This window comes from Kineococcus gynurae (assembly GCF_042433995.1).
In the GTDB taxonomy this organism is placed as follows: Bacteria; Actinomycetota; Actinomycetes; order Actinomycetales; family Kineococcaceae; genus Kineococcus; species Kineococcus gynurae.
The window spans coordinates 887,697-944,884 of sequence record NZ_JBHLUI010000008.1 but is presented as its reverse complement, the minus strand read 5'-3'; the positions used below and the strand labels follow the sequence as shown (position 1 = coordinate 944,884).

At 74.0% G+C, this 57,188-nt stretch carries 51 protein-coding genes, 4 tRNA genes and 1 riboswitch (2 of these 56 cut by a window edge); of the genes, 20 read left to right on the top strand and 35 right to left on the bottom strand.

Features of this window, described 5'->3' with window-relative positions:
* The 6 genes from ACFFKU_RS10815 to ACFFKU_RS10790 all read right to left on the bottom strand — a co-directional run.
* Nucleotides 1–163, bottom strand: the 5' portion of a protein-coding gene (locus ACFFKU_RS10815; protein ID WP_380137809.1) for a type IV pilus twitching motility protein PilT. 1,316 nt of this gene lie to the left of the window's left edge; the window shows 163 of its 1,479 coding nt (coding positions 1–163); the start codon lies at nt 161–163; its stop codon lies off the left edge, out of view.
* Between the two features lie 54 nt (nt 164–217).
* Nucleotides 218–1,141 carry a shikimate dehydrogenase gene (locus tag ACFFKU_RS10810; protein ID WP_380137807.1) on the bottom strand — a complete coding sequence of 308 codons (924 nt, stop codon included), beginning with the start codon at nt 1,139–1,141 and terminating at the stop codon, nt 218–220.
* Complete coding sequence (gene mltG / locus ACFFKU_RS10805; protein ID WP_380137805.1) at nt 1,141–2,253, bottom strand: endolytic transglycosylase MltG; 1,113 nt, start codon at nt 2,251–2,253, stop codon at nt 1,141–1,143. Before mltG ends, ACFFKU_RS10810 begins: the two co-directional genes overlap by 1 nt.
* Before the next feature lie 4 nt (nt 2,254–2,257).
* Complete coding sequence (gene ruvX, locus ACFFKU_RS10800; protein ID WP_380138084.1) at nt 2,258–2,818, bottom strand: Holliday junction resolvase RuvX; 561 nt, start codon at nt 2,816–2,818, stop codon at nt 2,258–2,260.
* Between the two features lie 22 nt (nt 2,819–2,840).
* Complete coding sequence (gene alaS / locus ACFFKU_RS10795; RefSeq protein ID WP_380137804.1) at nt 2,841–5,525, bottom strand: alanine--tRNA ligase; 2,685 nt, start codon at nt 5,523–5,525, stop codon at nt 2,841–2,843.
* A gap of 62 nt (nt 5,526–5,587) precedes the next feature.
* The gene (locus tag ACFFKU_RS10790) at nt 5,588–6,118 is read right to left on the bottom strand and encodes a type II toxin-antitoxin system PemK/MazF family toxin (RefSeq protein ID WP_380137803.1); all 531 of its coding nucleotides are present in this window, start codon (nt 6,116–6,118) and stop codon (nt 5,588–5,590) included.
* A 154-nt stretch (nt 6,119–6,272) separates the two neighbouring features.
* Here ACFFKU_RS10790 and ACFFKU_RS10785 point away from each other — a divergent pair, with 154 nt between their 5' ends.
* Nucleotides 6,273–7,142, top strand: coding sequence for an endonuclease domain-containing protein (locus ACFFKU_RS10785; RefSeq protein ID WP_380137802.1), 870 nt, complete (start codon nt 6,273–6,275; stop codon nt 7,140–7,142).
* On the opposite strand, the gene ACFFKU_RS10780 is transcribed toward ACFFKU_RS10785, so the two are convergent.
* On the bottom strand, nt 7,126–8,394 hold the full coding sequence (locus ACFFKU_RS10780; RefSeq protein ID WP_380138083.1) for a replication-associated recombination protein A: 1,269 nt from the start codon (nt 8,392–8,394) through the stop codon (nt 7,126–7,128). The two genes, ACFFKU_RS10785 and ACFFKU_RS10780, sit on opposite strands and share 17 nt — an antisense overlap.
* A gap of 298 nt (nt 8,395–8,692) precedes the next feature.
* Here ACFFKU_RS10780 and ACFFKU_RS10775 point away from each other — a divergent pair, with 298 nt between their 5' ends.
* From ACFFKU_RS10775 to ACFFKU_RS10760, 4 genes are all read left to right on the top strand, one after another.
* Complete coding sequence (locus ACFFKU_RS10775; RefSeq protein ID WP_380137801.1) at nt 8,693–9,442, top strand: response regulator transcription factor; 750 nt, start codon at nt 8,693–8,695, stop codon at nt 9,440–9,442.
* 62 nt (nt 9,443–9,504) lie between these two features.
* Nucleotides 9,505–11,103 (top strand): sensor histidine kinase, encoded by a 1,599-nt coding sequence (locus ACFFKU_RS10770; RefSeq protein WP_380137799.1) that lies wholly within the window; start codon nt 9,505–9,507, stop codon nt 11,101–11,103.
* Nucleotides 11,104–11,249: 146 nt separating this feature from the next.
* Nucleotides 11,250–12,536, top strand: coding sequence for a bifunctional glycosyltransferase family 2/GtrA family protein (locus ACFFKU_RS10765; protein ID WP_380137798.1), 1,287 nt, complete (start codon nt 11,250–11,252; stop codon nt 12,534–12,536).
* The gene (locus ACFFKU_RS10760) at nt 12,533–14,620 is read left to right on the top strand and encodes a glycosyltransferase family 39 protein (protein WP_380137796.1); all 2,088 of its coding nucleotides are present in this window, start codon (nt 12,533–12,535) and stop codon (nt 14,618–14,620) included. The genes ACFFKU_RS10765 and ACFFKU_RS10760 overlap by 4 nt, the downstream gene beginning before the upstream one ends.
* 117 nt (nt 14,621–14,737) lie before the next feature.
* Here ACFFKU_RS10760 and ACFFKU_RS10755 read toward each other — a convergent pair whose 3' ends face one another.
* The 3 genes from ACFFKU_RS10755 to ACFFKU_RS10745 form a co-directional block, all read right to left on the bottom strand.
* Complete coding sequence (locus tag ACFFKU_RS10755; RefSeq protein WP_380137794.1) at nt 14,738–15,334, bottom strand: phosphatase PAP2 family protein; 597 nt, start codon at nt 15,332–15,334, stop codon at nt 14,738–14,740.
* A 62-nt stretch (nt 15,335–15,396) separates the two neighbouring features.
* The gene (aspS, locus tag ACFFKU_RS10750) at nt 15,397–17,175 is read right to left on the bottom strand and encodes an aspartate--tRNA ligase (protein WP_380137793.1); all 1,779 of its coding nucleotides are present in this window, start codon (nt 17,173–17,175) and stop codon (nt 15,397–15,399) included.
* A 71-nt stretch (nt 17,176–17,246) separates the two neighbouring features.
* The gene (locus ACFFKU_RS10745; protein ID WP_380137792.1) at nt 17,247–18,326 is read right to left on the bottom strand and encodes an Rv2578c family radical SAM protein; all 1,080 of its coding nucleotides are present in this window, start codon (nt 18,324–18,326) and stop codon (nt 17,247–17,249) included.
* Nucleotides 18,327–18,400: 74 nt separating this feature from the next.
* On the opposite strand from ACFFKU_RS10745, the gene ACFFKU_RS10740 reads away from it, so the two are divergent.
* The 4 genes from ACFFKU_RS10740 to ACFFKU_RS10725 all read left to right on the top strand — a co-directional run bounded on the left by ACFFKU_RS10740 (nt 18,401) and on the right by ACFFKU_RS10725 (nt 23,010).
* Nucleotides 18,401–20,308, top strand: a complete 1,908-nt coding sequence (locus ACFFKU_RS10740) for a CYTH and CHAD domain-containing protein (protein ID WP_380137791.1) — start codon at nt 18,401–18,403, stop codon at nt 20,306–20,308.
* Between the two features lie 145 nt (nt 20,309–20,453).
* Nucleotides 20,454–21,005, top strand: a complete 552-nt coding sequence (locus tag ACFFKU_RS10735) for a hypothetical protein (RefSeq protein WP_380137790.1) — start codon at nt 20,454–20,456, stop codon at nt 21,003–21,005.
* A 108-nt stretch (nt 21,006–21,113) separates the two neighbouring features.
* The gene (locus ACFFKU_RS10730; protein WP_380137788.1) at nt 21,114–22,328 is read left to right on the top strand and encodes a YibE/F family protein; all 1,215 of its coding nucleotides are present in this window, start codon (nt 21,114–21,116) and stop codon (nt 22,326–22,328) included.
* A gap of 19 nt (nt 22,329–22,347) precedes the next feature.
* On the top strand, nt 22,348–23,010 hold the full coding sequence (locus ACFFKU_RS10725) for a pentapeptide repeat-containing protein (protein ID WP_380137786.1): 663 nt from the start codon (nt 22,348–22,350) through the stop codon (nt 23,008–23,010).
* A 51-nt stretch (nt 23,011–23,061) separates the two neighbouring features.
* On the opposite strand, the gene hisS is transcribed toward ACFFKU_RS10725, so the two are convergent.
* Both hisS and ACFFKU_RS10715 read right to left on the bottom strand, forming a co-directional pair.
* The gene (gene hisS / locus ACFFKU_RS10720) at nt 23,062–24,423 is read right to left on the bottom strand and encodes a histidine--tRNA ligase (RefSeq protein ID WP_380137784.1); all 1,362 of its coding nucleotides are present in this window, start codon (nt 24,421–24,423) and stop codon (nt 23,062–23,064) included.
* Between the two features lie 3 nt (nt 24,424–24,426).
* Entirely contained in the window at nt 24,427–25,128 is a 702-nt protein-coding gene (locus ACFFKU_RS10715; RefSeq protein WP_380138081.1) for an MBL fold metallo-hydrolase, read from the bottom strand.
* Nucleotides 25,129–25,480: 352 nt separating this feature from the next.
* On the opposite strand from ACFFKU_RS10715, the gene ACFFKU_RS10710 reads away from it, so the two are divergent.
* Both ACFFKU_RS10710 and ACFFKU_RS10705 read left to right on the top strand, forming a co-directional pair.
* Nucleotides 25,481–27,073 carry a DUF349 domain-containing protein gene (locus ACFFKU_RS10710; protein ID WP_380137782.1) on the top strand — a complete coding sequence of 531 codons (1,593 nt, stop codon included), beginning with the start codon at nt 25,481–25,483 and terminating at the stop codon, nt 27,071–27,073.
* A 140-nt stretch (nt 27,074–27,213) separates the two neighbouring features.
* On the top strand, nt 27,214–27,687 hold the full coding sequence (locus ACFFKU_RS10705; protein ID WP_380137781.1) for a hypothetical protein: 474 nt from the start codon (nt 27,214–27,216) through the stop codon (nt 27,685–27,687).
* On the opposite strand, the gene ACFFKU_RS10700 is transcribed toward ACFFKU_RS10705, so the two are convergent.
* The 7 genes from ACFFKU_RS10700 to ruvA form a co-directional block, all read right to left on the bottom strand.
* On the bottom strand, nt 27,675–30,107 hold the full coding sequence (locus ACFFKU_RS10700; protein ID WP_380137780.1) for a RelA/SpoT family protein: 2,433 nt from the start codon (nt 30,105–30,107) through the stop codon (nt 27,675–27,677). The genes ACFFKU_RS10705 and ACFFKU_RS10700 overlap by 13 nt on opposite strands.
* 67 nt (nt 30,108–30,174) lie before the next feature.
* Entirely contained in the window at nt 30,175–30,729 is a 555-nt protein-coding gene (locus ACFFKU_RS10695) for an adenine phosphoribosyltransferase (protein ID WP_380137779.1), read from the bottom strand.
* Nucleotides 30,726–31,721 carry a protein translocase subunit SecF gene (gene secF / locus ACFFKU_RS10690; RefSeq protein ID WP_380137777.1) on the bottom strand — a complete coding sequence of 332 codons (996 nt, stop codon included), beginning with the start codon at nt 31,719–31,721 and terminating at the stop codon, nt 30,726–30,728. Before secF ends, ACFFKU_RS10695 begins: the two co-directional genes overlap by 4 nt.
* Nucleotides 31,721–33,751, bottom strand: a complete 2,031-nt coding sequence (secD, locus tag ACFFKU_RS10685; RefSeq protein WP_380137776.1) for a protein translocase subunit SecD — start codon at nt 33,749–33,751, stop codon at nt 31,721–31,723. The genes secF and secD overlap by 1 nt, the downstream gene beginning before the upstream one ends.
* 133 nt (nt 33,752–33,884) lie before the next feature.
* Complete coding sequence (gene yajC / locus ACFFKU_RS10680) at nt 33,885–34,247, bottom strand: preprotein translocase subunit YajC (RefSeq protein ID WP_380137775.1); 363 nt, start codon at nt 34,245–34,247, stop codon at nt 33,885–33,887.
* Nucleotides 34,248–34,387: 140 nt separating this feature from the next.
* On the bottom strand, nt 34,388–35,446 hold the full coding sequence (ruvB, locus tag ACFFKU_RS10675) for a Holliday junction branch migration DNA helicase RuvB (protein WP_380137774.1): 1,059 nt from the start codon (nt 35,444–35,446) through the stop codon (nt 34,388–34,390).
* Nucleotides 35,443–36,066 (bottom strand): Holliday junction branch migration protein RuvA, encoded by a 624-nt coding sequence (gene ruvA / locus ACFFKU_RS10670; RefSeq protein ID WP_380137772.1) that lies wholly within the window; start codon nt 36,064–36,066, stop codon nt 35,443–35,445. The genes ruvB and ruvA overlap by 4 nt, the downstream gene beginning before the upstream one ends.
* A gap of 128 nt (nt 36,067–36,194) precedes the next feature.
* Between ruvA and ACFFKU_RS10665 the strand changes: the two genes are divergently transcribed.
* A complete protein-coding gene (locus ACFFKU_RS10665; RefSeq protein WP_380137770.1) occupies nt 36,195–36,896 on the top strand; it encodes a dienelactone hydrolase family protein in 702 nt (233 codons plus the stop codon).
* A 158-nt stretch (nt 36,897–37,054) separates the two neighbouring features.
* Here ACFFKU_RS10665 and ruvC read toward each other — a convergent pair whose 3' ends face one another.
* The 14 genes from ruvC to ACFFKU_RS10595 form a co-directional block, all read right to left on the bottom strand.
* Complete coding sequence (ruvC, locus tag ACFFKU_RS10660; protein ID WP_380137769.1) at nt 37,055–37,636, bottom strand: crossover junction endodeoxyribonuclease RuvC; 582 nt, start codon at nt 37,634–37,636, stop codon at nt 37,055–37,057.
* Nucleotides 37,637–37,700: 64 nt separating this feature from the next.
* Complete coding sequence (locus ACFFKU_RS10655; RefSeq protein ID WP_380137767.1) at nt 37,701–38,462, bottom strand: YebC/PmpR family DNA-binding transcriptional regulator; 762 nt, start codon at nt 38,460–38,462, stop codon at nt 37,701–37,703.
* Nucleotides 38,463–38,498: 36 nt separating this feature from the next.
* Nucleotides 38,499–39,167, bottom strand: a complete 669-nt coding sequence (gene pdxT / locus ACFFKU_RS10650; protein ID WP_380137765.1) for a pyridoxal 5'-phosphate synthase glutaminase subunit PdxT — start codon at nt 39,165–39,167, stop codon at nt 38,499–38,501.
* A 37-nt stretch (nt 39,168–39,204) separates the two neighbouring features.
* Nucleotides 39,205–39,732 carry an NUDIX hydrolase gene (locus ACFFKU_RS10645; RefSeq protein WP_380137764.1) on the bottom strand — a complete coding sequence of 176 codons (528 nt, stop codon included), beginning with the start codon at nt 39,730–39,732 and terminating at the stop codon, nt 39,205–39,207.
* Nucleotides 39,729–40,661, bottom strand: a complete 933-nt coding sequence (gene pdxS / locus ACFFKU_RS10640) for a pyridoxal 5'-phosphate synthase lyase subunit PdxS (RefSeq protein ID WP_380137763.1) — start codon at nt 40,659–40,661, stop codon at nt 39,729–39,731. Before pdxS ends, ACFFKU_RS10645 begins: the two co-directional genes overlap by 4 nt.
* 50 nt (nt 40,662–40,711) lie before the next feature.
* Nucleotides 40,712–41,293, bottom strand: a complete 582-nt coding sequence (locus ACFFKU_RS10635) for a hypothetical protein (RefSeq protein WP_380137762.1) — start codon at nt 41,291–41,293, stop codon at nt 40,712–40,714.
* Nucleotides 41,290–42,429 (bottom strand): glycosyltransferase family 4 protein, encoded by a 1,140-nt coding sequence (locus tag ACFFKU_RS10630; protein ID WP_380137760.1) that lies wholly within the window; start codon nt 42,427–42,429, stop codon nt 41,290–41,292. The genes ACFFKU_RS10635 and ACFFKU_RS10630 overlap by 4 nt, the downstream gene beginning before the upstream one ends.
* Nucleotides 42,426–43,376 (bottom strand): phosphatidylinositol mannoside acyltransferase, encoded by a 951-nt coding sequence (locus ACFFKU_RS10625; protein ID WP_380137759.1) that lies wholly within the window; start codon nt 43,374–43,376, stop codon nt 42,426–42,428. The genes ACFFKU_RS10630 and ACFFKU_RS10625 overlap by 4 nt, the downstream gene beginning before the upstream one ends.
* Nucleotides 43,373–43,996, bottom strand: a complete 624-nt coding sequence (pgsA, locus tag ACFFKU_RS10620; protein ID WP_380137758.1) for a phosphatidylinositol phosphate synthase — start codon at nt 43,994–43,996, stop codon at nt 43,373–43,375. Before pgsA ends, ACFFKU_RS10625 begins: the two co-directional genes overlap by 4 nt.
* 16 nt (nt 43,997–44,012) lie before the next feature.
* Nucleotides 44,013–44,606 carry an HIT family protein gene (locus tag ACFFKU_RS10615; RefSeq protein WP_380137757.1) on the bottom strand — a complete coding sequence of 198 codons (594 nt, stop codon included), beginning with the start codon at nt 44,604–44,606 and terminating at the stop codon, nt 44,013–44,015.
* A gap of 5 nt (nt 44,607–44,611) precedes the next feature.
* The gene (gene thrS, locus ACFFKU_RS10610; RefSeq protein WP_380137756.1) at nt 44,612–46,582 is read right to left on the bottom strand and encodes a threonine--tRNA ligase; all 1,971 of its coding nucleotides are present in this window, start codon (nt 46,580–46,582) and stop codon (nt 44,612–44,614) included.
* 75 nt (nt 46,583–46,657) lie between these two features.
* On the bottom strand, nt 46,658–47,227 hold the full coding sequence (locus tag ACFFKU_RS10605; protein ID WP_380137755.1) for an MOSC N-terminal beta barrel domain-containing protein: 570 nt from the start codon (nt 47,225–47,227) through the stop codon (nt 46,658–46,660).
* A gap of 50 nt (nt 47,228–47,277) precedes the next feature.
* Nucleotides 47,278–47,349, bottom strand: a tRNA-Val gene (locus ACFFKU_RS10600).
* A 101-nt stretch (nt 47,350–47,450) separates the two neighbouring features.
* Complete coding sequence (locus ACFFKU_RS10595) at nt 47,451–48,026, bottom strand: TIGR02611 family protein (RefSeq protein WP_380137753.1); 576 nt, start codon at nt 48,024–48,026, stop codon at nt 47,451–47,453.
* A 371-nt stretch (nt 48,027–48,397) separates the two neighbouring features.
* Here ACFFKU_RS10595 and ACFFKU_RS10590 point away from each other — a divergent pair, with 371 nt between their 5' ends.
* From ACFFKU_RS10590 to ACFFKU_RS10570, 5 genes are all read left to right on the top strand, one after another.
* A complete protein-coding gene (locus ACFFKU_RS10590) occupies nt 48,398–48,835 on the top strand; it encodes an SsgA family sporulation/cell division regulator (protein WP_380137751.1) in 438 nt (145 codons plus the stop codon).
* Between the two features lie 145 nt (nt 48,836–48,980).
* On the top strand, nt 48,981–50,120 hold the full coding sequence (locus ACFFKU_RS10585) for an alpha-hydroxy acid oxidase (RefSeq protein ID WP_380137750.1): 1,140 nt from the start codon (nt 48,981–48,983) through the stop codon (nt 50,118–50,120).
* A gap of 126 nt (nt 50,121–50,246) precedes the next feature.
* Nucleotides 50,247–50,319: transfer RNA gene (locus tag ACFFKU_RS10580), tRNA-Gly, on the top strand.
* Between the two features lie 34 nt (nt 50,320–50,353).
* Nucleotides 50,354–50,424 (top strand) — tRNA-Cys (locus ACFFKU_RS10575).
* A gap of 29 nt (nt 50,425–50,453) precedes the next feature.
* Nucleotides 50,454–50,525, top strand: a tRNA-Val gene (locus tag ACFFKU_RS10570).
* A 124-nt stretch (nt 50,526–50,649) separates the two neighbouring features.
* Here the strand turns inward: ACFFKU_RS10570 and ACFFKU_RS10565 are convergent.
* Complete coding sequence (locus ACFFKU_RS10565; RefSeq protein ID WP_380137749.1) at nt 50,650–51,573, bottom strand: YihY/virulence factor BrkB family protein; 924 nt, start codon at nt 51,571–51,573, stop codon at nt 50,650–50,652.
* A gap of 384 nt (nt 51,574–51,957) precedes the next feature.
* Here ACFFKU_RS10565 and glgX point away from each other — a divergent pair, with 384 nt between their 5' ends.
* Together glgX and treY are read left to right on the top strand one after the other, a co-directional pair.
* Nucleotides 51,958–54,099, top strand: coding sequence for a glycogen debranching protein GlgX (glgX, locus tag ACFFKU_RS10560; protein WP_380137748.1), 2,142 nt, complete (start codon nt 51,958–51,960; stop codon nt 54,097–54,099).
* Nucleotides 54,096–56,567 carry a malto-oligosyltrehalose synthase gene (gene treY, locus ACFFKU_RS10555; RefSeq protein ID WP_380137746.1) on the top strand — a complete coding sequence of 824 codons (2,472 nt, stop codon included), beginning with the start codon at nt 54,096–54,098 and terminating at the stop codon, nt 56,565–56,567. Before glgX ends, treY begins: the two co-directional genes overlap by 4 nt.
* 80 nt (nt 56,568–56,647) lie before the next feature.
* On the opposite strand, the gene ACFFKU_RS10550 is transcribed toward treY, so the two are convergent.
* Entirely contained in the window at nt 56,648–56,962 is a 315-nt protein-coding gene (locus ACFFKU_RS10550; RefSeq protein ID WP_380138080.1) for a DMT family transporter, read from the bottom strand.
* Between the two features lie 26 nt (nt 56,963–56,988).
* Nucleotides 56,989–57,053: riboswitch (guanidine-III (ykkC-III) riboswitch) on the bottom strand.
* Between the two features lie 112 nt (nt 57,054–57,165).
* On the opposite strand from ACFFKU_RS10550, the gene treZ reads away from it, so the two are divergent.
* Nucleotides 57,166–57,188: the 5' end (the start) of a malto-oligosyltrehalose trehalohydrolase gene (treZ, locus tag ACFFKU_RS10545; protein WP_380137744.1), read on the top strand. Its footprint extends 1,735 nt past the window's final position; the window shows 23 of its 1,758 coding nt (coding positions 1–23); its start codon is at nt 57,166–57,168; the stop codon falls past the right edge of the window.

The following is a 57,188-nucleotide window of genomic DNA, read 5'->3' as shown; positions in this document are numbered from 1 at the left end:
GCGCCGGGACGGGCGCCGGGGCGGGCGGCGTCGCGGGAGCCGGGGCGGGCGTCGCCGCGGCCGGGGTCACCCCCAGCCGGGCCAGCAGCTGCGAGACGTCGCGACGCTGCTCGTACCCACCGTTGCCGGCCGGACCCTGTCCGGTGTCGTTGCCCACGGCCACGCTCTCGCTCCCCTCGTACCCCGCCGTGGTGGGTCCACGGCGGCGGGGAGTCGGTCAGGAGTCCCCGGTCCTCTGTCGACCGGCGGGACCACCGACTTGAGCGGGCGCGGCGAGATCCACGCCCTCGCTGCGGCGCCGCAGCTCGGCGCTGCCGGCGGCCCGCATGACCTCGACCGGAGGTTCGAGACCCGTCATCAGTCGCACCTGCGCCGCGGCCTGGTGCAGCAGCATCTCGAAACCGCCGACCACCGGCCCGCGCCAGGACCGGGCGAGCGTCGTCGGCCAGGGCGCGTAGACGACGTCCAGGAGCAGGGGCCACCAGACGGGCCGGAACGCAGCGAGCAGCGCGTCCGCCAGGGCCGCACCGGCCGAAGCGGGGACGGTCGAGACGACGACGTCGGCGGTGAGCGCCACGGGCAGCTCGTCCCACCCCCGGATCTCCACCTCGCCCCCGAGCCGGGCCGCGGTCGCCGTGAGCTCGGCGGCCCGGTCGGGACTGCGGACGACGGCGACCGGCCGGGGGCAGCCCGCCTGCAGGAGGGCGACGACCGCCGAGCGGGCCGTGGCCCCACCCCCGAGGACGACCCCGCGCTCGATGCGTCCGGCCCCGGCCTGAGCCAACGCGGTCACCAGACCGAGGACGTCGGTGTTCTCGGCCCGCAGCCGGACGGCCCGTCGGCCGGGCAGGTGCGCCCGGTCGAGCCGCGGTTGCACGAGCACGGTGTTGACCGAGCCGACGGCCCGCGCGAAGTCGCTGACCTCGTCGACCAGCGGCACGATCGCCTGCTTCAACGGCATGGTCAGCGACAGCCCCGCCCAGCCGGTGTCCAGGGACTCGACCAGGGCGGGCAGGCGGGCCTCGTCGACCTCGAGGAGGTCGTAGGACCAGTCGGTCAGCCCGAGCTCGGCGTAGGCGGCGCGGTGCAGCGCCGGGGACAGCGAATGGGCGATCGGCGACCCGCAGACGGCGGCCCGCATCACTGCTCCGGGTTGGCGCGCAGGTAGGCCCGGAACTCCTCCACGTAGGCCAGGTGCTCGCTGTCGGTGGTCGCGAACTTCGTCTCCCCGGTCTGCAGGTTCACGGTGACGAAGTACAGCCAGGGGCCGGGGGTGGGCTCCAGGGCGGCCTTCAGGGCGGCCTCTCCGGGATTGCTGATCGGGCCCGCCGGCAGCCCCGGGTAGCGGTAGGTGTTGTAGGGGCTGTCGATGTCGCGTTCGGCGGCGGTCGTGGTGACCGTGGTCCCGTTCACCGCGTAGCTGACGGTGGAGTCCAGCTGCAGGGGCCGGTCCGCGGCGAGCCGGTTGAGCAGCACCCGGGTCACCTTGGCCATGTCCTCGGGGGTGCGCGCCTCCTTCTCGGCGATGCTGGCCATGACCACGACGTCGTGCTCCTGCTCGGGCGTGATGCCGAGCTCGGCGATGGCCTGCTTGCTGCGCGCGACCATGGCCGAGAGCAGCTGCACCGCGGTCTCGTCCGGGTTCACGTCGTAGGTGGCGGGGAAGAGGTAGCCCTCCACGTTGCCGTTCGCCGAGGCGGGCAGGCCGAGGGCGGCCGGGTCGGCGAGCGCGGCGTCGATCTGGGCCTGCTCGATGCCGGTCGAGTCGGTGATCAGCCCGAAGACCTGGGTGGCACGCAACCCTTCGGGGACGGTGAGCCGGGTCGTGACCCGCGAGGCCGGGTCGAGCAGGAGGTCGAGGGCCGCGGCGGCGGACATCTCCGAGCGCAACCGGTAGGTACCCGGCTGAACGCCCGAGGACGCGGGATTCGCCTGAGCCGCGTCGACGAAGGCCCGCTGGGTCTTGATGACGCCGGCCTCGGCCAGGGTGGTGCCGATGGCCCGACCCGAGGCGCCGTCGGGGATGGTCACGTCGACGGAGCCGGAGCCCGATCCCTCGTAGTCGTTGCTCTCCACGAAGCCGGCGACGACCGGGCCGAGGGTCCCCCACGCGGCCGCGGTGCCGCCGCCCAGGATCACCAGACCCACCAGCACCACGACGGCCGTGCGGCGGCGGCGCCGGCGTCGGCGTTCCGCGCGCGGCGGGCCCGACTCCGGTCGCGGCTGGCCGGGCAGGTCGGTGAGGTCGATCACGGGGTCAGCCTTCCGTGGGGTCGGAGGACGCGGCGGACCCGGTGGGGCCGCCGCGGCGGCGGTGCCGCGGTTTGCGTCCGACCGGGGTGGGTCCACCGGGGTTCCCGGTGGACCCGTCCGGCTGCTCCCCCAGCAGCCGACCCGGCGGACGTCCGGACGTGCGTTCCACGTCGAGCGCGTGCTGCAGCAGCGCGACCGCCGCAGCCTGGTCGACCACGGAGCGGAAGTCCTTCTCCTTGCGTCCGGCCGCGTGCAGCGACCGGTGGGCGTCGACGGTGGTCAGGCGTTCGTCGACGAGGCGGACGGGGACGTCCAGGCGGGCACGCAGCGCCCGGGCGTAGGCCCCGGCCGCTCCGGCGGCGCGCCCCTCCGTGCCGTCCAGCGACAACGGCAGCCCCACGACGACCTCGACGGCACCCCGGCGGCGCACCTCGGCCACCAGGGGGTCGAGGTCGTGGGGCGTCATCGTCGCGACCGGGGAGGCCATCACCCCGTCAGGGTCGCACGCCGCGACCCCGACCCGGACGCTTCCCACGTCGACCGCGACCCGGACGCCGGGGCGCATCACGCCCCGTAGACCTTCGGTCTCATTCGCTGCCCGTGACCCGGCGACCCACCGCGTCGGAGATCGCCGCGAGCGCGGCGCCGACCTGCGCGGCGTCCTGACCCCCGCCCTGGGCGACGTCGTCCTTGCCGCCGCCACCACCGCCGAGGATCTGCGCGGCGCGCCGGACGAGCTCACCGGCCTTGACCCCCCAACGGCGGGCCTCGGCGTTGGTGGCCACGACCACGAGGGGCCGGTCCTTGGCCACCCCGGCGACCGCGACCACGGTGGGCCGCTCCTCGCCGAGCCGACCGCGCACGTCGAGGGTCAGCGTGCGCAGGTCCTCGGCCGAGGCCGCGCCGGCGTCGTGGGTCACGACCGTGACGCCGAAGACGTCGTTCCCGCTCGCCGCGACCTGCGGGGCCGCGGCCAGCACCTGACCGGCACGCAGGGAGGCGATCTCCTTCTCCGCGTCGCGCAGCCGGGTCATCAGCTGCCCGATGCGGTCCGGCAGCTCCTCCGGACGCGCCTTGACCACGCTGGTGAGCTGGTTGACCAGGAGGTGCTCGGCGGTCAGGAAGGCGTAGGCGTCCGTCCCGACCAGGGCCTCGATGCGGCGGGCGCCGGAGCCGATCGAGCTCTCGGAGACGATGGAGACGAGCCCGACCTGCTGGGAGCTCAGCGTGTGGGTCCCCCCGCACAGCTCCTTGGACCAGTTCTCCCCGATGGAGACCACGCGGACGCGGTCGCCGTACTTCTCGCCGAACAGGGCCATGGCCCCGGAGCTCAGCGCGGCGTCGCGGTCCATGACCTGGGCCCCGACCGGGAGGTCGTCGGCGATCCGGTCGTTGACCACACCCTCGATCTGGCGCACGACGTCGGCGGAGACCCCACCGGTCGAGGCGTAGTCGAAGCGCAGCCGGCCGGGGGCGTTCTCCGACCCGGCCTGGGTCGCCCCGTCGCCGAGGTGCTCGCGCACGACCTGGTGCACGAGGTGCGTCGCGGTGTGGGCGCGGCTGACCGCGCGGCGACGGGTCTGCTCGACCACGGCGTGGGCGCTGTCGCCCACGACGACCTCGCCGGCCCCGACCCGGCCCTTGTGCACGTAGAGACCGCGCACGGGCTGCTGGACGTCGGTGACGGTGACGCTCGCCCCGCCGGTCGTGGTGATGCTGCCGTGGTCGGCGAGCTGCCCACCGCCCTCGGCGTAGAAGGGGGTCCGGTCGAGGACGACCTCGACCTCGGTGCCCGCCGCGGCGCTGGGGGCCCCGGCCCCGCCGACCAGCAGCGCGAGCACGCGGGCGGACTCCTCCCCGGCCTCGTAGCCGGTGAAGGTGACCGGCCCGGCGAGGCCGGCCAGGGTGTCGCGGTAGACGGTGAGGTCGACGCCGCCCGTCTTCTTGGTCCGGGCGTCGGCCTTGGCCCGGTCGACCTGCTCGGCCATGAGCCGGCGGAAGCCGTCCTCGTCGACCCCGACGCCCGCCTCGGCGGCCATCTCCAGGGTCAGGTCGATGGGGAAGCCGTAGGTGTCGTGCAGCTGGAAGGCGCGCTCCCCGCTGAGCCGGTCCCCGCCCGCCGCGCGGGTCTGCCCGACCGCGGACTCGAAGATCGAGGTCCCGGCGACGAGAGTGCGCCGGAACGCCTCCTCCTCGGCGTGGGCGACGGCGGAGATCCGCGCGAAGTCGGTGCGCAGCTCGGGGTAGGAGGCGCTCATGACCTCCATCGAGGCGGGCAGCAGGTGCGGCAGCGCGGGCTCCTCGACCCCGAGCAGCCGCATGGCCCGGACGGCGCGCCGGATGAGCCGGCGCAGGACGTAGCCCGCACCTTCGTTGCCGGGGGTGACACCGTCGCCGGTCAGCATGAGGGCGCTGCGGACGTGGTCGGCGACCACCCGCATCCGGACGTCGTCCTCGTGGTTCGCGCCGTAGGCCTTGCCGGACAGCTGCGCCGCCCGGTCGAGGACGGGACGGACCTCGTCGATCTCGTACATGTTGTCGACGCCCTGCAGCAGGAACGCGACGCGCTCCAGGCCCATGCCGGTGTCGATGTTCTTGGCCGGCAGCTCGCCGAGGATGGGGAAGTTCTCCTTGCCCCCGCCCGGACCGCGCTGGAACTGCATGAAGACGAGGTTCCAGATCTCGATGTAGCGGTCCTCGTCGGCGACGGGACCGCCCTCGGCGCCGTAGGCCGGGCCGCGGTCGAAGTAGATCTCGGAGCAGGGTCCGGCCGGGCCGGGCTGGCCCGTCGACCAGTAGTTGTCCTTCATGCCCCGGCGCTGGATGCGGTGCTCGGGCAGCCCGGCGATCTCGCGCCACAACCCGATCGACTCGTCGTCGCTCTCGAACACGGTGACCCACAACCGCTCCGGGTCGAAGCCGAGCCCGCCGCCGTCGCGGTCGGTGGTCAGCAGCTCCCAGGCGAACGCGATCGCCTCGCGCTTGAAGTAGTCGCCGAAGGAGAAGTTGCCGTTCATCTGGAAGAACGTGCCGTGCCGGGTGGTCTTGCCGACCTCCTCGATGTCGAGGGTCCGCAGGCACTTCTGGACGCTGGTCGCGCGCGGGTAGGGCGCGGGGGCCTGGGCGGTCAGGTACGGGATGAACGGGACCATCCCGGCCACCGTGAACATCAGGCTCGGATCGGTGGAGACCAGCGAGGCGCTCGGGACGACGGTGTGACCCTTGCCTGCGAAGAACTCCAGCCACCGGCGACGGATCTCTGCCGTCTGCATCGGACGTACCCTCCCGAGTCGATTGCGCCCACCGGCCCGTTCGCCGCAGAGCACGGGGAACCTTACCCGCCGTGCACCCGACGGATCTCGGCGGCGACGCGGGCGAACACGGCCCGGTCCAGCACGGCCCCCTCGCGGCGCACGGCCGCCGGGTCGAGGGGCAGCAGGCGGTCGACGCGGGCCTCGCTCGCCCGGCCCCGCGGGTCCCACCCGCCGGACCCGACGTCCACCCACACCCGGCCGTCGGCGCGAGGGGCGCGGGAGGGCGCCGCGGAGCCCGACGTGGGACCGACGTGGTCCTTGCTGGTCAGCATCACGCCGACCAGCTCGTCCCCGCGCCGCCCCACGACCAGCACCGGGCGGTCCTTGCCGCGTCCGTCGTCCTCCTCGTACGGCACCCAGGTCCAGACGATCTCCCCCGGGTCGGGGCGGCCGTCGTCGACGGGGGCGTAGTCGATCTCCAGAACCGCGGGGCGGTGGAACCGCGTCGGCGCGGGGGCCCGCCCCGACGGGGCCGTGGCGGGCGCGGTCGAGGGGGCGACGACGGTGCGCAGCACCCCGAGGGCGCGACTGACGAACGCGGCGAACGGCACGGTCGGCGACCCTACCGGCGGGCCGAGGGACCGGGGCGTAGCACCAGCCTGCAGGCCCCGGTCGACCCGCCGCGGCGGGCACCGCTCCGGGCGGCGTGTCGCCTCCGGCCTGCAGGCTGGTGCTACGCCTGTGGACGACCGGGACCCGCCCCGGGTGATCCGCGGCACCGTGGCCGCCGTGGACGCCGTGACCGCTCTGCGTCGGCTCGGTGGCGCCGGGCGCCGCCGGGAGCTGCGACAGGTCCGACCGGGGGCGCTGGACCGCGCGGTGCGCGAGGGCACCGTCCTGCACCCGGCCCGAGGGGTCTTCGTCCTTCCGGAGTGCGAGCCGGCGCACCGCGCGGCGGTCCTGGTCGACGGGGAGCTGACCTGCGAGGCGGGGGCGCGCGAGCACGGTCTGGACCTGCTCCTCCCCGGCGACGGGGTGCACGTCCGCTGCGCACGGGGCAGCGAGCTCACCTGGCCCCGGGTCACCGTGCACCGACGCGGGCGCGCCGGTGACGGGTCGCGCGTGGCCCCCCTGCTCACCGTGCTGCTCGACCTCCCCGGGTGCCTGCCGCTGCCCGAGGCCGTGGCCGCCCTGGACGGGGCGCTGCGCCGCGGCCGGGTCGACCACGACGACCTGCGGGCGCGGGTCGCGCACCTGCCTCCGGGTGACCCCCGACGCCGCACCGTGGACCTGGCCGACGGCCGTGCCGACTCCGTCCTGGAGTCGGTGGTCCGCGTGGAACTCCTCGCGCGGGGTCGCACGGTCGAGCTGCAGCACGCCGAGCAGGGGGTCGGCCACGTCGACCTGCTCGTCGACGGTTGGCTCGTCGTGGAGCTGGACGGCTTCGCGTTCCACCACGACCGGTCGCAGTTCCGCGAGGACCGGCGGCGGCTGGTCGAGCTGGTCCGAGCCGGGCGCACGGTGCTGCGGTTCACCTACGAGGACGTCGCCTTCGCCCGGCCCCGGATGCTGGACGTGATCGAGGAGGTCCTGGCCTCGGGCCCCCTGCGGACCCGGTTCAGCGTCCCCGGATGATCTTGCGCAACCGGGCCAGGCGGTCGCGGACCTGGGCCTCGAAACCCCGGTCGGTGGGCACGTAGTAGTCGCGCCCGACGAGCTCGTCGGGCGGGTACTGCTGCCGGGCCACCCCGGCCGGTTCGTCGTGGCTGTACGTGTAGCCCGTCCCGTGGCCGAGCTTGGCCGCCCCCGCGTAGTGGGAGTCGCGCAGGTGCGCCGGGACGGGTCCGCCCAGCCCCGCCCGCACGTCGGCGATGGCGGCGTTGATGCCGTTGTAGGCGGCGTTGGACTTGGGCGCGGTCGCGTTGTGCACGACGGCCTGGGCCAGGATGATCCGCGCCTCGGGCATCCCGATCTGGGCGACGGCGTGCAGCGCGGCGACCGCGGTCTGCAGCGCGGACGGGTCGGCCATCCCGACGTCCTCGCTGGCCGCGATGACGATGCGGCGGGCGATGAAGCGGGGGTCCTCGCCCGCCTCGATCATCCGGGCCAGGTAGTGCAGGGCGGCGTCCACGTCGGACCCGCGCATCGACTTGATCAGCGCGCTGGCGACGTCGTAGTGCTGGTCGCCGGCCCGGTCGTAGCGGACCGCGGCCACGTCGAGCGCCCGCTCCGCCTCGACGAGGGTGATCTCGCCGTCGCCGTCGAGCGCCGCCCCCGCCGCGGCCTCCAGGGCGGTCAGGGCCCGGCGGGCGTCCCCGTCGGCCAGCCGGACGAGGTGCTCCAGGGCGTCGTCGGCGATCCGCACCTCGCCGTCCAGGCCGCGGGGGTCGGTGATCGCGGCGCGCAGCAGCCCGCGGACGTCGTCGGCGTCCAGCGGGCGCAGGGTCAGCAGCAGCGAGCGCGACAGCAACGGCGTGACCACCGAGAAGTTCGGGTTCTCGGTGGTCGCGGCGACCAGCACGACCCAGCGGTTCTCCACGCCCGGCAGCAGCGCGTCCTGCTGGGCCTTGGTGAAGCGATGGATCTCGTCGAGGAAGAGGACGGTCTGGCGGCGGTAGAGCTCGCGTCCGGTGCGGGCCTCGTCCATGACCGCGCGCACGTCCTTGACGCCCGCGGTGACCGCGGAGAGCTCGGCGAACCGACGTCCCCCCGACCGGGCCAGGACGTGGGCCAGGGTGGTCTTGCCGGTCCCGGGCGGGCCCCAGAGGATCACCGAGGCCGGCCCGGCCCGGCCCAGGTCACCCTCGGCGGCCAGCCGCCGCAGCGGGGACCCCACCCCGAGCAGGTGCTGCTGCCCGAGCACCTCGTCGATGCTGCGCGGGCGCATCCGCACCGCCAGCGGGGCCCCGGCCAGGACCCGCGGCACGTCACCGGTGCCGGGACTCCCCGGGGTCCCCGCGGCGGCGGCTGCGGGGTCCGGGGCGGAGAACAGGTCGGCCACGCCGCCACCGTAGGGCGTGGCCCGGACACGCCCGCTCGCGACGTCCGCGTCCGGCCGGGTGAAGATCGGCGAACCACCCTCCTGGCGGCGTCTCACGTGGCACGCTGGGAAGGCCATCGCGATTCACAGGGTTTCCCCAGCTGCTGCCGGGAAAGACCGCAGAGAAGGGCCTGACGCTGACACCATGACCGCGCCGACCACCGCCCGCCGGGGTGAACTGACCCGCCCCGACGGCACCGCCCTCCGCGTCCTCGTCGTGGACGACGAGTCCACGCTCTCCGAGCTGCTCTCCATGACCCTGCGCTACGAGGGGTGGGAGGTGCAGACCGCGGGCAACGGCCTCGACGCGGTCCGCGCGGCCCGCGGCTTCCGACCCGACGCGGTCATCCTGGACATCATGCTGCCCGACATCGACGGGCTGGAGGTGCTGCGGCGGCTGCGCGCCGACGCCACCGACGTCCCCGTCCTCTTCCTCACCGCCAAGGACGCCGTGGAGGACCGGGTCGCCGGTCTGACCGCGGGCGGCGACGACTACGTCACCAAACCCTTCAGCCTGGAGGAGGTGGTGGCCCGGCTGCGCAGCCTGGTGCGGCGCTCGGGGCTCGCGGCCGCCAAGCAGGAACCGGTGCTGGCCGTCGGCGACCTCGTCCTCGACGAGGACAGCCACGAGGTGATGCGCGGCGGGACCGAGATCCGGCTCACCGCGACCGAGTTCGAACTGCTGCGCTACCTCATGCGCAACCCGCGGCGGGTGCTGTCCAAGGCGCAGATCCTGGACCGGGTCTGGAACTACGACTTCGGTGGCCAGGCGAACATCGTCGAGCTCTACATCTCCTACCTGCGCCGCAAGATCGACGCGGGTCGCCCGCCGATGATCCACACGGTCCGCGGCGCGGGCTACGTCCTCAAGCCGGCCGACCCGGTCGCCAACTGAGCCCGGTCCGGGTCGACCCCGCGTCGACCCGGACCCGCGCCCGACCTCGTCCCCGGACCACCGTGGCCCTCCGCCTCCCGCGACCCCAGACGTTGCGCTCGCGCCTGCTCGCGACCCTCGTCGTGCTGCTCGCCGGGGTGGGGCTGGCCATCGGCCTGGTGACCACGGTCGCGTTGCGGCACAGCCTCCTCGACCGGGTCGACGAGCAACTGGTCGCCACCGCGACGCGGGCCGGCAACGCGCCGCAGGACGAGGGCGAGGAACCCGGTGGAGGCCGGCGGTTCGAGAGCTTCCAGCAGCAGCGCTGCGGTGACGGGAGCCTGCGGATCCCGCCCGAGCTCGCCGTGCGGGCCCAGGGGGCCGGGACGTTGGCGGCCCGCTGGAACGCCGGGTCGGTGGACTCCTCCGGGGTGCTGGACGACAGCGGGTGCTTCACCGAGCTCAGCTCTACCCAGCTCGCCGTCATCTCCGCGGTGGCCGACCGGGCCGCCGACCAGACCACCGCGCAGAGCGGGGAGCGGTCGGGTTCGGGGTCCGGCGGATCGGGGGCCCCGGGCTCGTCGCGAGCGCACCCGCAGACGGTGCAGCTGCCCGGGCTCGGTACCTACCGGGTCCTGACGTCCACGGAGTCCGACGGCGACGTCATCGTCACCGGTCTCCCGCTCGGCGACGCCCAGCGCGTCGTGTGGATCACCGTCGCGGTCGAGGCCGCGACCATCCTCGTCGGCGTCGCGGTGGCCGCCCTCGTCGGCGGCGCCTTCATCCGCCGCGACCTGCGCCCGCTGCGTCGGGTCGCTGCCACGGCCACCAGCGTCTCCGGCCTGCAGCTGGACAAGGGCGAGGTCGACCTCGCCCACCGCGTGCCGGACTCCGACACCGACCCGGGGACCGAGGTCGGTCAGGTGGGCCTGGCCCTCAACCGGATGCTCGACCACGTCGGCTCGGCGCTGGAGGCGCGACAGGGGTCCGAGCAGCGGGTCCGGCAGTTCGTCGCCGACGCCAGCCACGAGCTGCGCACGCCGCTGGCCGCGATCCGCGGCTACGCCGAACTGACCCGCCGCAAGAGCACCGGCCCCGACGACGTCCCCCTGCCTCCCGACATCAACCACGCCATGGCCCGGGTCGAGTCCGAGGCCGTCCGGATGACCGGGCTGGTGGAGGACCTTCTCCTGCTGGCCCGGCTCGACTCCGGCCGCCCGTTGGAGCACGAGACCGTCGACGCCACCATGCTCGTCCTCGACGCGGTGAGCGACGCCCGGGTGGCCGGTCCGGAGCACCACTGGCGCCTCGACCTCCCCGAGGACGCCGTCGAGGTCGTCGGCGACCCGCACCGGCTGCACCAGGTGCTGGCCAACCTGCTGGCCAACGCGCGCGTGCACACCCCGCCCGGGACGACGGTCACCACCCGGCTTCGACCGGCCGACACCGAGGGCCGGATCCGGCTCGAGGTCGCCGACGACGGCCCCGGGATCCCCGCCGACCTGGGCGCGCGGGTGTTCGAGCGCTTCGCCCGCGGGGACTCCTCGCGCTCGCGGGTGGCCGGGAGCACGGGGCTCGGGCTCGCGATCGTGCAGGCCGTCGTCGGTTCCCACCACGGCACGGTCGACGTGGCGAGCGTCCCGGGGTCGACGGTCTTCACGGTCCGGCTGCCGGCCGCCTGACCGGGAACGCCTCTCCGCCGGCAGGTCCGGGCGCCGGGTGCGGACGCCGGGTGCGGACGGTGGAGCGGTGGCCGGGAGCGCGATGCTCAGCCTCGTCACAGCCCCGTCCCACGCCCGCGCGAGGTGGGACGCCGAGCCTTCGAGGCATGAACCCGACCACGACGCCGCTCCCGGGTCGTTCCACCCCCCGCCCCCGGACGGCACCGACGGCCGAGGCCGTCGGCGAGTTCCGGTCCGCCCCCGTGCTGGACGTCGTCGTCCCGGTCTTCGACGAGGAGGTCGACCTCGAACCGTGCGTGCGCCGGCTGCACGCGCACCTGCGGGCGTTGCCGTTCTCCAGCCGCATCACCATCGCCGACAACGCCAGCACCGACGCGACCCCGACCGTGGCCGCCGCGTTGGCGGCCGAACTGCCCGACGTGCGCTGGATCCGGTTGGAGCAGAAGGGCCGCGGACGGGCCCTGAACCACGTGTGGTCGACCTCCGACGCCGAGGTCCTCGCGTACACCGACGTCGACCTCTCCACCGACCTGTCCGCCCTGCTGCCGCTGGTGGCGGGGCTGCTCTCCGGGCACTCCGACGTGGCCATCGGCTCGCGCCTGGCCCGGGGGGCGCACGTGGTGCGCGGACCCAAGCGGGAGTTCATCTCCCGCAGCTACAACCTGCTGCTCCACCAGACCCTCCGGGTGCGGTTCACCGACGCCCAGTGCGGGTTCAAGGCCGTCCGGGCCGAGGTCGCCCGGCAGCTCCTGCCGCTCGTCGAGGACACCGGATGGTTCTTCGACACCGAACTCCTCGTCCTGGCCGAACGCTCCGGGCTGCGGATCCAGGAGATCCCCGTCGACTGGGTCGACGACCCGGACAGCCGGGTCGACATCGTCGCGACGGCTCTCGCCGACCTGCGCGGGATCCGCCGGCTCACGGGTGCCATCGCCTCGGGACGGTTGCCCCTGGCCGAGATCCGGGCCTCCCTCGGACGCGGTCCGCAACCGGCGGCGGTGGCCGGGGTCCCCACGTCGCTGACCGGCCAGCTCGGTCGCTTCGTCGGGGTGGGGGTGCTCTCCACGATCGCCTACGCCGTGCTGTACCTGCTCCTGCACCACGTCGCGGGGGCGCAGGTCGCGAACTTCCTGGCGCTGCTGATCACCGCGGTCGCGAACACCGCGCTGAACCGTCGGCTGACGTTCGGGGTCCGGGGACGCCGCGGCGCCACCCGGCACCAGGCGCAGGGCCTGCTGGTGTTCCTGCTCGGGTGGGCGCTGACGTCCGGGTCGCTGCTGGCCCTGCACGCCCTCGACCCGGACGTGGCCCGCGGCCCGGAACTCGCCGTGCTCACGGCGGCCAACCTGGCCGCGACCGTCCTGCGGTTCCTGCTGCTGCGCAGCTGGGTGTTCCGCGACCGTCGGCACCACCGTCCCGGGGCGACCCGGTGAGCGCGACGCACTCCGCCGTCACCCGCCCCCCCGGCCGCCCGCGGCCCGGCGACCAGGACCCCGGAAGCGCCGAGACGGGTCGCCGGGTCTTCGGGGGGTTCCGGGGGTTCCGAAGGTTCCGGGTCTTCCGGGGGACCGACGACCCGGCCTGGTACCGACCCGCCGTCCTCGCCCTCCTCGCCGGGACCGCCGCCCTCTACCTCGTCGGGTTGTCGGCCTCGGGCTGGGCGAACGCGTTCTACTCCGCGGCGGCGCAGGCCGGGTCGGTGTCCTGGGAGGCGTTCTTCTTCGGCTCCTCCGACGCCGCGAACTCCATCACGGTCGACAAACCCCCGCTGGCGCTGTGGCTGATGGCTCTCTCGGTGCGGGCGTTCGGGTTGTCCTCGTTCTCGATCCTGCTGCCCCAGGCGCTCCTGGGCGTCACCGGGGTCGGCATCCTCACCGCGAGCGTCCGGCGCAGCGCCGGGCCGGTGGCCGGGCTGCTCGCCGGTGTCGTCCTGGCGAGCACCCCCGTCGCGACGCTCATGTTCCGGTTCAACAACCCCGACGCCCTCCTCGTCACCCTCATGGTCGGGGCGGCGGCCGCCGTGCTGCGGTCCCTCCGCACGGGTCGGGCCCGCTGGTTCGTGCTGGCCGGGGTCCTGCTCGGCCTGGGTTTCCTGACCAAGCAGCTCCAGGTGTTCCTCGTCGTCCCGGGTCTCGCCCTGACCTACCTGTGGGCGGCCCCGCACCCGCTGGGTCGGCGGTTGCGTCACGTCGTCCTCGGTGGGTCGGCGATGGTCGCCGCCGCGGGCTGGTGGATCGCGCTCGTCGAACTCGTCCCCGCCGCGAACCGCCCGTGGATCGGGGGTTCGCAGGACAACTCCATCCTGGAACTCACCTTGGGCTACAACGGGTTCGGCCGGTTGACCGGGGACGAGACGGGCAGCGTGGGCGCAGGTTCGAACTGGGGCGAGACCGGTCTGCTCCGGATGTTCGGCGGCGAGTTCGGCGCCCAGGCCTCGTGGCTGCTGCCCGCGGCCCTGGTCCTGCTCGTGGTCGGTCTCCGGCTGCGCGGTCGTGCCCCGCGCACCGACGGTCGGCGGGCCGCCTACCTCGTCTGGGGCGGGTGGACGCTGGTCACCGGGCTCACGTTCTCGCTGATGTCGGGGATCATCCACCCCTACTACGCCGTGGCCCTGGCCCCGGGGATCGCCGCCCTGGTCGGCACGGGTGCGAGCGACCTCTACCGCTCCGGGCGACGGTGGTCGCTGCCGGTCCTGGCCGGGGTGGTCCTGGGCAGCACCGTGTGGGCGTTCCTGCTCATGGGGCGCAGCGCCGACTTCCTGCCCTGGCTGCGCGGCCTGGTGCTGACCGTCGGTCTGCTCGCCACCGGGTCGCTGCTGGCCGGGATGCTCCGGTCCCCGGTCCTGGGCCTCACCGGGCGGGCCCTGCGACGCACGGGCGCGACCCTCGGCCTGGTGGCCGCCCTGACGGGACCCGTCGCCTGGTCGGTGCAGACGGCGGCGACCCCGCACTCCGGGGCCATCGTCTCGGCCGGTCCGGCGTCGTCGGGATCGGGGTTCGGGGGCCCGGGCGGCGGGACCCGCGGTGGCGCCGGCGGGGCCCCGGGCGGGACGGCCCGGGCTGCGACCGGCGGGATGTTCACCGGCGGGACGGGCGCCATGACGCCTGGTGGGATGCCCGGTGGGATGTCTGGTGGGATGCGCGGCGGGATGGGTGGTCTGCTCGACACCGTGACCCCGAGCGCGGCCGTGGTGGAGACGCTCGGCGCGGACGCCGATTCCTACGACTGGGTCGCCGCGACCATCGGGTCGAACAACGCCGCCGGCTACCAGCTGGCCATGGAGCGACCCGTCATGGCCGTCGGGGGGTTCAACGGCACCGACCCCTCCCCCACGCTCGCCCGGTTCCAGCAGCTCGTGGCCGAGGGCCGGGTCCACTACTGGATCGCGGCCACGACCATGGCCTCGACCGACACCGGCGGTTCCGACGCCTCGGTGCAGATCCAGGAGTGGGTCGAGCAGACGTTCCCGGCCAGCACCGTCGACGGGACCACGGTCTACGACCTGTCCTCGGGGTGAGCCGTGGGTGGGCGGAGCGGTCGCCGGACCGGCACAGGGGGACCCTGCGCTCGTTCATCGGGAGCAGCGTCCCCCTGTGCCGTCGGGGTGGTACGGGCCCGTCGTCACCGTCCGTCGTCACCGTCCGGCGGCGCGGTCCCCGGACGCCGGCCGGGGGCCGAGGACGGCCCGGGCGGTGAGGACGATCGCCAGCCCGAGCAACCACCCGGCGAGCACGTCGCTGGGCCAGTGCGCCCCGAGCCACACCCGGTCCACGCCGACGAGACCGAGCAGCGCGACCGTGCCCGTCCCCCGGAGGAGGGCGGAGCGGCGGGTGCGCGGGGGGTGCAGGACGAGCAGCAGCAGACCGAGCACCGTCGCCGAGGCGAGGGCGTGCCCGGAGGGGAACGCCCCGCCCCCGGCGGTCGTCAGACCGGCCTCGACCGCGGGCCGGACGCGGTCGACGATCGCCTTGAGCACGGGCGAGGTCACCGCTCCCACCACCCCGGCCACCAGGACGACGAGCGCGGGCCGACGCCACCCCCGCGACCAGGCGAGCACGACCGCCCCGAGACCCACGGCGTAGAGGACCACCGGTTCGGTGGCCCGCTCGACCACCTGGGCCACGGCGGTCAGCCGGGGTGCCCCCAGCGCCGCACCGACCGCCTCCCCGACGAGGGGCACCTCGACCGGGGCCAGAACCCCGGACCGGACCAGCAGGTGCAGGCCGAGCACCGCGGCGACGGCGAGGACCGCACCGATCGCCCCGGCCCGCCCGGCCGGGCGGGGTCGCCGCCTCAGGCCGGGGCCCCCGGCGCCTTCGGCTTCGCGTCGACGCCGGTCTCCCGGCGCTGCTGCACGGTGATGGGCGCGGGCGCCGCGGTGAGCGGGTCGTACCCGCCGCCGGACTTCGGGAACGCGATGACGTCGCGGATCGAGTCCGACCGGGTCAGCAGCGCGACGATCCGGTCCCAGCCGAAGGCGATCCCGCCGTGCGGCGGGGCCCCGAAGGAGAACGCGTCGAGCAGGAACCCGAACTTCTCGGTCGCGGCCTCGCCGTCGATCCCCATGACCGCGAACACCCGCTCCTGCACGTCACGGCGGTGGATACGGATCGACCCGCCGCCGATCTCGTTGCCGTTGCAGACGATGTCGTAGGCGTTGGACAGCGCCGACTCGGGGTCGGTGTCGAAGGTGGCCTCGTGCTCGGGCTTGGGCGCGGTGAACGCGTGGTGGACGGCGTTCCACGCACCCGTGCCGACGGCGACGTCGTCGTCCTCGGCCGCGGACTTGAACATGGGGGCGTCGACCACCCAGGTGAACGCCCAGGCGTTCTCGTCGATCAGTCCGCAACGGCGGCCGATCTCGTTGCGGGCGGCACCGAGCAGGGCCCGCGAGGAGTTCCGGGCCCCGGCGCCGAAGAAGATGCAGTCGCCCGGGGCCGCCCCGACGTGGGCGGCGAGCCCCGCCTTCTCGGTCTCGGAGAGGTTCTTGGCGACCGGGCCACCGAGTTCCCCGTCGGCCCCGACGAGCACGTAGGCCAACCCCTTGGCCCCGCGCTGCTTGGCCCACTCCTGCCAGGCGTCGAGCTGCTTGCGGGGCTGCGAGGCACCGCCGGGCATGACCACGGCCCCGACGTAGGGCGCCTGGAAGACCCGGAAGGTGGTGTCGGAGAAGAACTCGGTGCAGTCGGTGAGTTCCACGCCGAAGCGCAGGTCGGGCTTGTCGCTGCCGTAGCGGGCCATCGCGTCGGCGTAGGTCATCCGCGGGATCGGAGTGCTGATGTCGTGCCCGATGAGTTTCCACAGCGCGACGAGGATCTCCTCCGCGAGCGCCAGGACGTCGTCCTGCTCGACAAAACTCATCTCGACGTCGAGCTGGGTGAACTCCGGCTGCCGGTCGGCGCGGAAGTCCTCGTCGCGGTAGCAGCGGGCGATCTGGTAGTACCGCTCCGTCCCGGCGACCATGAGCAGCTGCTTGAACAGCTGCGGGCTCTGCGGCAGGGCGTACCAGGAGCCGGGGGCGAGGCGGGCGGGCACCAGGAAGTCGCGCGCCCCCTCAGGGGTGGAGCGCGTCAGGGTCGGGGTCTCGACCTCGACGAAGTCGTGGGCGTCCAGGACCGAGCGCGCGGCGCGGTTCACCGCCGAACGCAGGCGCAGGGCCGCGGCCGGACCGCTGCGGCGCAGGTCGAGGTAGCGGTAGCGCAGCCGCACCTCCTCGCCCACCTCGACGTGGTCGTCGATCTGGAACGGCAGCGGGGCGGCCGCGGACAGCACGGTCAGCTCGGAGGTGTCGACCTCGATCGCCCCCGTGGGCAGGTTCGGGTTCTCGTTGCCCTCGGGGCGCTGCCGGACCACGCCGACGACCCGCACGCAGTACTCGTTGCGCAGGTCGTGCGCGCCGCCGGAGTCGAGCACCTCGTCGCGGGCGACGACCTGCACGACCCCGGAGGCGTCGCGCAGGTCCAGGAAGGCCACTCCCCCGTGGTCTCGCCGCCGCGCCACCCAACCGGTGAGCGTGACGGTCTGGCCGGCGTGGTCGGCACGCAAGGTGCCGGCCTCGTGGGTGCGGAGCACGAGAGGTCCTTTCCTGGGGTCCTGATGTCCGGGTGGACGGCGCGGGAGCGCCCCCCGATCCTACGGACCGTTCAGAACAGGGCGTCCTGCGCCGCGGCGGCGGACGTCCGCGGCGCCGGACCGGACCCCACCGAGGGCAGGCTGCCGGCCGGGAAGGCCCCCTCGTCGTAACCGGGCAGACCGCGGAGCTCACCGGCGGCGGCCGCGGCGAAACCGTGGCGACGCAGCAGGGGCGCGACCCGGTCGGCCAACCAGCGCCGGTAGGCGCTCGGCACGTACGCCCCGCCCGCGTAGAGGTCCTGGAAGGACCGCACCCGCTCGGGGTGCTCCCGGCGCAGCCAGGCGAAGAACCACTCCCGGGCGCCGGGACGCAGGTGCAGGGGCAGCACCGTCACGCCGGTCGCACCGGCGTCGGCCACCCGGGCGAGCGCGGCGTCCAGGTGGGCGACGGAGTCGGTCAGCCCCGGCAGCACCGGGGCGAGCATGACCCCGCACGGCAGGCCGGCGGCGCGTACGGCCGCGACGAGCGCGAGCCGGGCGGCGACCGACGGCGTCCCCGGTTCCAGCCGTTGCTGCAACCCCTCGTCGTAGATCGCGAGGGAGACGCCGAGTCCGAGCGGCACCCGCTCGGCGGCCGCGCGCAACCGGTCCAGGTCCCGGCGCAGCAGCGTGCCCTTGGTCAGGATGCTGAAGGGGGTCCGGGCCTCGGCCAGGGCGTCGATGATCCCGGGCATGAGCCGGTAGCGACCCTCCGCCCGCTGGTAGGGGTCGGTGTTCGTGCCCAGCGCGACGTGTTCGCCCCGCCAGGAGGGCCGCGCGAGATCGGCCCGCAGCGCCTCGGCCGCGTTGACCTTCACGACCACCTCGCGGTCGAAGCCGGTTCCGGTGTCGAGCTCGAGCCAGGAGTGGGTGCTGCGCGCGTAGCAGTAAACGCACGCGTGGGAGCAGCCCCGGTACGGGTTGACCGTCCAGCGGAAGGGCATCGCGGAGTTCTCGGGCACCCGGTTCAGCACGGTCCGGGACACGACCTCGTGGAACCCGACCCCCGCGAACTCCGGCGTCCGCACGGTGCGCACGAAGCCGCGCAACCGGCTCATCCCCGGCAGGGCCTGGCCCGCGCTCACGTCCAGCTGCCGGTCCGCCCACCTCATCCCAAGATTCGAACACGTATACGACAGCCGCGTCAAGACGGGCGACCGCCCCGGTCGAGCGGTAGAAAGACTTCATGATCAACGAGCCCGGCCAGGTCCACGTCGAGATCGAGGTCAAGTACGACCTCGCCCCGGGAGCCGAGCTCCCGACGTTGGCGGACCTGCTCGCGGACCTGCCCGAGGCCGGGTCCCGCGGCTACCGCGAGGGTGACCTCGGCGTGCACGACCTCGAGGCCACCTACTTCGACACCGAGGACCTGCGACTCGCCGGTGCCCGCACCACGCTGCGGCGTCGCACGGGTGGCGACGACGCCGGCTGGCACCTGAAGACCCCCGGCGACGAGGGCGCCCGCATCGAGCGCCGGGTCCCGCTGGGGCGGGCCGTGAAGACCGTGCCCGTCGCCCTGCGCCGCGAGGTCGAGGGTCTGGACGAGAATGCGCGACTGGTGCCCGTCGCCCGGATCAGCACCCGCCGTCGGGTGCACACGCTGCTGGACGCGGCCGGCACCCGCCTGCTCGAGCTCTGCGACGACACCGTCCGGGCCGAGCGGCTGCTGCCCGCCGGGAGCGGGGGGAGGACGGAGTCCGCGGCCGAGACCGCCGCGGTCGGTGCGGTGGGCGGGGCCGCGGTCGGAGCCGCCGGGGCGTCCCTGCCCGGCGCCGTGGTCGGGGCCACCCTGGGCGCGGCGGCCGGCGCCACCGTGGGCGCCGTGCGCGGTGACGACGACGGTTCCGACACCTGGCGCGAGGTCGAGCTGGAGCTCCTCGACGGTGACCGGGACCTCTTCGACGCGGTCGACGCGCGCCTCCGGGCCGCCGGTCTCACCGTGGCCGGGACCTCCTCCAAGCTGCAGCGCGTCCTCTCCGGTGCCTCACCCGCCCCCGCCGCCCCCACCGAGGCGGAGGCCGGGTCGAGCGCGACGACCCCCGCCCCGGCCATGATCTCGACCGAGGACGCCCCCGTCGACGTCGACGACCGGGGGGACGGTCCCTCCCGCGGCCCGGCCGCCGACCGCACCCTGTCCCCGGCCGCTCCCCCGCGCAAGAAGCTGGGCGCCCGCTCCCCGGCCGGTGACGTGCTCGTGGTGCACCTGGCCGAGCAGGTGCAGCAGATCCTGGACCAGGACCCCGGGGTGCGGGCCGATGCGGACGACAGCGTCCACAAGATGCGGGTCGCCACGCGGCGGCTGCGCAGCGCCCTGCGCACGTTCGGTCCCCTGCTGGAGGGGTCGACGAAGCCGCTGCGCGAGGAGCTGAAGTGGCTGGCCGCCGAGCTCGGTGAGGCCCGCGACGCCGAGGTGTTGCGCAACCGTCTCGTCGTCTCGGTCGCCGCGCTGGACGAGGCCTCGGACGGCACCCCGGACGCCACCCCAGACGAGCGCGCCGAGAGCCCGGAGGCCGCCGACGGGGTGCCGCAGCGGGTGCACCGCCAGCTCGAGGGCCGCTACCGGGTGGCCCACGACCGGGTGCTGGAGGTGCTCGACTCCGAGCGCTACCAGTCGTTGCTGGACCGCCTGCAGGAGCTGGTGGAGCGACCCGACCTGTCGTCGAAGGGCCGTCGTCGCGCCGAGAAGGTGCTCCCGCGCCGGGTCCGGAAGGCGTACACCGCGCTCGCCGAGCTGGTGGCCGCCGCCGAGGCGACCGGGCCCGGCCACGACCGCGACGAACTGCTGCACGAGGCCCGCAAGCAGGCCAAGCAGGTCCGCTACGCCGCCGAGGCGGTCACCGCCGTGTTCGGCAAGGACGCGAAGACGTTCGCCAAGGCCGTCACCGCGGTGCAGGAGGTGCTGGGCGAGCACCAGGACTCCGTCGTCACCCGGGAGCAGCTGCGGGAGCTCGCGGCGGGCGCCCCGCCCGAGGTCGCCTTCGCCTACGGCCGCCTGCACGCCCACGAGGAGCTCCACGCCGCGGCGGCCGAGTCGGACTTCGAGGAGTCCTGGGACGCCCTGCAGGCCAAGCGCTTGCACCGCTGGTTGCGCTGAGGGTCCCGGTCGGGACGGCCGCCCCGGCCGGTGGCCGGCTCCGGGTGCGTTCATCACGCCGCGGGTCGAGGGTGGGGAGCACCGCGGCGCACTTCTCGAGATCACGGGCTCTCGCCGCACGTCCTCCCGCGATCAGGAGTCACCCATGGCCGGACGCCAGACCGTCATCCACAGCATGCACGACCTCGGACTCGCCGCCTGGTTCGGTGGTTCGCTGTTCGGGGCCGTCGGCCTCAACGGCGCCGCCGCAGCCGTGCGCGACGCCGCCGACCGTCCCCGCGTCGCCTCCATCGGCTGGGCCAAGTGGGCACCGGTGAACGGGGCCGCCATCGTCGTGCACGGCATCGGCGCCCTCTCCCTGCTGACGAAGAACTCCGGGCGGGTCGTCGCGCAGTCGGGCGCGGGCTCGAACACCGCCCTCAAGTCGGTGCTGACCGTCGCCGCCGTCGGCGCGACCGTGTGGTCCGGCCTGAACGGGGCCAAGCTCGCCAAGCACAGCCCGACGCCCGCGGCGGGGGCGACCGACCCGACGCCGGCGACCGATCCCGAGGCGGCGCAGGCCCAGAAGCAGCTCAAGCTGCTGCAGTGGAGCATCCCGGTGCTCACCGGCGCCCTGCTGCTCCTCTCGGTCGAGCAGGCCGAGCAGCAGAAGCCCAGCCAGCTCGTGAAGGGGCTGCTCCCGGGCGGCCGCGCCTGAGACCGTTCCCAAGAACCCGACCTGCCCGCCCCGGGCCGGTCGGGTTCTTCACGTGTGCGGTCTGCGTGGCGGGGACCCCGTGACGATCATGCGTGCTGGACTCGGGACGTGAGCCGCACGCACGCCACCGAACCCGTCGACCTCGTGCTCCCGAGCCGTCTGCGCCGGGGACTGACCGTCGGGGTCCTCCTCGTGATCGCCGCCGCGATACTCGGTATCGTCAGCACCTGGCCGGGAACGGTCCCCGTCGGGTCGCCCGCCCAGGCGCAGGGTGACCTCGTTCACGGGGTGGTCGTGAGCGCGCACGACCGCTCCTGCCCCGGGCAGTTCGCCGAGGATCGTCTGCCGGACGGGACGATGCCGACCACGGTGGAGTGCCCCGAGGCCGTCGTCCAGACCGACGACGGAACCCGGCAGACCGTGATCGTGCCCCCCGCAACGTTCCACGGCGGGCTCGGGGCGGGGGACCGCGTCGTCCTCACGCACTACCCGGCCGACGTCGCGGGCCAGGACACCTGGGTGTTCTCCGACGTCGACCGACGCCTGCCGCTGGCGGTCACGGTCGGCGTGTTCGTGCTGCTCACGGTGCTCGTGGCCCGGCGCCGCGGGGTGGTCGCGCTGCTCGGCCTGGGTCTCGGCGCGGTGGCGATCGGCGGGTACGTCCTCCCCGCCCTGCTGACCCGGCAGGACGCCGTCGTGGTCGGCCTGTCGGCGACGACCGCCGTGATGGCCGTCGTCGCCTACCTCACGCACGGGTTCTCGACCCGGACCACGGTGGCCTTCCTCGGGACCGTCGCCGGGTTGCTGCTCACCGCGGCCGCGGCGGTCCTCGCCGTCGGGGCCGCCCGGTTGACCGGGCTGGACGACGAGACGGCCGCCGGCGTCACGGCCCTGACCGGAGCCGTCGACCTGAGGGGGGTGGTCCTGGCCGGGGCCCTCGTCGCGGCCCTGGGGCTGCTGAACGACGTGACGATCACCCAGGCCGCCGCCGTCTGGGAACTCCGGGCGGCCGACCCGGGGGCGGGGTTCGCGAGGTTGTTCGGGGCCGGGATGCGCATCGGCCGCGACCACCTGGCCTCCACCGTCTACACCGTCGCGTTCGCCTACGCCGGAGCGGCGCTGCCCACCCTGATGTTCCTGCGCCTCTACCCGCAGCCGTTCGGAGGGGTGATCGGGTCGACGGCCGTCGCCGAGGAGATCGTGCGCACGGCCGTCGGCGGCGCGGTGCTGGCCCTCACCGTCCCCCTGACGACCGCTCTCGCCGCCGCCCTCGTGCTCCGCTCCCGGCCGCACCCGGACGCGCCCCTGGCGGTGGCGGACTGACCGCTGCGACACTCCCGGCGTGGCCCGCCGCACCTCCCGTCCCGTCCTGCCCCGACCCGATCTCGACGTCCTGGAACCCTCGTCGCTGCGGCCGGTTCCCGGAGACCTGGTCGACGGCCTCGACCTGCACGACCTCGACCTGGGCGGGTCCGACCTCCGCGGCACTCGATTCCTGAACTGCCGGGTCCGGGAGGTGTCCGCCGACGGGATCGACCTGCGCCGCAGCCGGTTCACCGACTGCGCGCTGGCGGAGTGGCGGGGCAGCGAGATGAATCTCGCCGAGGCGACCTGGCGCGAGGTGGAGTTCTCCGGGCTGCGCGTCGGGGCGTTCGCCGGCAGCGGCCTGGTCCTGGAACGCGTCCTGCTGGAGGACGCGCGGGTGGACTACCTGGACCTGCGAGGCAGCACCGTCACCGATCTCACCCTGCGGGGCTGCGACCTGCGCGACGTCGACGCCACCGGGTGCACCTGGACCCGGGTGCGGTTCGAGGACTGCCGTCTGGGCGGCCTGGACACCACCGGGGCGACGTGGCGCTCCGTCGACCTGCGTGGTGCCGAGTTCGCGGCGGGCGCGCAGATCGCCGGGGTGGCCGGGTTGCGCGGCGCCGTGGTCGACGACGCCCAGCTCCTGCTCCTCGCGCCGCTGCTCGCGGCCGAGCTCGGCCTGCGCGTCGAACCCTGAACCCGTCCCGAGGGCCGATCCTCGGCATCTCGATCCCGAGGCCGGGGGCGCTCAGTCCGTCGCGGCGCGCACCACCCGGGGCCGGAGGTCCTCGGCGGGCGGGTCCCACCGGTGGGCGTCGGCGTCCACCTGCTCCCCCGACCGGATGTCGCGGACCTGGTCCCCACCGTCCTCGGCCGCGCCGGCGAACCACACGAACGGGATGCCCCGTCGTTCCGCCGCCCGGATCTGCTTGCCGAACCTGGCCGCGTCCGGGGAGATCTCGGCGGCGATCCCACGGCGGCGCAGCGCTTCCGCGGTGCGCCGCGCCGCAGGACGGGACTCCTCGTCGACGAGCGCGACCCACACGCAGGTCGGGGTGCTGCGCGAGGCGGCGAGCACCCCGCGGGTGAGCAGCGGCACCAGGGCCCTCGTCACCCCGAAGGAGATCCCTACCCCCGGGTAGGTGGTGCGTCCGTCGGAGGCCAGTGCGTCGTAGCGACCGCCGGAGCAGATCGACCCCAGCGACTCGAACCCCACCATGCGCGTCTCGTAGACGGTGCCCGTGTAGTAGTCGAGGCCGCGGGCGATCGAGAGGTCGGCGACGATCTCCACCCGTTCCGGCGCGATCCCCGCGGTGGCCTCGAGCACGGCGACCAGGGCCTGGAGTCCCTCCTCCAGCAACGGGTCGGAGACGCCCAGGGCGCGCACGCGGTCCGCGACACGGGCGTCGGTCCCCGTGATCGCGGCCAGCGCCAGGCAGGCCTCGGCCTGTTCCTCGCCCAACCCGGCGGTGGCGACGAGGTCGGCCCGGACCGCCTCGGCCCCGATCTTGTCGAGCTTGTCCACCGAACGCATGACGGCGGCCGGGTCGGCCGCGCCGAGGCCCCGGTAGAAACCCTCGATGAGCTTGCGGTTGTTCACCTGCATCCGCAGCGGCGGCAGGGGCAGCGAGGTCAGCGCCTCGGCCATGACCAGCGCCATCTCGGCCTCGTGATGCCCGGGCAGGGTGTCGCGCCCCACGATGTCGATGTCGGCCTGGCAGAACTCCCGGTACCGACCCTCCTGCGGGCGCTCCCCGCGCCACACCTTCTGGATCTGGTAGCGCTTGAACGGGAACACCAGGGTCCCGGAGTTCTCCACCACGTAGCGGGCGAAGGGCACGGTCAGGTCGAAGTGCAGGGCGAGACCGTCCTCGGCCGCACCGTCCGCCGCCTCGCCGGGTTCCTCGTGGACCCGCCGGACGACGTAGACCTCCTTGTCGATCTCCCCCTTGCGCAGCAGTTGCGAGAGGGGTTCGACCGCCCGGGTCTCGAGGGAGGCGAAACCGTGCAGCTCGAAGGTGCGGCGCAGTCCGTCGAGGACCTGCTGCTCGACGATCCGCGAGGCCGGGGAGAACTCCGGGAACCCGGACAACGGGCGGGGGCGGGCCATGGGTCAGAACTCCTTCTCGGACGCCGGGGGGACCAGCTGCCGCAGGTAGGGATTGACGGCGCGTTCGCGCCCGATCGTGGTGGCCGGACCGTGGCCGGGGGCGACGTCGGTCCCGTCCGGCAGGGGCAGGACTCGGGTGGCCAGGCTGTGCAGCAGGGCGGCGGTGTCCCCGCCGGGCAGGTCGGTCCGCCCGACCGAGCCCGCGAAGAGCACGTCGCCGGACAGCAGCAGGTCCTCCCGACCCGGGCGCCGCACGGCGAACATGACCGACCCCTCGGTGTGCCCGGGGGCGTGCACCACGTCGACCTCCAACCCCGCCAGCCGCAGGGTCTCGCCGTCGGTGACCTCGACGACGTCCGAGGGCTCCTGCCAACGCGTCTCCGGCCCGAACTCGGCCGCGAGCGCCGCCCGCAGCTGCGGACCGAGGCCCCCCAGGGGATCGGCGAGCCGGTAGCGGTCGGCCCCGTGGATGCGGGCCGCGACACCGCCCGCGGCGCAGACCGGGGTGACGGACCAGACGTGGTCGAGGTGCCCGTGGGTCAGCAGGACGGCGGCCGGTCGCAACCGGTGCGCCCGCAGCCGGTCCAGCAGCTCCGCCTCGACCCCGATGCCCGGGTCGACGACCAGGCACTCCTCCCCGGCGGCCGGGGCGAGGACGTAGCAGTTGGTCCCGAACGCCGCCGCCTCGACGACGTCGACGAACAGACCCGTCGACGGGTGGCCGGGCGGGGCGGGAGGCACCGGAGCAGGGTAGCCGTCGGCCGTCCGCGTCCCGGTCGGACCGGGGCGGACCCGTCCCAGCGGCACGCGCGGGTGGGCCGGCGGCACCGGGGGCCCGGCGGGGCGTGGGCGTCCGCCGGGCCCCTCCCCCGAGCCACGCCCGGGCGGGGCTCGCAGGTCCATCTCGCGGCCGTCGTCGTCCTGGGGGATGCACCGCCAGGCCGACGACGGGTCCGATCCCGTTGTTGGATCGGTCCCGAGGAGAACGCCGCGGGGCGCCGCCAGGACGGCGTGGGGCCGAGTGGAGACCTTCGAGCCACGCCTTAGACTCCGGTGGGTGAGCGAGCAGCCCCAGGAGCCGGCGTCCACCCAGGACGTGCAGGACACCCCCACCACCGAAGCCACCCCCGAGACCGCGGCCGGGACCGACCCGGGTGCCGAGACCGGCACCGACGCCGGGACGGACGCCGGACCCGGCGAGGAGTCCGCCCCGGAGTCCGTCGACGGCGCGTCGGCCGACGCCGAGCGCCCGGCCCCCGTCCCGCAGCCGGGTCCGCGTCCCGGGCCGGCCCCGCGACGGCGCCCGGCGCCCCCGGCGTCCGGACCGACCCCCGCCGAGGCGGGGGCACCGTCCGCCCCCGCGGCGACCGAGGTCGCGCACCTGACCTCCGTCGACCGGGAGGCGGCCGCCGCCTTCGGCCGTGTCGACGAGAACGGCCAGGTCTGGGTCCGGCGCGGCGACGGGGAGCACGAGGTCGGGCAGTACCCCGACGCGGGTCCGGCCGAGGCGCTGGACTACTTCGTGGACAAGTACGAATCCCTGGTGGCCCAGGTCGACCTGTTCGAGCAGCGGCTGCGCAGCACGGAGCTCTCCGGCAAAGACATCGACGCCGGGGTGAAGCAGCTGCGCACCGCCATGGCCGAGACGCGCGCGGTCGGCGACCTGGACGCCCTGGCCCACCGGGTCGAGGCGCTCGCCACGATCGCCGAGGACGCCCGCGCCGCGGCCGACCGGGCCCGCGCCGAGTCGCGCGAACGCCAGCGCGCGGCCCGCACGGCCATCGTGGAGGAGGCCGAGACCATCGCCGGGCAGGACCCGGAGAAGGTGCAGTGGAAGCAGTCCGGCGAGCGGCTGCGCGACCTGTTCGAGGAGTGGAAGACCGCGCAGCGCGACGGTCGCCTGGACAAGCGCAGCGAGGACGAGCTGTGGAAGCGGTTCAGCCACGCGCGCAGCGGTTTCGACCGCATGCGCCGGCACCACTTCGCCGCGCTCGGTGAGCAGCGGTCCTCGGTGCGCCAGGTCAAGGAGAAGCTCATCGCCCGCGCCGAGGCGCTGGCGACCTCGACCGACTGGCGGGGCACGTCGACCGCCTACCGGCAGCTCATGGACGAGTGGAAGGACGCGGGCCGGCTCGGCCGCAAGGACGACGACGCGCTCTGGAACCGGTTCCGGGCGGCGCAGGACGTCTTCTTCGCCGCCCGGGCCGCGGCCAACGACGAGGTCGACGCGGAGTTCCGCGAGAACCTCGCGGTCAAGGAGAAGCTGGCCGACGAGGCCGAGACCCTCCTGCCGATCAAGGACCTGAACCAGACCAAGGCCCGGCTGCGCGACCTGCAGGAGCGCTGGGAGGCGGCCGGCAGGGTCCCGCGTGGCGACATGCAGCGCATCGAGGGGCGCCTGCGGGCGGTCGAGAACGCCGTCCGCGACGCCGAGCAGCACAAGTGGACGGCCTCCAACCCCGAGGCCAAGGCGCGCGCCGAGGGGGTCGTCGGGCAGCTGGAGTCCGCGATCCGCGACCTGCAGGCCGACGTCGACAAGGCGCGCGCCACCGGCGACGCCCGTCGGCTGGCCAAGGCCGAGGAGGCGCTGGCCGCCCGTCAGGCGTGGCTGGAGTCGGCTCAGCGCACCCTGCGCGACGTGGGGCGCTGACCCCCGGCGCCGCGCCCCGGGCACCGGTTCCGACGCACCCCGGCCCCGCTCCCGTCCACAGGACGAGGCGGGGCCGTCGTGCGTCCACAGGCAGTCCATCCCGGCCCGTCCGCAGGTCCGCGGTGCGCTGGGATCAGGTCGTGATGAACACCCCCGCGTCCTGGGCGACGACCCGACGCCGCCCGTCCTGGCTCCCGGCCGCTCCCGAGGACGACCCGTTCGACCCCGGTGCCCCGTGGCGACCGGTCACCCGGGCCGAACTGGTCGCGGCGGCGGCCGACGTCCGCGACGGACTGCTGCGGCGGGTGCTCGGACCGGTGGTGGTGAGCCGGGGTTCCCCCGACAGCCTCGGGGTGCGCGCCGCCGCGGCCCGGCTGTGCCTGCCCCCCGGGGCGGTGCTGCTCGGCGACGGCGCCCGCTGGGTCCGTGAGGGAGGCGCCCCTCCAACGCGCCTGGAGGTCTCCGGCGCCCGCATCGCTCCGCGCGACCGGGGCATCCCGGTGCGCGTGCGCCCGCTGCCCCCGCAGGCGGAGGTGGTCGTCGTCGCCGGTCTACGGCTGCTGGCGGCTCCCCCGTCCCCGGTCCGCCCGCCGGGACCGGCTCAGGTGCGGTAGGCGTCGAAGACGCCGTCGACCTTGCGGACGGCGTTGAGGACGTGGCCGAGGTGGTTCGTCTCGGCCATCTCGAAGGAGAACTTGGACACCGCGACCCGGTCGCGGCTCGTGCTGACCGAGGCGGAGAGGATGTTGACGTGGTTGTCCGAGAGGACACGGGTGACGTCGGAGAGCAGGCGGGCCCGGTCGAGGGCCTCGACCTGGATCTGCACGAGGAAGGTGCGCGTCCCGCTGGCCGCCCACTCGACGTCCACGATCCGCTCCGGCTCCGTCCGGAGCCGCTCGACGTTCTCGCAGTCGTCGCGGTGGACCGACACCCCGGCGCCGCGGGTCACGAAACCGACGATCGGGTCCCCGGGGACCGGGGTGCAGCAGCGGGACAGCTTGACCCACACGTCGTCGCTGCCGCTGACCACGACCCCGGAGTCCCCGTTGCGCGGACCGCGCCGGGGCTGGCCCGGAGTGGTGATCTCGGCCAGGTCCTCCTGGGCCGCGGCCTCCCCGCCGATGGCGGCGACCAGACGCTCCACGACGTTCTGGGCCGAGACGTGCCCCTCACCGACCGCCGCGTACAGGGCCGCGACGTCGGTGTAGCTGAGGTCGCGGGCCACGGCCAGCAGGGAGTCGTGGGTCATCAGGCGCTGCAACGGCAGGTTGTGCTTGCGCATCGCCTTGCCGATGCTGTCGCGCCCGGACTCGACGGCCTCTTCGCGGCGCTCCTTGGAGAAGTGCTGCTTGATCTTGGTCCGGGCCCGGGCGCTCTTGACGAAGGTGAGCCAGTCCCGACTGGGCCCGGCCCCGTCGGCCTTGGACGTGAAGATCTCGACCATGTCGCCGGACTCGAGCGCGGAGTCCAGGGAGACCAGGTTGCTGTTGACCCGGGCCCCCATCGTGCGGTGCCCCACCTCGGTGTGGACCGCGTACGCGAAGTCGACCGGGGTGGCCCCGGTCGGGAGGGGGATGATCTTGCCCTTGGGGGTGAAGACGTAGACCTCGTTGGCGTTGATCTCGTGCCGGAGGTTGTCGAGGAACTCCTCGGGGTCGGAGGCGTCGCGCTGCCAGTCGGCGACCGAGCGCAGCCAGGCCATCTCCGAGACGCCGTCGCCCTTGCCGCGCCGGGTGGCGGTCGGGTCGTCCTTGTACTTCCAGTGCGCGGCGACGCCGTACTCGCTGTCGCGGTGCATGTCGTGCGTCCGGATCTGCACCTCGACGGGTTTCCCGCCGGGCCCGATCACGCTGGTGTGCAACGACTTGTACATGTTGAACTTGGGCATCGCGATGTAGTCCTTGAACCGGTTGGGCACCGGGTTCCAGCGCGCGTGCAGCGCACCGAGGACGGCGTAGCAGTCGCGCACCGACTCGACCAGGACCCGGACCCCGACCAGGTCGAAGATGTCGTCGAAGGAGTGCCCCCGCACCATCATCTTCTGGTAGATCGAGTAGTAGTGCTTGGGCCGGCCGGTGACGGTGGCCCGCACCTTGGCGTCCTTGAGGTCCTCCTCGATCTGGCGCCGGACCCCGGTCAGGTACTCCTCGCGGGCCGGGGCGCGCTCGGCGACCAGGCGGACGATCTCGTCGAACCGCTTGGGGTAGAGCTGGGCGAAGGACAGGTCCTCCAGCTCCCACTTGATGGTGTTCATGCCCAGGCGGTGGGCCAACGGGGCGTAGATCTCCAGCGTCTCGCGGGCCTTCTTGCCCGCGGAGTTCGAGGAGACGTAGCGCCACGTGCGGGCGTTGTGCAGGCGGTCGGCGAGCTTGATGACCAGGACGCGGATGTCCTTGGCCATCGCGACGACCATCTTGCGCACGGTCTCGGCCTGGGCCGCGTCGCCGTAGGTGAGCTTGTCGAGCTTGGTGACCCCGTCGACGAGCGCCGCGATCTCGACCCCGAACTCCTTGCGCAGGTCCTCGAGGGAGTAGTCGGTGTCCTCGACGGTGTCGTGCAGCAGGGCAGCGGCCAGGGTCTCCGGCCACACGCCGAGCTCGGCCAGGATGGTCGCGACCGCCACCGGGTGCGTGATGTAGGGGTCGCCGGACTTCCGGTTCTGCCCCTGGTGGGCCGCCTCGGCCCGGGCGAAGGCCTTCTCGACGATGGCGAGGTCGGCCTTGGGGTGCGTCACCCGCACGGTGCGCAGCAGCGGTTCCAGGACCGGAGACACCGCGGTGGACCGGTGCTGCCCGAAGCGGGCCAGGCGCGACAGCATCCGACCGGCGGTCACCGGGCCGGTGTGGGCGTCGCGACGCCGGTCGGCGCCCACCGGGGCGGCGGGGACCGCGACGACCGCGGACGAGGAGGGGGCCGAGACAGGGGTAGCGGCGGGGGTCGCGGACGACGGCTCCCCCGCAGGGGCGTCGCGGACCGGCTCGGGCGGCTCGACGGCGTGCGAGGTCGAGGTCTGCACCTCCGTACGATCCGCCATGGCGATCCCCTTCCGGTCCTCGATCGAGTCTAGGACTCCGAGCGGGTGGACCGGGCCATCGGTGCGGTCACGACCGCGCCAGGGCGGTGACCTCGTGACCGGACAGCGCCGCCCGACCGGGCAGGAAGGTCAGTTCGAGGAGCACGGCCACCCCGACCACCTCGGCGCCGGCCTCGGCCAGCAGGCCGGCCGCAGCGGCGGCCGTCCCCCCGGTCGCGAGCACGTCGTCGACCAGGAGGACTCGCGAGCCCGGGTGGACCAGCTCGGGGTCGACCTCGACCGCGGAGCGGCCGTACTCGAGGTCGTAGTCGCGGCGCAGGGTGCGTCCGGGCAACTTGCCGGCCTTGCGGACCGGCCAGAAGCCGAGGCCGGCCCGGGCCGCGGCCGGGGCCGCCAGGACGAACCCGCGGGCCTCGATCCCGGCGACGGCCTCGGCCCCCGCGGTCGCGGCGATCGCGGCGAAGGCGTCGACCACCTCGGCGAAGGCGACCGGGTCGGCCAGGAGCGGGTTGATGTCCTTGAACCCGACCCCCGGACGGGGCCAGTCGGCGACGTCGCGGACCCGCGCGAGGATGCGTGCCTCCCGCCCGGCCGCGGCCGCGCCGTCCAGCTGGGTGCTCACGCGGTGCTGGGTTCCGGGGCGGCACCCTCCCCGGAACGGGCCGAACGGACCTCGGCGTCCAGGGTCTTGACCCGGTTCTCCCGGCGACGGAGGTCGACCAGCAGCGGGGTGGCGATGAAGACCGAGGAGTAGGCCCCGACGAGCATCCCGACGAAGAGGGCGAGGCTGATGTCGCGCAGCGTGCCCGCGCCGAGCAGCAGGTCCCCGATGAAGAGGATGGCCGCGACGGGCAGCAGGGCGACGATCGACGTGTTGATCGAGCGGACCACGGTCTGGTTGACGGCCAAGTTCGCCGCCTCCTCGAACGTGCGGTTGCGCTTGAGGAAGGCCTCGGTGGTGTTCTCGCGAACCTTGTCGAAGACCACGACGGTGTCGTAGAGGGAGTAGCCGAGGATCGTCAGGAACCCGATCACCGACGCGGGGGTGACCTCGAACCCGACCAGCGCGTAGACCCCGGCCGTGATGACGAGGTCGTGCAGCAGGGCGATGAGCGAGGCCAGCGCCATGGTCCAGGTCCGGAAGTACAGGGCCATGACCAGCGAGACCAGGACGAAGAACACGACGAGACCGGTCAGCGCCTTCTGGGTCACGTCCTGGCCCCAGCTCGGACCGATGCTGGTCGAGGTGACCGCCGAGGTGGGGACGTCGTAGGCGGTGGCCAGCGCCTGCCGGACCTCGTCGAGCTGGTCGGTGCTCAGCGTCACCGTCTGCACGCGGACGCTGTCGGTGCCGACCTCGGTGACCTCGGGGACCGTGTCGGTGAGGACCCCCTCGACGGCCTCGCGCCCGACCTGCTCGCCGCTGGCCCCGGAGACCCGGAACTCCGAGCCGCCCTCGAACTCGATGCCGAAGGTCAGACCCGGCTTGAACAGCAGGACGATCGAGACCAGGACGGTCACCGCCGCGATCAGGTACCAGCGCTTGCGTCGGGCGACGAACGGGAAGCTCGTCTCACCGGTGTAGAGCCGGTTGCCCATCGATGCCATGCCCATCAGGCGTCCCCGTCCTCGGTGCTGCGATCGGCGGGACCGGCTGCGGCCCGGGCCTTCTCCCGTTCCTGTTCCCGTTCCTGCTCCCGTTCCCGGGCCCGGCGCTCCGCGACCGTCTCGCGCCGCGCCCCGCCGTGCAGGGCGAACCTGGCGACGACCGACCCGAGGTGCTCGGGGTCGAAGCCGGACAGCTTGTGGCCCCCGCCGAAGAACTTCGTCCTGGCCAGCAGGGCCACCACCGGGTGCGTGAACAGGACCACGATCAGGACGTCGATGATCGTGGTGATGCCCAGCGTGTAGGCGAACCCGCGGACGTTGCCGACCGCGAGGATGTAGAGGACGACGGCCGAGAGCAGGCTGACCGCGTCGGAGATGATGATCGTGCGGCGGGCGCGCTTCCACCCGGCCTCGACCGCGGAGGCCAACGAGCGACCGTCCCGGATCTCGTCTCGGACGCGTTCGAAGAACAGGATGAACGAGTCGGCCGTGACGCCGATGGCGACGATCAACCCCGCGACCCCGGCGAGGGAGAGCCGGAAGTCCTGCAGCCAGCTGAGCATGAGGATGACGCCCCAGTTGAGCAGCCCGGCCAGCAGGAGGCTGCCGACCGTGACGAGCCCGAGGGCGCGGTACTGCAGCAACGAGTACCCGATGACCAGGGCGAGACCGATGATCCCCGCGATGATCCCGCGCTGCAGCTGCTCGGCCCCGAGCGTGGCCGAGATCTGCTCCTCGGTCTGCACGTCGAAGCTCAGCGGCAGCGCCCCGAACCGGAGCTGCTGGGCCAGCGCGTCGGCGCTGTCCTGGGTGAAGTTCCCGGTGATCTCGGCCCGGCCGCCGGGGATGGTCTGCGACACCTGGGGGGCCGTGACGACGAGCCCGTCGAGCACGGCGGCGAACTGGTTCTGCGGGGACTGCAGCTGGCTGATCCGCTCGGTCAGGTCGCGGAAGATGGTCCCGCCCTCGCTGTCGAACTGCAGGTCGATCTTCCAGCCACCGGTGACCCGGCCCTGGCTGTTGGTGGCCTGCGCCGCGGTCGCGTTGGTGAGCTGGGTGCCCTCGATGGCGGTGGGCCCGAGGACGTACTTGGCCGCACCGTCCTGGCTGCAGGTGACCAGCACCTTGGCCGGGTCGTCGTTGATCCCGCCGGTCCGGTTGGCCGGGTCGCTGCAGTCGAGCCCGACGAAGAGCCGCTGCACGTCGGGGGTCAGCTGGGCGAGGTCGCTGGAGTCCGTCGGCGACGCGGTCGGCGAGTCGGTGGGCTGACCCGGTCCGTTGCTCGCGGTCGGGGCGGTCGTCGCCCCCTCGGTCGGAGCGGCCGTCGTGCCCTCCGGCGCGGGGTTGGTCGGCGCGGGGGTGGTCGGCGCGGGGGTGGTGGCCGCCTGCAGCGCGGCCGGCGCGGCGGCGCCGTCGGAGCTGGGGGCGGGGGTGGCCGCCGGGGTGGCCGCCGGGGTGGTCGCGGCCGGGTCCGTGGCGGTGGCGGTGGCCGCGGGGTCGGTCGCCGGGGCGGTGGCGGCGGGGTCGGTGGCGGCGGGGTCGGTGGCGGGGTCGGTGCTGGGCGCCGCGGCCTGCCCGTCGCTCGCGGCCGCGACGAGCACGGGCCGCATCCGCAGCTGGGCGGACTGCGCGATCAGGTCGAGCTGCTCGCGCGTGGCCTGCCCGGGGATGGACACCGAGATGTTCTGCCCGCCCTGGACCTGCACCTGCGCCTCACCGACGCCGGTCGCGTCGATGCGCTGGCTGATGATCGAGACGGCCTGGTTCAGCTGGTCGGCGGTGACCTGCCGGTTGGAGCCCTCCGTGGGCCGCGGGGTCAGGATGACCTGGGTGCCCCCCTCGAGGTCGAGGGCGAGACCCGGGCTCCAGCTCGCGGACCCCCACTTCACGCCGGCGGCGACCCCCCCGAAGAGGAGTGCGGTGATGACGGCGAGGAGGACGAGCACCCGCCCCGGGTGCGACCGGCGGATGGGGGCGCCGTGCCGGACCCGGGGGGGACGCTGCGGCGCCCCGGGCGAGGAGGAGTCGTTGGACACAGATGAACCTCGGAAGCTGATGTGGCGAAAGGAGCGGCAACCGCCGTCCCCCGATCAGCGCACAGTGTGGCACTCCCCGTGGACGACTCCTGCCAACCGTAATGACCGAGTCTCCCTCTCGGAGCGCATCCGGTCAGCTACGGCGCGTGTCGTCCTCGGCGCCGGCGGGCTTGGTCAGGTCGATCCCGCCGACGGAGTCCTCGGTGGTAGCCGCGGACCCGGGCGTGGTCTCGACCGGGGTGTCGGCGTTCGTCAGGACGCGGGCGACGGCCCGACGGCTCCACCGGGTCACGACCCCGGGAGCGATCTCGAGCTGCACCGCGTCGTCCTCGACCCCGACGACCCGCCCGTAGGTGCCGGACGTCGTCATGACCTCGGAACCGGGCGCGACGCTGTTCTGCAGCTGCTGCTGGTTCTTCTGCTGCTTGCGGGTGCGCGTGATCATCCAGACGAGCAGCGCGCCCATGAGCAGCAGGAAGAAGAGTTGGCCTTCCACGGGAGTTGTCCCCTCTCACGCCCCAGCGGGGTCGATTGCGCGCCGGGGCCCGCGCCCGACGCGGTATGCCGGGCACGGCTGACCAACGCCGGCCCGGGACGGGGGGTTCCCCGGCGACCCGGCGGTGGTGGTCCCCGAGTCTAAGGAGCGCCGGGCCCGGTCTCGTCCAACGGCAGCTGCCAGCCTCCCGGGGCGTCGCGCGGCGGGGTCAGCCCGAGGTGGGCCCAGGTCTGCGGCAGGGCGACCCGACCGCGCGGGGTGCGTCCCAGCAGACCCTCCCGGACGAGGAACGGCTCGGCGACCGTCTCGACCGTCTCCGCCTCCTCCCCCACGACGACCGCGAGGGTCGAGAGCCCCACGGGCCCCCCGCCGAATCGACGGCAGAGCGCCTCCAGCACGGCGCGGTCGAGCCGGTCCAGACCGAGCTCGTCCACCTCGTAGACCTCCAGCGCCGCCCGGGCCGCGCGCCGGTCGACGATGCCCGAGCCGCGCACCTGGGCCCAGTCCCGGACCCGGCGCAGCAACCGGTTGGCGATGCGCGGCGTGCCGCGCGAGCGACCGCCGATCTCGGCGGCCCCCTCGGCGGTGAGCTGGACCCCGAGCAGCTGCGCCGAACGACGCAGCACGAGGACGAGCTCCTCGGGCGTGTAGAAGTCGAGGTACCCGGTGAACCCGAAACGGTCGCGCAGCGGCGCCGGCAGCAGCCCGGCCCGGGTGGTGGCCCCCACCAGCGTGAAGCGCGGCAGCTGCAGCGGGATCGCGGTCGCCCCCGGCCCCTTGCCCACGACGACGTCGACCCGGAAGTCCTCCATCGCCATGTAGAGCATCTCCTCGGCGGGGCGGGCCATCCGGTGGATCTCGTCCAGGAACAGCACCTCACCCTCGTCGAGGGAGCTCAGCACGGCCGCGAGGTCGCCGGCGTGCTGGATCGCGGGCCCGCTGGACTGCCGCAACGGGGCGCCCATCTCGGACGCGACGATCATGGCCAGGGTCGTCTTGCCGAGCCCGGGCGGACCGGAGAACAGCACGTGGTCGGCCGGCGCCCCCCGGGCCCGCGCCGCGTCCAGCACCAGGGAGAGCTGCTCCCGCACGACCTTCTGCCCGACGAACTCCGTCAGGCCGTGCGGCCGCAGCGCCGACTCGGCCGCACGTTCCTGCTCGTCGGCACCGGTCGTCACGATGCGTTCCGAGGGGCTCATCGGCCGGAGAGGTGTCGCAGGGCGGCCCGCAGGACGGCGGGCACCTCGGCCGGCTCCAGGCTCAGCCCCCCGTCGGGTCCACCGGCCAGGACGGCCTCCACCGCGTCCCCGGCCTGCTTGGCCGGGTAGCCGAGCCCGGCCAGGGCCTCGACCACCTGGGCGCGGTGCGCATCGGCCGGTGCCACCGCGGCGGGGACGGGGACGCTCGCCGCGCCGAGGGCGGGGCCGAGCCGGTCGCCGAGCTCCAGGCAGATGCGCTGCGCCCCCTTCTTGCCGATGCCGGGGACCCGCATCAGGGCCGCGTGGTCCTCCGCGGCGACCGCCGTGCGCAGCCCGTCCGGACGGTGGACGGCGAGCATGGCCAGGGCCAGCCGGGGACCGACCCCGGAGACGGTCTGCAGGATCTCGAACACCTCGCGCTCGTCCGCGTCGGCGAAGCCGAACAGGGTGAGCGAGTCCTCGCGCACGACCAGGCTCGTCGCGAGCGCCGCCTCCTCCCCGACCCGCAGCCCCGCAAGCGTGGCGGGCGCGGCCATGACGAGCATGCCGACGCCGCCGACCTCGACGACGGCGGAGTCCAACCGGACGCCGAGGACCCGGCCCCGCACCGACGCGATCACGAACCGACCTCCCGCACCCCGGACCCCGGCCCGGACGAACACCTGTACGACGGCTCACGGTAGACCAGGCGGCGGTCCGCCTCCCGGCGCGACATGCCGGACCGGGCCGGCCGGGGCAGAGTCGGGCCGTGGACGAGCACAGCGGCAACCCGCGTCAGAACGTCACCTTTCCCTCGGCCACGGCCGGCGGCCGGGCCCACGGCTACCTCGCCCGGCCCGCCGGGCCGGGGCCCGGGGTCCTCGTCATCCAGGAGTGGTGGGGCCTCGACGACCACGTCGCCTCGATCGTCGACCGGTTCGCGGGCGAGGGATTCGTGGCGCTGGCCCCCGACCTCTACGGCGGGCGGGTCGCGCACGACGCCGAAGAGGCCGCGGGCCTGCTGCGCGAGCTGCCGGTGGAGCAGGCCGTGCGCGACCTGGCCGGCGCGGTCGACCACCTGCTGGCCGACGACGACGTCACGTCCACCGCGGTCGGCGCGGTCGGCTTCTGCATGGGCGGCGCCTTCGTCCTGCGCCTGGCCGCCCAGCAGGGGATGCGGGTCGGGGCGGCCGTGCCCTGGTACGGCCTGCCCGACCCGGGCACCGACTGGACCGGCCTCACCGCCCCCGTCCTGGGGCACTTCGGCGCCGAGGACACCTCCGTCCCCCTCACCGCCGTCCGCGAGACCGAGACCCGGATCGAGGAGGCGACCGGCGTCCGCCCGGAATTCCACGTCTACCCGGCCCCCCACGCGTTCTACAACGACGAGCGACCCAACTACCGCCGCGACAGCGCCGAGCTCGCCTGGCAGCGCACGGTCACCTTCCTCCGCGCCCACCTCACCCCCTGACCCGTCCCTCCCCACCCCTCCGTGATCAAGGAATGGGTCGACCGCCGCCCCATGCTTCCCACCCGCACCGTCCGGAGGGTGTGGCGCACGGGGCGGAGAGCAGTCATTCCTTGATCACGGGGAAGTTCAGCCCGAGGGGACGGGATGGAGAGGGTGGGTCAGCGGGTGGGGAGGCGACCGAGACGGGCGAGGCGCTCGGCCTCGGCGTAGCCGTTGCGGCGGCCGGTGACCAGGGCGCGGTGGGCCGAGACCTGCTGACGGGCCAGACCGCCGCCGCGCCAGAGGTGGCACACGGCGAGGGCCAGGGCGTCGGTGGCGTCCGCGGGACGGGGGGCCTCGGCGAGGCCCAGGATCCGGGTGATCATGGCGGCGACCTGGGCCTTCTCGGCCCGACCGGACCCGGTGACGGCCGCCTTCACCTCGCTCGGCGTGTGCATCGCCACCGGCAGACCGCGGCGCGCCGCCGCCACCAGGACGAGCCCCGCGGCCTGCGCCGTCCCCATCACCGAACGCACGTTGGCCTGGGCGAAGACCCGTTCGACGGCGACGACGTCGGGCGCGTGCTCGTCCAGCCACTCCCCCAGCCCGGTGTCGATGCCGAGCAGGCGGGCCTCCACCGGGTCCGCGGCCGGTGTCCGCAGCACGCCCACGGCGACGAGCTCGGCGCGACCGCCCGGCCGCGAGTCGACGACCCCCAGACCGCAGCGGGTCAACCCCGGGTCCACCGCCAGAACGCGCACGGCCCCCACCCTCGCACGGGGCGAGGACGGGGGCCGGGAGCCTGACGGGGGGTGTCGCCGCAGGTCAGGCGTCCTCGAGGGCCGCCATCACGTCGTCGGAGACGTCGAAGTTGGCGAAGACGTTCTGCACGTCGTCGCAGTCGTCGAGGGCGTCGACGAGCTTGAACACCTTGGCGGCCCCGTCGGCCTCGAGGGGGACCTCGACGCTCGGGACGAAGCTGGCGTCGGCGGAGTCGTAGTCGATGCCCGCGGCCTGCAGGGCCTCACGGACGGCGACGAGATCGGTCGCCTCGCTGATCACCTCGAAGGTGTCGCCGTTGTCCTTGACCTCCTCGGCGCCGGCCTCGAGCACGGCGGTCAGCACGTCGTCCTCGGTGAGGTCGTTGCCGTCCTTGCCGATCACGACGACGCCCTTGCGGCTGAACATGTAGGCGACCGACCCGGGGTCGGCCATGGACCCGCCGTTGCGGGTCATGGCCGTCCGGACCTCCATGGCCGCCCGGTTCTTGTTGTCGGTGAGGCACTCGACCAGGAGCGCCACGCCGTTCGGGCCGTAGCCCTCGTACATGATCGTCTGCCAGTCGGCTCCGCCGGCCTCGGCCCCCGACCCGCGCTTGACGGCGCGGTCGATGTTGTCGGCGGGCACCGAGGTCTTCTTGGCCTTCTGGATGGCGTCGTACAGCGTCGGGTTGCCCGCCGGGTCACCACCACCGGTGCGGGCCGCGACCTCGATGTTCTTGATGAGCCGTGCGAAGCTCTTGGCCCGCTTGGCGTCGACGACGGCCTTCTTGTGCTTGGTCGTCGCCCACTTGGAGTGGCCGGACATCTGTTCCTCCGCTGTTGACTGCTGTCGCCTGCGTGCTCAGCCCTGCTGGCGCGCCACCCGTTCGCGGACCATCCCGACGAAGAAGCGGTGCACCCGGTCGTCCCCGGTGATCTCGGGGTGGAACGACGTGGCCAGCAGGTCGCCGTCGCGCACGGCCACGATCCTACCCGCGGCCGGTCCCGACCCCACCCGGGCGAGGACCTCGACCCCCGGACCCGCTTCCTCCACCCAGGGGGCCCGGATGAAGACGGCCCGCAGGTCCGGTCCGGTACCACTGACGCCGGCCATCGGGAGGTCCTCCTCGTAGGAGTCGACCTGGCGACCGAACGCGTTGCGCCGCACCGTGATGTCGAGCCCACCCAGGGTCTGCTGGTCCTTCGCGCCGTCGAGGATGCGATCGGCCAGCAGGATCATCCCGGCGCACGAGCCGTAGACCGGCAGGCCCTCGGCGATGCGCGCCCGCAGGGCCTCCCGGAGCTCGAACACGCGCAGGAGGCGGTCGATGGTGGTCGACTCGCCCCCGGGCAGCACCAGGCCGTCGACCGCGGCCAGTTCGGCCGGTCGGCGCACGGTGACGGCCTCGGCCCCGCCGCTGACGAGGGCGGCCACGTGCTCGCGGACGTCGCCCTGCAGGGCCAGGACGCCGACCCGGGGACGGGGGTCGGACCCCTCGGACGGCGTGGGGGTGGCGGGTGCGGAACTCACCGGGCGAGGGTACGGGGTCCGACCCGCCCGACCGACCTCAGTCACCGATCGTGCGGGGCTCCCCGGTGAACCGCGCGGGCAGCTCGGCCAGCAGCGCGGGCAGCGTCGTCGGGTAGTAGGTGTCCCCGGAGGCAGCGAGGTCGGCGGGGTCCCACCACCGCAGGTCGGTGAGGACGTCGGACTCCATCGCGGTCCAGCCGTCGCGGGACAGCGTGACCGTCGAGTCCAGCCGAAGGACGTAGAACTCCTCGCTCTGCCGGCACGGCTGGCCGAAGAACGGGAAGTCGGCGACCCGCCGCCAGACCGGCCCCTCGAAGGCGTCCTCGGCGGCGTCGATGCCCGCCTCCTCGCGCAGCTCCCGGCGGGCGGCGCGGCGACCGTCCTCCCCCGCCTCACGGCCCCCGCCGACGGTGAACCACCACTGCTCCCCGGGACGGGTGGGGTCCCCGCCGCGGACGAGCAGCACGCGTCCCGCGTCGTCGAGCACGACGACGCGGGACGCGTCACGGGTGCGCAGCCCGTCAGGGCCGTAGCCCCACTCGGGACCGAGCGGGTCGGACGTCACCAGCCGCGCTGGGCCAGCCGGTGCGGCTCGGGAATGGCCTCGACGTTGAGCCCGACCATGGCCTCGCCGAGCCCGCGCGACACCTTCGCGATGACGTCGGGGTCGTCGTGGAAGGTGGTGGCCTTGACGATCGCCTCGGCCCGCTGGGCCGGGTTGCCGGACTTGAAGATGCCGGAGCCGACGAAGACGCCGTCGGCGCCGAGCTGCATCATCATCGCCGCGTCGGCCGGGGTGGCGATGCCGCCGGCGGTGAAGAGGACGACGGGCAGCTTGCCCTGGCGGGCGACCTCGGCCACCAGCTCGTAGGGCGCCTGCATCTCCTTGGCCGCCACGTACAGCTCGTCCGGGGCCATCGAGCGCAGCCGGTTCAGCTCACCGCGGATCGTGCGCATGTGGGTCACGGCGTTGGAGACGTCACCGGTGCCGGCCTCGCCCTTGGAGCGGATCATCGCCGCGCCCTCGGTGATGCGGCGCAGCGCCTCGCCCAGGTTGGTGGCCCCGCAGACGAAGGGGACGGTGAACGCGTGCTTGTCGATGTGGTGGGCGTAGTCGGCCGGGGTGAGCACCTCGGACTCGTCGATGTAGTCGACCCCGAGGGACTGCAGCACCTGGGCCTCGACGAAGTGGCCGATGCGGGCCTTGGCCATGACCGGGATCGACACCGCGGAGATGATGTCCTCGATCATGTCCGGGTCCGACATCCGGGAGACGCCGCCCTCGGCGCGGATGTCGGCGGGCACCCGCTCCAGGGCCATGACCGCGACGGCCCCGGCGTCGGCGGCGATGCGGGCCTGCTCGGCGGTGACGACGTCCATGATGACGCCGCCCTTCAGCATCTCGGCCATCCCGCGCTTGACCCGGGCGGTCCCCAGGACCGGGCCGTCGCCCTCCGGGGTGCTCGTCACGTCGGTGGTCACGTCGGTGCTCACGCTGCTCGCCTCGCGCTTCTCGATGGGAACTACTCCTGAGACGGTCCAGTCTACGAGCCGTCGAACCCGGTCCCGTCGCGCCCACCGTCGGCGAAGTCGGCCGTCTCGGGCAGCCGTGCGTGCCCGGCCAGGTGGGCGATCCGGACCAGCCGCTTGCCCCGCAACCGCCGGGTCTGCACGACCGCGTCGTCGTGGAAGCGCCGGGCCAGCTGCACCCGGTGCGCGGCCTCGCGGACCCGTCGACCGGCCCCTCCGGGATCGTCGGGGGCGACGTCCGGCCCCACCCCCTCCGGGACCGCCCAGCGGATCGCCTCCGTGAGGTCGCTCTCGGCCGCCCAGCGCGCCGCGTCGTCGGCGTCGGAGACGTCGCGCAGGGCGGCGGGCGTGCGCGGGGCGTCGAGCGCCGCGGTCGCCGCGTCCACCAGGACGAGGGACGCGGCCGGGTCGAGCGTCCCCCCGGCGGCCAGTTCCAGCGCGGCCGAGGCCCTGCGGGTCAGCTCGATCTCCAGCGCCGCCCGGGAGGTCTCGACCCGGTGGTGCAGCCGGTCCAGGCGCTGGGCCGTCGTCGAGAGCCACCAGGCCAGGGCCGAGAGGACCAGGACGACGGTCAGCGCCCAGATCAGGGCGATCACCGTCGCCGCCCGTCCCCGACCGGGGGCAACCCGGCCCGGACGGTCTCGTAGACGGCGAGGACCTGGGCGGTCACCGTCGACCAGTCGTAGCGTCGGGCGGCCCGGGCCCCGGCGAGGGCCAGGCGCCGACGACCGACCGGGTCCTCCAGCAGTCCGAGGACGGCCTCGGCCGCCGCGGCCGGGTCCCCGGTGGCGAACAGCCGTCCCGCCGCGCCGTCGTCCAGCACCCGACGGAAGGCGCCGAGGTCGCTGGCCGCGACGGCGACCCCGGCGGCCATGGCCTCGACCAGGACGATGCCGAAGCTCTCCCCACCGGTGTGCGGGGCGAGGTACACGTCGGCCGAGGCCAGCAGCGCGAGCTTGTCCGCGTCGGGCACCGGCCCCAGGAACTCCACCGCGGTCGGGTCCGCCAGGCGGGCCCGCGCGGTGCCCACGTCACCGCGCCCCGCGACGACGAACCGGGCGCCGGGGTGGCGGGCCCGGATCCGGGGCACGGCCTCGGCCAGCACGCCGAAACCCTTGCGCGGCTCGTCGAGCCGACCGACGAAGGCGATCACGGGCGCCTCGGGGGTGCCGGTGAGACGGGGGTCGGGCCGGGCCGCGGCGAACGCGTCCACGTACACGCCGTTGGGCACCACGACGGCGTCCCCGCCGATGTGCTCCACGAGGGTGCGGCGCGCGTCCTCGCTCACCGCGATGCGGGCCGAGATGCGTTCCAGACCGGGCCGGAGCAGGGGGAACGCCGTCTGCATGGCCCGGCTGCGCAGGATCGCGGTGTGGAACGTCGCGACGACCGGGACGTCGACCGCGGCCCAGAGCCCGAGCATGGACACGCTGGGCGAGAGCGGCTCGTGCAGGTGCAGGACGTCGAAACGGCCCTCGGCCACCCAGCGGCGGACCTTGCCCGCGACCACCGGGCCGAAGGAGAGCCGGGCCACGGACCCGTTGTAGGGCACGGCCACCGCCCGCCCGCACCCGTCGGCGAACGGCGGCAGGGCCGGGTCGCCGTCGTCCCCCGGGGCGAGCACGCGGACCTCGTGACCCCGACCGCCCAGGGCGGCGGCGAGGTCGCGGACGTGGAACTGCACGCCGCCGGCCACGTCGAAGGAGTAGGGGCAGACGATCCCGATCCTCACGGCACCCGTCCGGGCTCCGGCCCGGGACCGCGGGCGCCGTCCTCGGGGTCGTCGTGGAAGAACGGCTGCAGGACGTGCCAGTCCGCCGGGGAACGGCGCACCGCGGCCGCCAGCTCGTCGGCCACCTGCTGGGTGAGGCCCCCGACCTGCTCGCGCCGGGGCGCGTCGACGGGTTCCAGGGGTGCGGTGAACGTCAGGTGCAGCCGCCACCGGGCCCCGGTCCGCCGGGCCGGGTCGCGGCGCGGCAGGGGTTCGGTCCGCAGGCCCACGACGACCAGTGCCGCGCCCGAGGCCAGGGCCAGCCAGGCGGGCCCGGCCGGGATGCGGGCCGGGGCACCCCCGAAGTCGACGGGCACCCCGTCGCCGCCCAGGTCGCGGTCCCCGAGGAGGGCGACGAACTGCCCCGAACGCAGGCGTCGCAGCAGCGTCGCGGTGGTCCCCGCGTCGCCGAGGGGCAGCACCTCGATGCCGAGCCGGGCCCGCTGGGCCACGAACTCCCGGTAGAGCTCCGGCGGTTCGAGCCGCTCGGCCACGGTGAGCACCGGCCCGAGGTGACGGGCGGCCCAGGCCCCGGCCTGGTCCCAGTTGCCCTGGTGCGGCAGGGCGGCGACGACTCCCCGCCCCTCGGCCAGGATCGTCCGGACCGCGGCGTCGCCGTGGGCGACCACGGTGACGTCGACGCGTCGACCGCTCCAGGCGGGCAGCCGGAACAGGTCGACCCAGTAGCGGGCGTAGGCCCGCAGCCCGGCGGTGAGGAGGTGGTCGACCTCGTCCGGAGGGAGGTCGGGCCGCACCCGGGCGAGGCTGCGGCGGTACTGGGCGACCCGGTCCCCCCCGGCCCGGGCCAGGCGGGCGGCCACGGCCTCGGCGACCGCGAGGACCGCGGGCTCGGGCAGGTGGGGCAGCACCCGCCACCCGAGCCGGAACCCGAGCAGCGCGCGGTTCACGGGCGGTCGGCGGCCGCGGCCAGCACCTGCCGCCGGACGGTGGCCATCCGCTGCCCGATGGTGACCGCGCTGGCCAGGGCCAGCAGGGCGAGGACCACCGTGAGGACCTCGGTGGGCAGCCCGAGGCCGACGAACCCGGTCGTCACCAGGACCGCGACCAGCCGGTCGGACCGTTCGGCGATGCCCACCGCGGCGGTCATCCCGACCCCCTCGGCCTTGGCCCGGATGTAGGGCACGATCCCGCCGAGGACGAGGCAGAGAAGGGCCAGCCCCGCGGTGAGCTCGGAGTCGCCGCCCCGGGCGAACCAGACCACGAGCCCGCCGAAGACGGCGGCGTCGCCGAACCGGTCCAGGCAGGAGTCGAGGAACGCCCCCCACGGCCCGGAGCGACCCTGCGCCCGGGCCATGATGCCGTCGAGGGTGTCGGAGAACACGAACACGGTGACCGCGATCGTGCCCCAGAACAACTCCCCCCGCGGGTACAGCAGCAGGGCGCTGAGGCAGACCCCGAGGGTCCCGACGATCGTGACCGCGTCCGGCCCGACCCCGAGCCGCAGCAGCAACCGGGCCAGCGGGGAGAACAGGGTGGTCACCGCCGCCCGCGCGTACTTGTTCAGCATCGCGACGTCCCCGGCCTCACGCGGCCGGCCAGGCCGCGGCCAACCGGAGGCGGGTGTCCTCCAGCAGCTCCGGCAGCGCCTTGGTCCGGCCGATCACGGGCAGGAAGTTCGCGTCGCCACCCCAGCGGGGCACGACGTGCTGGTGCAGGTGGGCGGCGATCCCGGCACCGGCCACCTCGCCCTGGTTCATGCCCAGGTTGAAGCCGTGCGGCGCCGACGTCGCGGCGAGGACCCGGACGGCGGTCCGGGTGAGCGCCGTGAACTCCCGCAGCTCCGCCTCGTCGAGGTCGACGTAGGAGGAGACGTGGCGGTAGGGGCACACCATGAGATGACCGGGGTTGTACGGGAACAGGTTCAGCACCACGAAGCAGAGCTCGCCCCGGTGGACGATCAGACCGTCGGCGTCGGAACCGTGCGGGGCCCGGCAGAACGGGCACTGCTCGGCGTCGTCGGGGTCGGCCGGTTTGCGGTCCCCACGGATGTAGGCCATCCGGTGCGGGGTCCACAACCGTTCGAACCCGTCGGCGGCCCCGGCGAACCCCTCGGCCGCCTCGACGCGGACCTCCGGGTCGGACCCCGACGGTGGCGGGTCCCCCGCGGCCGACCCCACGGCGCTCAGACCTGCACCCGGCGCGCGACCGCGTCGACGATCTTCTCGACCGCGTCCGCGACCGCGACCCCGTTCTCCTGGCTGCCGTCGCGGTAGCGGAACGACACGGCCCCGTTCTCCACGTCCTCGGCACCCGCGATGAGCAGGAACGGGACCTTCTGCTTGGTCCAGGTACGGATCTTCTTGGGCATGCGGTCGTCGGCGTCGTCGACCTCGACGCGGATCCCCCGCCGACGCAATTCGGCCGCCACCTGCTGCAGGTGCTCGACGTGGGCGTCGGCCACCGGGATCCCGACGACCTGCACGGGGGCCAGCCACGGGGGGAAGGCGCCCGCGTAGTGCTCGGTCAGCACGCCGAAGAACCGCTCCAGGGAACCGAACTTGGCCGAGTGGATCATCACCGGCTGCTGCTTGGTCCCGTCGGCCGCGGTGTACTCCAGCTCGAAACGGGCGGGCTGGTTGAAGTCGTACTGGATGGTCGACATCTGCCACGTGCGCCCGATGGCGTCGCGCGCCTGCACCGAGATCTTGGGGCCGTAGAAGGCGGCCCCGCCCGGGTCCGGGACCAGTTCCAGACCGGTGCCCTCGGCGACCTCCTGCAGCACCGCGGTGGCCTTGGCCCACTCCTCGTCGGAACCGATGAACTTGTCCGAGTCCCCGCGGGTGGACAGTTCGAGGTAGTAGTCGTCGAGGCCGAAGTCGCTGAGCAGACCGGTGACGAAGTCGAGCAGGTGGCGGATCTCCCCCGGCGCCTGCTCGGGGGTCACGTAGCTGTGCGAGTCGTCCTGGGTCAGCCCGCGGACGCGGGTCAGCCCGTGCACGACCCCGGACTTCTCGTAGCGGTAGACCGACCCGAACTCGAAGAACCGCAGCGGCAGCTCGCGGTAGGACCGTCCGCGCGAACGGAAGATCAGGTTGTGCATCGGGCAGTTCATGGCCTTCAGGTAGTACTTCGAGTTCTCCAGGGCCATCCCCGGGAACATCGTGTCCTCGTAGTAGGGCAGGTGCCCCGACGTCTCGAACAGCCCGCCCTTGGAGATGTGCGGGGTCCCGACGTAGGAGAACCCCTCCTCGATGTGCCGGCGGCGGACGTAGTCCTCCATCTCCCGCTTGACCACCCCACCCTTGGGGTGGAAGACGACGAGACCGGAACCGATCTCGTCGGGGAAGGAGAACAGGTCCAGCTCGACGCCGAGGCGGCGGTGGTCGCGGCGCTCGGCCTCGGCCAACCGCTCCTGGTAGGCCTTCAGCTCGTCCTTGCTCGGCCAGGCCGTCCCGTAGATGCGCTGCAGCTGCGGGTTCTTCTCGCTGCCCCGCCAGTAGGCCGCCGCCGACCGGAGGAGGGCGAAACCGTTGCCGGACAACCGGGTGCTGGGTACGTGCGGCCCGCGGCAGAGGTCGCGGAAGGCGACGGACCCGTCGCGGCGGAGGTTGTCGTAGATCGTCAACCCGCCCTCGCCGACCTCGGCCTCGGCCCCGTCGGCGGCCTCGCCCGCGCTGGACTTCAGCCCGATGAGTTCCAGCTTGTAGGGCTCGTCGGCCATCTCGGCGCGCGCCTCGTCGTCGCCGACCTCGCGCCGGACGAAGCGCTGCCCCTCCTTGACGATGCGCTGCATCGTCTTCTCGAGGGTCTTCAGGTCCTCGGGGGTGAAGGGACGCTCGACGTCGAAGTCGAAGTAGAAACCGTCCTTGATCGGCGGGCCGATGCCGAGCTTGGTGCCCGGGAAGTGCTGCTGGACCGCCTGGGCCATGACGTGCGCGGTGGAGTGGCGCAGCACGGCCAGACCGTCGGGGTCGGACACCGGGACGCCCTCGACGACGTCGCCCTCGGCCAGCTCGTGGCTGAGGTCGCGCAGCTCGCCGTTGACGCGGGCCACCACGACGTCGCGCTGCTCGGTGAAGAGGTCCCCCGCCGTCGTGCCGACGGGCACCTGCTGCGCCTCGCCGGATCGGGTGACGGTGAGCTGGGCGGACACTGCTGGCCTCCGGGGCGTCGCTGGGCGGGACATCGGCGGAACGGTGGGCGGCGCCCGAGGCGCTGCGCAGCGACTCTAGCCGGGGCCCCCGACAGGGTTCCGGCGGCGCACCGCGTCCCCGACCCCGACCCGCCCCGGGCGCAGCACCTCGGCGAACGACCCCGCGCAGTGCCGAGGGGTCGCCCCCAGGCGCAGCGTCACCGGGCCGACCTCGAGCACGTCGCCCTCCACGGGGTCCTCGGGCCAGCCGTCGGTGTCCAGGACCAGGTTCGCGCGCGAGGAGTCCCCCGCCCCCTCGACGCGGCGCGCGCGCAGGGTGACCACGTGCACCGCGGCCACCTGCCGGGCACCGCCCGTGACGGGTTCGAGGTGGACCTCGGCGAGTCCCAGCCGGGCCGCCACGGCCCGCAGGTCGCCCGGACCGGCCGGGGGGGCCGCCACCCGCGGCGCCCCGGGGGGACCGTCGAGGGCGAGCGAGCGCAGCGCGGGGTGGTGCTTGGCGACCAGGGTCTCGGTGCCCGAGGCGAGGACGAACCCGCGATCGCCCAGCAGCCCCTCGGCCCGGACCTCGACCGCGGGCAGCGAGAGGCCGGGAACGGACTTGACGGGGAAGACCTGGACCTGCAGGAGACGACCGGGGATCATCGACGACCTCCCGGGGACGGCCCGCCGTGACGGCGGACGGTCGAGGTGGGTGGGCGATACTGGGTTCGAACCAGTGACCCCTTCGGTGTGAACGAAGTGCTCTACCACTGAGCTAATCGCCCGGAATCGACGCCGGAGCGCGACTCGGTGTGAGAACCATACCGTCTCCCCGCAGCGCTCCCGACCACCGGGCGCCCGGGTCGGCCGGGGTGGGCACGAGGGGTCAGGACTGCAGGCCGGGGACCTGGCGCAGTTCGGCGCGGACGAACTCCGGGGTCCACCCCGGGATGCCGGCCCAGACCAGGTAGCCGTAGACGAGCGCCCCCACGCACACCGCCGAGGCCGAGGCGAGCGCCACCCGGACCGTCCAGGACCGCCGCCCGAGCCAGGCCGTCCAGGCGTGCAGCTGCCGCCGTCCGAAGGCGTGCAGGCGACGGGCCCAGTGGAACTCGGTGCCCAGCAGGGCCAGTCCGAGGAAGACGATCAGCCAGCCCGGGCCGGGCAGGGGCACCAGGGCGAGTCCGACCACGACCACGACGGAGCCGAGGACGCCGACGACCGTGCGGTAGATGCGGTCCTTGTGGGCGTCGGCCCGCAGCCGCTCGCGCCGGTCGCGGTAGACGTGGCGGAACCGCTCCAGGCGACGGCGGCGGATCGAGCGCTGCCGGGGCGAGGCCACGGACTCCTCGGTCGCCGCCTCCGCCGACCGGGCCGCCGAGCGCACCTCCGCGTCCCCGCCCGCCCGGTCGGCCCGCGCCGCCTCCGCGGCGGGCGGGGCCTGACCCGACTGCGCGTCCACCCCCGCAGTGTCCTCCGCGGCCGGGGCGTGCGCAGCGGCGGTTCCCGCGCGCGGGCGTGCGGACGACCCCAGGGTCGCCGCCTCCCGGGATGGCACCGTCCGCACGGGCTCCACGCTCCTTCCCGGTCCCTGGACCGGTCCTCGACGTCGTCGCGTCACGGGAGGTCCAACGCGCGAGGTCGCGTCCGCGCTCCCGACCTCACCGAACCTCCACCCGATCGGCGGGACCCGCCACCCACCCGCCCGGGCCGACCTGAACGGAAGGTGAAAAACCTGGTGCGTTCGGGTGGTTTCAGACGCCCTCGTGGTGGGAAACTGGTGGGCACGGTCGCTGTAGCCCGTCAGCGGCCTTTGAGCACACGGAGGTCGACGTGCCTGCACTGCCGCATCGCAAGACCGAGGTCGACGTCGACGTGTCGCTCCGCCTGAGGACGACGAGCGGGCCGGGTCTCCCCGTCCCCGCGAGCTTGCACTACGGAGCGGACGACCCCTACGCCATCCACGCCGTGTTCCGGGGTGGCGACACCGACGTCGAATGGGTGTTCGCCCGTGACCTGCTGAGGGAGGGACTGGAGGCACCGGCCGGCGACGGAGACGTGCAGGTGCAGCCGTGCATGAACTCCGCCCTCGCCGGTGACGGACGGGCCCGCATCCTGCTCCGCCTGTCGTCCCCGGACGGCAACGCGGAGCTGGAGGCCGACGAGGCCGACGTGCGGCGCTTCCTGCGCCGCGCCGACGCACTGGTCCCCCCGGGTCGCGAGACCCGTCACCTGGACCTGGACGACCTGGTGGCACGTCTCGTGTCCTGACCGCTCCACCACGACGGAGCCCCCTCGCACCACGGCGGTGCGAGGGGGCTCCGTCGTGCCGGGCGGAGGTCGGGGCGGTACCGGGGATGGCCCGATCGGGGTGAGCGGGCACCGATCTTGCGGGGGGATCTGGTAGGTGAGTGCCATGACCGATTCCGCCACCCAGACCGCCGACGCGATCGTCCCCGTCGTCGAACCGATCCCCGACCCCGCGCTGAACATCCGCGAGCTGCGCTCGGCGGCCCTGGACCGGTTGGCCGAGGGCGCCTTCGGTCGGGAGATGTGGGACTACCTCGAGGGCGGCAGCGGCGACGAGCGCAGCCTGCGCTGGAACGAGGAGGCCTGGGGCGAGATCCGGCTGGCCCCGCGCTGCCTGGTCGGTGTGGACGCGATCGACACGACCACCACCCTGTTCGGCTCCACCGTGGCCTCCCCGATCGGCCTGTCCCCCGCCGCCTCGCACAAGATCTGGCACGCCGACGGCGAACTGGGGGTGACCTCGGCCGCCGAGGAGGCCGGGATGATCTACTGCCAGAGCACCTTGGGCACGGTCTCCATGGAGGACGTCGCCGGCGCGACCAGCGCCCCGCTGTGGTTCCAGCTCTACGTCCGCCGCGACCGGGACCTCACCGCGAGCCTCGTGGCCCGCGCCGCCGCCGCCGGCTACCAGGCGCTCGTCGTCACCGTGGACACCCCGGTCCTGGGGGCCCGCGACACCGACCGGCGCCGCTCGGTGCGGCTGCCCTCCGGACTCAGCTTCGCCAACCTGGCGGGGCTGACCCCGCGGGCCGAACCCGACCTGCCGGCCCACCGCCGCGTCTACGTGGAACGCCTCGACCCGACGCTGACCTGGTCCGACATCACCTGGCTGAGCGAGCTCAGCGACCTCCCGGTGGTCGTGAAGGGCGTGCTGCGTCCCGACGACGCCGCCCGAGCGATCGACGCCGGCGCCCGGGGGGTGTGGGTGTCCAACCACGGCGCCCGCAACCTCGACACGGTCGTGCCCACGGCCCTGGCCCTGCCCGCGGTCGCCGCCGAGGTGGCCGGGCGCGTCCCCGTCGTCGTCGACTCCGGCATCCGCCGCGGCACCGACGTCCTCAAGGCCCTCTGCCTCGGGGCCGACGCGGTCTTCGTCGGGCGCCCCTACCTCTACGGCCTGGCCGCCGCGGGGCGTGAGGGCGCCCTGGCCGCCCTGCACATGCTGGACACCGAGCTGCGGATGGCGATGGGCCTGTGCGGCGCGCCCTCGCTCGACGCCCTGGGCCCGGACCTGCTCTGGTCCTGACGCCCGGGAGACCCGCCTCCCCGACCGTGATGTCCAGTCGGGGAGGCGGTTTGGAACATCGGGAGACAGTCGGCTACTGTCTACGACGTCAGGGGGAACGGCCGAAGGGCCGGGAAGCCAGGACATGCGGACGTAGCGCAGTTGGTAGCGCATAACCTTGCCAAGGTTAGGGTCGCGGGTTCGAGTCCCGTCGTCCGCTCGGGTAGACGCTGTTGGAGAGGCATCTGCTTCACGGTGGAGTGGCCGAGAGGCGAGGCAACGGCCTGCAAAGCCGTGTACACGGGTTCGAATCCCGTCTCCACCTCGTTCACGAGAACAGCAGCAACTCAGCACGGGCGATTGGCGCAGCGGTAGCGCGCTTCCCTGACACGGAAGAGGTCACTGGTTCGATCCCAGTATCGCCCACACACATTGCAGGACAACGGGTCCAGGCCCCTGACGCGACCAGCGTCGGGGGCCTTCCTCGTTCCCGGAGGGATTCTCGTCGGACGGCCTCCCGACGAGCGGGTCGGCCACCGTCCCGGCGCCGTCAGCGCGGGGTCCACCGCCGCCGGTCGGCGGCCTCGGTCCGGGCGCGGCGCCGGGCCTCGGCCCGGTGCGGGTCGGGCCACAGGCGGTCGACGGCCGAGTTCAGACCGGCGCCGATGAGCACCGTGATGGCCAGGAAGTAGAACCAGATCAGCACGATGATCGGCGCCGCGAGCGGACCGTAGATCGAGGTCGACGAGCCGCCGACCGTGCTGGAGAGCACGAACCGCAGCGCGTAGGAGATGCCGATCCAGCCGAGGAGGGCGAGCGCCGCCCCGGGCAGGTCGCGCCACCAGCGCCCCCGGACGGGACTGGCCAGGTGGTAGAGCGTGGCCAGCGCCGCCGCCGAGACGACCAGCAGGACCGGCCAGTAGGCCACCGCCGTCACCCAGCCGAGCTGCTCGGGCAGCCAGCGGGAGAGCAGCTGCGGGCCGATGAGCACGAGCGGGACGACGAGCACGGCCACCAGCAGCCCCACGAGGTAGGTCGACAGGGACAGCAGGCGGGTGGCCACGATCCCGCGGTGCCCGCCCAGGCCGTACATGATCGCGATGGTGTCGACGTAGACGTTGAGCGCCCGCGAGCCGGACCAGACGCTGAAGGCGAACGCCAGGACGGTCAGGTCGGCCCGGCTCCCGGTGGTGACCGAGTCGAAGGTCGGCAGGATCACCCCGGCGATCGCCTCGGACGTGAAGACCGCCTCGGTCAGCCGCTCGATCTCCGACCGGAGCGCGGCAACGTCGTCCCGGCCCACGAAACGGCCCAGGTAGCCGAGGCTCGCAACCAGCCCGAACACCAGCGGCGGCAACGAGAGCAGGGCGAAGAACCCGCCCTCGGCCGCCAGTCCGGTGACCCGGAAGCGCAGGCAGGAGCGGACGGTCTCGACCGTCAGGCGCCGGACCGCCCGCAGCAGCCGGACGAGCACGGCGAGGAGACCGGGCCGGGTCCGACGTCGTCGCCGAGTTCTCCCGTGGGTCACCCCGTCGGTCGCCCCGTCGGTCGCCCCCTCGTCCGGGGCCGTCTCGTCACCGGCCGCAGCCCGCGACGCCGGACGGTCAACCCGCTGTCGGGCGACCGGGCCAGGAGGTCGGCGGGACGGGACGGCTCGGGCACGCGTCCCACGGTAGCGAGGCCACGGTCACGTCACGGTCCGCCGCTCCGGTCGTGCGAGCGGGGCCCAACCGCCATGATGTCTCCGGAACGGACGCCCCGGTGGTGGCACCGGCGGGTGGTCCGCCGACCTCGGGCAGCGTCCGTGCCGTACGGACCGAGCAGCACCCAAGCACCACCAGCCCGTGGAGGACCCGCGATGCAGATCTGGCCTGGACGCCCCTATCCCCTGGGCGCCACCTTCGACGGGGCCGGCACGAACTTCGCCCTCTTCTCCGAGGTCGCCGACCGCGTCGAGCTCTGCCTGTTCGACGACGCGGGGAAGGAGACCCGGATCGACCTGCCCGAGGTGGACGGCTTCGTGCACCACGTCTACCTGCCGGCCGTCCAGCCCGGGCAGCGCTACGGCTTCCGGGTGCACGGCCCCTTCGACCCCCCGGCCGGGCACCGCTGCCAGCCGGAGAAGCTCCTGCTCGACCCCTACGCCAAGGCGATCGAGGGCCAGGTCGACGGCGACCCGTCCCTGTTCTCCTACGAGTTCGGCAAGGAAGGCGTCCTCAACACCGAGGACAGCGCCGGGCACACCATGCTCTCCGTCGTCGTCAACCCCTACTTCGACTGGGGCAACGACCACCGGCCGCGGCACGAGTACCACGAGTCGGTCATCTACGAGGCGCACGTCAAGGGTCTGACCCAGCTGCACCCGGACATTCCCGAGGAGATCCGGGGGACCTACGCCGCGATGGCGCACCCGGCGACGATCGAGCACCTGCACGCCCTCGGGGTCACCGCGGTCGAGCTGATGCCGGTCCACCAGTTCGTCCAGGACACTCACCTGGTCGAGAAGGGCCTGTCGAACTACTGGGGCTACAACACCATCGGCTTCTTCGCCCCGCACAACTCGTACTCGGCCAACGGCCAGCGCGGGCAGCAGGTGCAGGAGTTCAAGTCGATGGTGCGGGCCCTGCACGAGGCGAACATCGAGGTCATCCTCGACGTGGTCTACAACCACACCGCCGAGGGCAACCACATGGGCCCGACCCTGTGCTTCCGCGGCATCGACAACCAGGCCTACTACCGTCTGGTCGACAGCGACAAGAAGCACTACTTCGACACCACCGGCACGGGCAACAGCCTGCTCATGCGCCACCCCCACGTGCTCCAGCTGATCATGGACTCGTTGCGGTACTGGGTCACCGACATGCACGTCGACGGCTTCCGGTTCGACCTGGCGGCCACCCTCGCCCGGCAGTTCCACGAGGTGGACCGGCTCAGCGCCTTCTTCGACCTGGTCCAGCAGGACCCGATCGTCAGCCAGGTCAAGCTCATCGCCGAGCCGTGGGACGTCGGCGACGGCGGTTACCAGGTCGGCGGGTTCCCCCCGCTGTGGACGGAGTGGAACGGCCGCTACCGCGACTCGATCCGCGACTTCTGGCGCGGGGAGCCGCACTCCCTGGGCGACTTCGCCAGCCGGTTGTCGGGCTCCAGCGACCTCTACGAGCACTCCGGGCGCAAGCCGATCGCCAGCATCAACTTCATCACCGCGCACGACGGCTTCACCATGCGCGACCTGGTGTCCTACAACGACAAGCACAACGCCGCCAACGGCGAGGGCGGTGCGGACGGCGAGAGCCACAACCGCTCGTGGAACTGCGGCGCCGAGGGGCCGACGGCGGACGAGCAGATCAACGCGCTGCGGGCCCGCCAGCACCGCAACCTGCTGGTCACGCTCCTGCTCAGCCAGGGTGTCCCGATGATCCTGCACGGCGACGAGCTGGGACGTTCGCAGCAGGGCAACAACAACGTCTACTGCCAGGACAACGAACTGGCCTGGGTCGACTGGGACCTGGAGGACTGGCAGCAGGAGCTGCTGGAGTTCTCCCGCCGCATCGTCGCCCTGCGCCGGCAGGAGCCGGTGTTCCAGCGGCGGCGGTTCTTCGCCGGTGAGGCCGGGCACGGGGGCGAGTCCGAGGTCGGCGACATCGAGTGGTTCCAGGCCGACGGGTCCCGGATGACGGACCGGGACTGGAGCGACGGGTCCAACCGCTGCGTCATGGTCTTCCTCAACGGCGAGGCCATCCCGGAACCGAACCGGCGGGGCGAGCGCATCGTCGGCGACTCGTTCCTGGTGCTGTTCAACCCCTACCACGAGGACGTCGAGTTCACGTTGCCCGGCAAGGAGTACGGCGACGAGTGGACCCCGCGGCTGGACACCGCCGACGACCAGGTCGGGGTCGTGTCGGTGTTCACCGAGGAATCGGCCTTCTCCCCCGGGGTCAAGCTGCCCGTGGAGGCCCGTTCGGTCCTGGTCCTGGCGCGCGGCCCGGTGGGCGACAAGTGACCTACCGTCCCGCCGCCGTCCCGGCCGGCACCTACCGGCTGCAGATCCAGCCGGAGTTCACCTTCGCCGACGCCGCGGCCCGGGCCGGCTACCTCGCCGCGCTCGGGGTGTCCCACGCCTACCTCTCCCCCGTCCTGACCCCGGCCAAGGGTTCGACCCACGGCTACGACGTGGTCGACCACACCCGTCTCAACCCGGAGGCGGGGGGCCGGGAGGCGTTCGCCGCCCTGGTGACGGCGTTGCGCGAGCAGGGCCTCGCCGCGATCGCCGACGTGGTGCCCAACCACATGGCCGTACCGACGCCCGCCTCGGACAACGCCCCGCTGTGGTCGGTGCTGCGCGAGGGGCCGGAGTCCCCGTTCGCGTCGTGGTTCGACGTCGACTGGTCGGTGCCCGACCGCGCCATCCTCATGGCGGTGCTGGGCAACCGGATCGGGCAGGTGCTGGCCGCGGGCGAGCTCACGCTGGACACCACCGGGGACGAACCCCTGCTGCGCTACTACGACCACGTGTTCCCCGTGCGACCGGGCACCGAGGACCTCCCGCTGGCCGAGCTGGTGGACCGGCAGTGGTACCGCCTGGCCCACTGGCGCGTCGCCGACGAGGAGCTGAACTACCGGCGCTTCTTCGACGTGGACACGCTCGCCGCGATCCGCGTCGAGGACCACGAGGTCTTCGAGAAGACCCACCGCCTGCTGCTCGACCTGCTCGCGGCGGGAGACCTCGAGGGGCTCCGGATCGACCACCCGGACGGGTTGGCCGACCCCCGCGGGTACCTGCGGGAACTCGCCGAGGCCTCGCGGCGTCCCGACGGGGCCAGCGCCTGGGTCGTGGTCGAGAAGATCCTGGAGGGCGAGGAGGTCCTGCCCGAGGACTGGGAGTGCGCGGGCACGACCGGTTACGACGCCCTGCAGCGCATCGGCGGGTTGTTCCTCGACCAGACCGGCGCGGAACCGTTGACCGAGCTGTACGCCGGGGTCAGCGGCGAGACCACGTCGTTCGCGACCGTCGTCGACGCGGCCAAGCGGGAGGTCGTCGCCGGCGGCCTGTACGCCGAGGTCCACCGGCTGGTGGACCTGCTGGCCGGGATCTGCCACGACTCCATCGACCTGCGCGACCACACGCGGCGCGGATTGCACGACGTCGTGGTCGAACTGCTGGTCGCGGTCCCGCGGTACCGGGCCTACGTGGTGCCGGGCGAGAAGGCGCCGGCCGAGGCGGTCGAGGTCCTCGAGCACGCGGCGGGTCTCGCCCGGGTGCAGCTGCCGGCCGAGCGTCACGACACCCTCGACCTCGTCCTGGACCTGGCGCTCGGTCGCGTCGAGGTCCCCGGCGACCCCCGCCCCGCCGAGTTCGTGGTCCGCTTCCAGCAGACCTGCGGGCCGGTCATGGCCAAGGGTGTGGAGGACACCGCGTTCTACCGCTGGTTCCGGCTCTCGGCGCTCAACGAGGTCGGTGGCAACCCGGCCCAGTTCGGGATCTCCCCGGAGGAGTTCCACGCGTTCGCGGCCCGTCTGGCCCGCGACTGGCCCACGGCCATGACCACGCTGTCGACGCACGACACCAAGCGCAGCGAGGACGTGCGGGCCCGTCTGGCGCCCCTGTCGGAGCACCCCGAGGAGTTCCGCGAGGCACTGACCCGGTGGCGGGAGCTCGCCGCCGAGTGGCGCGAGCCGGAGCTCGACGGGCGGACCGAGCTCCTCGTCTGGCAGACCCTGGTGGGCACGTTCGGCGCCGACGGGCCGATCGCGGCGGAACGGCTCGTGGACTACCTGCAGAAGGCGACCCGCGAGGCCAAGGACCACACCACGTGGACGGCCCCCGACGAGGCCTACGAGACCGCGGTCCGGCGGTTCGCCGAGGGCGTCCTCGGCGAGACCGCGATCGTCGAGGAACTGCGGTCGTGGTCGGAGCGCACCGCTCCCGGCGCCCGGGTCGCGGTGCTCGGCCAGAAACTGGTGCAGCTGACCATGCCAGGGGTCCCCGACGTCTACCAGGGCACCGAGCTCGTGGAGCTGTCCCTGGTCGACCCGGACAACCGCCGCGCGGTGGACTACGCCGAGCGCGCCCGCCGGTTGGCCGAGCTGGACGGTGGCCGGGCCCCCGCCGACCTGGACGACGAGAAGCTGCTGGTGGTCTCGCGCGCGCTGCGCCTGCGCCGCGAGCACCCGGACTGGTTCCTCGGCGCGACCAGCGAGGGCGGACCCTCGGGGTACGCACCCGTGCCGACCACGACGGGGCACGCGATCGCGTTCGCCCGGGGACCGATCGGGGACCCGCGCGTCGTGGCCGTCGCCACCCGGCTCCCGGGATCGTTGGAACGTCTGGGCGGGTGGGGCGAGGCCACCCTGGCCCTTCCCGAGGGAGCCTGGACCGACCTGCTGACCGGGACGAGCACCGAGGGCGGCGCGGTCCGCATCGCCGACGTCCTCGCGACGCTGCCCGTGGCGCTGCTGGTCAAGGACTGAGGACCGGCCGACGACGGGCCCGCACCGGTCGGTGCGGGCCCGTCGTCGTGGGCGGTTCCCGGAGTGGGGTCGTGGGCCCGTCAGTGCAGGAGCTTCAGCCCGATCACGCACCCGACGATGCCGAGGATGAGGACGACCTTCAGCACCGAGGCCGGCTCGGCCCCGGTGGCCATGGCCCATCCGACGGTGAGGGCCGCCCCGATCCCGACCCAGACGGCGTAGGACGTCCCGACGGGCAGCTGCCGCATCGCGAACGCGAGGCCGGCCATGCTCGCGGCGCAGGCGACGGCGAACACCACGGTGGGGGCGAGACGGCTGAAACCCTCGGACCGACCGAGGGCGGTCGCCCAGACCGCCTCCAGGACACCGGAGACGACGAGCACGAGCCAGGACAGGGCGACGCTGGACACGGGGTTCCTCCTGCGGGCCGTCTTGTCGCTGACCGGGTACGGCACCCCTCGTCCGGGAACCCCGCCGGGGTCCTGCCGACGAGGTTCGCACACCCCGCCGGGTCGGACAACCCTCCGGCACCGCTCCGGTTCCCGCGGGGGCGGTCCCCCGGTGGCCGGTCCGGCGGCCGTCCGACAGGCTGGTGACCATGCGGTTGCAGGTGTGGGCGCC

What these genes read in the sequence shown, in the direction of transcription:
- ACFFKU_RS10810 (WP_380137807.1), bottom strand. Translation starts at nt 1,141, where the DNA reads ATGCGGGCCGCCGTCTGCGGGTCGCCGATCGCCCATTCGCTGTCCCCG.
- ruvX (WP_380138084.1), bottom strand. Translation starts at nt 2,818, where the DNA reads ATGCGCCCCGGCGTCCGGGTCGCGGTCGACGTGGGAAGCGTCCGGGTC.
- alaS (WP_380137804.1), bottom strand. Translation starts at nt 5,525, where the DNA reads ATGCAGACGGCAGAGATCCGTCGCCGGTGGCTGGAGTTCTTCGCAGGC.
- ACFFKU_RS10780 (WP_380138083.1), bottom strand. Translation starts at nt 8,394, where the DNA reads ATGCGCCCGCGCAGCATCGACGAGGTGCTCGGGCAGCAGCACCTGCTC.
- ACFFKU_RS10775 (WP_380137801.1), top strand. Translation starts at nt 8,693, where the DNA reads ATGACCGCGCCGACCACCGCCCGCCGGGGTGAACTGACCCGCCCCGAC.
- ACFFKU_RS10765 (WP_380137798.1), top strand. Translation starts at nt 11,250, where the DNA reads ATGAACCCGACCACGACGCCGCTCCCGGGTCGTTCCACCCCCCGCCCC.
- ACFFKU_RS10745 (WP_380137792.1), bottom strand. Translation starts at nt 18,326, where the DNA reads ATGAGGTGGGCGGACCGGCAGCTGGACGTGAGCGCGGGCCAGGCCCTG.
- ACFFKU_RS10740 (WP_380137791.1), top strand. Translation starts at nt 18,401, where the DNA reads ATGATCAACGAGCCCGGCCAGGTCCACGTCGAGATCGAGGTCAAGTAC.
- ACFFKU_RS10735 (WP_380137790.1), top strand. Translation starts at nt 20,454, where the DNA reads ATGGCCGGACGCCAGACCGTCATCCACAGCATGCACGACCTCGGACTC.
- hisS (WP_380137784.1), bottom strand. Translation starts at nt 24,423, where the DNA reads ATGGCCCGCCCCCGCCCGTTGTCCGGGTTCCCGGAGTTCTCCCCGGCC.
- ACFFKU_RS10700 (WP_380137780.1), bottom strand. Translation starts at nt 30,107, where the DNA reads ATGGCGGATCGTACGGAGGTGCAGACCTCGACCTCGCACGCCGTCGAG.
- secF (WP_380137777.1), bottom strand. Translation starts at nt 31,721, where the DNA reads ATGGGCATGGCATCGATGGGCAACCGGCTCTACACCGGTGAGACGAGC.
- ruvB (WP_380137774.1), bottom strand. Translation starts at nt 35,446, where the DNA reads ATGAGCCCCTCGGAACGCATCGTGACGACCGGTGCCGACGAGCAGGAA.
- ACFFKU_RS10655 (WP_380137767.1), bottom strand. Translation starts at nt 38,462, where the DNA reads ATGTCCGGCCACTCCAAGTGGGCGACGACCAAGCACAAGAAGGCCGTC.
- pgsA (WP_380137758.1), bottom strand. Translation starts at nt 43,996, where the DNA reads ATGCTGAACAAGTACGCGCGGGCGGCGGTGACCACCCTGTTCTCCCCG.
- ACFFKU_RS10605 (WP_380137755.1), bottom strand. Translation starts at nt 47,227, where the DNA reads ATGATCCCCGGTCGTCTCCTGCAGGTCCAGGTCTTCCCCGTCAAGTCC.
- ACFFKU_RS10585 (WP_380137750.1), top strand. Translation starts at nt 48,981, where the DNA reads ATGACCGATTCCGCCACCCAGACCGCCGACGCGATCGTCCCCGTCGTC.
- glgX (WP_380137748.1), top strand. Translation starts at nt 51,958, where the DNA reads ATGCAGATCTGGCCTGGACGCCCCTATCCCCTGGGCGCCACCTTCGAC.